Here is a 57671-nt window from a genome sequence, read left to right on the forward strand (position 1 = left end):
CGTACCTGCATCTGGCCCCGGATCCGGAGCAGGCACGCGGTCTGCTCGAGTCGGGCGCGGCGGCGATTGCCTATGAGACGGTGACGGATGCGTCCGGCGGGTTGCCGCTGCTCGCACCGATGAGCGAGGTTGCGGGTCGGCTCTCGATCGAGGCGGCGGCCATAGCGCTAAGGCGTCCCACGGGCGGGCGCGGCGTGCTGATGGGCGGCGTTCCCGGTGTACGGCCGGCCAAGGTGGTCGTGCTCGGCGGCGGCGTTGTCGGTACGCACTCGGCGCGGATGGCGGCGGGCCTTGGCGCGGATGTGACAATCATCGACAAATCCCTGCCGCGGCTGCGTCAGCTCGACGAATTGTTCCAGGGCCGCGTGGTGACGCTCGCTTCGACGATGCACGCCATCGAGGACGCGGTGTTGGATGCGGACGTGGTCGTCGGTGCGGTGCTCGTCGCCGGGGCCAGCGCGCCGAAGCTCGTGTCGCGGACCATGCTCAAGTCCATGAAAAAGGGCGCGGTGCTGGTGGACGTGTCGATCGACCAGGGCGGCTGCTTCGAGACCTCGCGGCCGACGACGCACGCGCATCCGACGTTCGAGGTGGACGGCATCATTCATTACTGCGTCGCCAACATGCCGGGCGCCGTTCCGGTAACGAGTGCGCAGGCGCTCAACAACGCGACGCTGCCGTTCGTGCTCAAGCTGGCCGACAAGGGGCTCGCAGCGTTCGACCGCGATCCGCATCTGGCAGCCGGGCTCAACGTTCGCGATGGGCGCATTACGCATTCGGCGGTTGCCGCTTCGCTCGGTTTCGACCGGGTTGGTGCTGCGCCGAAGGCTCGGCCGTCCGAGGCGGCGTAACCTCAGTTCCTCCGGAGCGCGCGCCTTCCTCCCCCTCACACCCGCGCGCTCTCCTCGTGCTTCGCAATGGAGCACGTGAGCCGGCCCGTCCCCCGCGGGCCGGCTTTTTCATTGTGCGGCTGCCGTTTAGCCAGCGTCATGCGGCCCCCACAATTGCTTTCCAGTATCGCGCCCACTCATGACGGGGGGTATGAACGATGCAGGATCTGGCGCCATTCGCTGACGGCGATCTTTCGAGCGCCGAGCAGGAGCTTGTCGCGGCGGTTCTCAGAGGGCGCCGTGCGGAGATGCGCGGGCAAAGCGTGCGTGCCTCCGTGCTGCGGGCTATCGCGACCGAGAGCCGGTCCGAGTGGGTGGTGCCGTTCGCGGGCGTCTCGGTGCACGATGCCACGATCGAGGGTTGCCTCGACCTCGAAGGCTGCAGCGTCGACAAGCCGCTCGTTTTCCTGCGCTGCCGCTTCACGCCGACGCCCGGTGAGCGGTCTGCGCTCAGCCTCCGGGACGCGCGTCTGAAGCGCATCGCGCTCTACGAGTGCACCGTCAACGGCGCCATCAAGGCCGATCGCGCGTTCATCGAGAGTGCGTTTTTTCTCACAACCTCGACGGTCCTTGGGCTCGTGCGGTTGCGCGGAACGTCCATCGGCGAGGCGCTGGCGATGGATTCCTCGACCATCTCGAACGGCACGGAGACGGCGATCCTGGCCGACGGGCTCAAGCTCGGCGGTCCGTGGATCCTGCGCGCCGCGCGTGTCTCCGGCGAGACGCGGTTTGCGGGAGCCCGCATCGGCGGCGGGCTGCTTTGGGAGGACTGCGAGCTCACGTCGCCGACTGTAGCCCTCAATGCGGACGGCGCCGTGGGCGAGGGCGTCTGGGTGATGCGGCGGGCCAAGATCAGCGGCTCGGTGCGCGTGCGCGGTTTCTCGGTGAAGGCGATCGACGCTCAGAACATCTCGATTGCAGCCTCCGGCGAAGCGTTCAACGGGCGGGGTGCGACGGTCGCGAGCGATCTTATCCTCGATGGAGCGCGCATCGCGGGTGGCGTGCTACTCGGCCGGGCGCGTGTCGGTGGCGAGCTATCCGCGCGTGGCGCCCACATCACAGGCGCCGGTACGGACTGGGCGATTGCGGGCGCGGGGTTGATCGTCGACCAGGGCGTCAACCTCGGCGGTGCCAATCTCACGGGTGGCCTTTCGCTGGCGGGGGCCCGCATCAGTCAGGGTATTTCCGCCAACGACGTCACGATTCAGGGACCGGGACGCGCCATCGAGGCGGACGTGCTGCACCTGGGCGGCAACTGGATCATGCGCAACGGCAAGCTCAAAGGCAGCATTCGCTTTGCAGGCGCGCAGATCGAGGGACAGGTCGGCTTCACCGCTTGCCAGATTGAGGGCGGCGGCGATCTCGCCATCCGTGCCGACGGCGCTCAGATCCAGGGTGGATGGTTCATGGGGCGGGCGCAAATCCGCGGCCTCGTGCGGCTGCCGGCGGCCCGCGTTGGCAACGAGATGCGGCTGCGCGATACCAAGATCGCGGTGACGAGCGGACCGGCGATCTTCGCCAACGGCGTGCGTATTGCGCGCGAGCTGGTGCTCGACGGTGGGTTCAGTGCCACCGGGGCCATCGCGCTCGATCATGCGCAGGTGGACGGCACGATCGATCTTTCCGGCAGCCGTATCGTCTCCGCCAAGCTGTCCCGAGGTGATGCGCCGCACAGCTCGAATTATGACCCGGTGCTCGATGCTCGCTATGATGAGATCGCGCTCAGCCTCGTCGATGCGCGTGCGGATCGGCTCGTCATGCCGCACGTGGCCGAGGACCGGACACGGGGCATCGTCGATCTCTCGCGGGCGCACGTCGGCAGCTACGAGGATGCGGCGGTCGCGTGGCCGCCGCCGGCGCGCGGCAAGGGCTCCGAAACGCGCGGGCGCACATCGGATGGCCGTGACATCGATCATCTCGTGCTCGACGGCTTCCTGTACGAGCATCTCGAGAATCCGGCCGGACAGCCCGGTGACGGACCGACCGCCAAGCGCGAGCAGAATGCGGCGCTGATGCGCACGCGCTGGCTCGAAGGGCAAAGCGCGACCGACCTCGACCGGCATTTCAAACCTCAAGCGTGGATGCAGGTCGCACGCCGGCTCTCCGCGCAGGGCTATCATGACGAGGCGCGCGAGATCGCCATTGCCCGGCGCCGGCGACAGCGGCGCAGCGCGTCGGCCGGGTGGCTGCAGCGGCTTCAGAGCTGGCTGCTCGACGTGTTCGCGCTCTATGGATTCAATCCGTGGCGCACGGTGATCTGGATGATCGTTCTCGTGCTGTCGTTCGGCGCTGTGTGGTCGCTCGCGGCGACCGGCTGCTCGCAACGCGACTGCAAGGACGAGCAGGTGTTCGTGATGGCGCTCAAGGGCAACTTCGGCCAGAACGATGCGAAATCGGAAGCCAACTACCCGCCGTTCTCGCCTCTCGCCTACTCGTTCGACGTGTTCGTGCCGTTCGTCGATTTCGGTTTCGAGGGGCACTGGCGGCCGCGGCTCGGATACAGGCCGTTGGCCGACGTTCACGTGCCGGATCTGAGTGGGAGCGGCGCCGGCAACACTCAGAGCGCGACGATCACGGTCGGGGTGCTGCTGTATCTCCTCTACGTGCTGGAGATGATCCTCGGCCTGGTGCTGACCTCGCTTGCCATCACGGGCTTCACCGGCATGCTCAACACGGAGGAGGATCCGCGATAGTTCAGCGGCCGGCGAGCTTTCCGGCCATGACCGAGATGGTGCGCTGGTACACCTGAGCGCGGTTCCAATCTCGCAGCACCTCGTAATTGGCCGAGCCAGGATGCCAGGGCTGGCCCGCCTGCCAGCCATGTCCTTTGAGGAAATTGGCGGTCGAGGCGAGAATGTCGGGCACGCTGTGGATTAAGTCCTTCTTGCCGTCGCCGTCGAAGTCGACCGCGTATTTGACGTAGGGCGTGGGCAGGAACTGCGTCTGGCCGATCTCCCCCGCCCAGCCGCCGCGCAGCTCCTCGGGCCGCATGTGAGCGTTGTCGATGATGCGGAGCGCGTCGAGAAGCTGGCCGGTGAAGAACGCCGAGCGGCGGCAGTCGTAGGCGAGGGTCGCGAGCGAGCGGAAGATCGAAAATTTGCCGCTGGTGTCGGCGCCGAAGTTGGTCTCGAGCCCCCAGATGGAGACGACGATCTCGCGCGGGACGCCGAATGAGCGCTCCATGCGGTCGAAGGTTGCCGCGTGCGTCCGCATGCGGGCGCGAGCACGGCCGATCAGCGCTGAGCCGACGCGACGGGCGTAGAACTGCTCGAAGGAAAGCTTGAAAGACTTCTGGTTGCGATCGAGGCGGATGATGCGGGGGTCGTAGGTCACGCCCGCGAGCCCTGTGTCGATGGCGCTCGGCGATAGGCCTTGTGCAGCGGCGCTTTTCTTGAAACTCGCGAGCCACGGGCCGAAGCCGCCGGCGCCGTTGCCGCATGAGGCGGCGTGGGCTGCGATGGAAGGCGACAGCATCGCCAGGGAGAGTGCAAGCGAGACTGCTAATCTGTGGCGCATTTTTTCGTTTCCGTTGGGCTGTGCCGGTGCGTGGAGCGGAAAGTCCGCGGTGACCTTTCTGGCGGGCTCTGCGCCGTGTTGCAACCCGTTCAGGCGAGATGGAGATCGCCGCCAACGCGGGCGGCGTGTTCTCGCCGTTCGGCGATATCACCTCGTTGATGGTGTGGCAGAAGGGCAAGCCGGAGTCCTGGAGTTCTTCAATCTCTTCCTGCCATCGCTCGTGAACTTCCTCGTGCCCGCTTCACTCATGCATTTCAGCGTGCCGAAGGGCGTGCCGGATTCGGCTACCGAGTTTAGAAGACCCAAGCATGGCGGCGTGGTGGTCATCTGGTCGTTCGCGCTCGGCTATGTGGCGAGCATCTTCACCCATCAGTGGGTGAACGCTTCGCTCATGTAGCCTTGGACGACATCGGCGCCGGAGCGGATGCCGGTGGGCCAGCGGGCGGTCACGGTCTTGATGCGCGTATAGAATCGCACGCCGTAGATGGCGTGGTCCTGCAACCCCGTGTTCGCGCGCGACAGCAACCGAAAGGCGTTTGCGGGCGCGCGGGGACGGAGTAATCTGTTGGCTGAGCGTTGGAGGAGCGCATGGCCGACGTGTTCATCAGTTATGCCAAGACCGCGCGTGCGGCGACGGAGGGCTTGGCCGCCTATCTTGTGGATCAGGGCTACAGCGTTTGGTGGGATGCTGCGCTGGTCTCGGGTAACAGCTACCGGTCGGTGATCTTGCAGGAGCTGGATACGGCCAAGGCGGTGATCGTGATCTGGACGCCCGCGTCGGTGGAGTCGGCGTGGGTGATCTCGGAGGCGGAACGCGCGGCCGCGGCCGGCAAGCTGATCACGCTACGCACGCGAGATGTGCCGGTGCAGCGTATCCCGATGCCATTCGGCGTGCGGCACACCGATCTCGTCGACAACCGAGCGGGCGTGCTTGCTGCGGTTGGGAGCCTGGGCGTACGGCCGTCCGGGGTAACAGGTGCGGTGGCGGGGGCGGGTGTGACCGCTGCTCGAAGCCGCAGTCGTGCGGCAGGCTCCATGCAAGCAACGCCGACGCGTTGGGGCGATCTCGGGCAGGCTGCGGCCTGGATCGCCGCGGTGGCGGCGGCGCTGGTTGGCGTGGTGATGCTCATCAATGGAACGGGCGCCGACGATCCCGATGTTGGCGCGCGCAGAATCTCGGGCTCGAAGGTCTTCACTGGGCCGGCGCCGGGTGCCGGCGGGAATGATTGGAGCGTCGAGGCCGAGGAACGAGCCGGGCGGCTGCCGTCGATGGATGCCCCGCCGACCGGCTCTGGCGGCGAGGGGCCGACGAATTGACGGACAACCTCTTCTCTTCAGACGAGGATTTCGCGCTCAGCTCCGTCCGGTGAAGTTGAACTCGGCGCCGGAGCGGATGCCGGTGGGCCAGCGGGCGGTGACGGTCTTGATACGCGTGTAGAAGCGCACGCCCTCGGGGCCGTAGATGGCGTGGTCGCCGAACAGCGAGCGTTTCCAGCCGCCGAAGGAATGGTAAGCGACGGGCACCGGGATCGGCACGTTGATGCCGACCATGCCGACCTCGATCCTGTCGGCGAAGGTGCGGGCGGTGTCGCCGTCGCGGGTGAAGATCGCGGTGCCGTTGCCGTACTCGTGACTGTTCACGAGGTCGGCGGCCTCGTCGTAGCTCTCGGCGCGCACGACCGAGAGCACGGGGCCGAAGATCTCCTGCTTGTAGATCGTCATGTCGCGCGTCACATGATCGAACAGCGTGCCGCCGAGGAAATAGCCGTTCTCGTAGCCTTGCAGCACGAGCCCGCGGCCGTCGACGACCAGCTTCGCGCCTTCCTTCTCGCCGATGCCGATCAGGTCCGTGATGCGCCGCTTGGCGTCGGCCGTGACGACCGGTCCCATCTCGGATTCGGGATCGGCGGCGGGCGCCACTTTCAGGGCGCGCACACGCGGGGCCAGCGCTTCGACGAGTTGATCCGCGGTGCGCTTGCCGACCGGCACGGCGACCGAGATCGCCATGCAGCGCTCGCCTGCCGAGCCGTAGCCGGCTCCCATGAGCGCGTCGACGGCCTTGTCCATATCGGCATCGGGCATGACGATCATGTGGTTCTTGGCGCCGCCCAGAGCCTGGACGCGCTTACCGGTCGCGGCGCCCTTCGTGTAGACATACTCGGCGATGGGCGTCGAGCCGACGAAGCTCACGGCTTTGACGTCCGGATGATCGAGCAGCGCATCGACGGCGGACTTGTCGCCGTGCACGACGTTGAGCACGCCATCCGGGAAGCCTGCCTCCTGGAACAGCTCCCAGATCAGCATCGGTGCCGAGGGATCGCGCTCGGATGGCTTCAAGACGAAGGTGTTGCCGCAGGCGACGGCGACCGGGAACATCCACATCGGCACCATGGCGGGGAAGTTGAACGGCGTGATGCCGGCCACGACACCGAGCGGCTGGCGATCGGACCAGCAGTCGATGTCGGGGCCGATGTTGCGGCTGAACTCGCCCTTCTGGAGGTGTGGGATGCCGCAGGCGAAATCGACGACCTCGAGGCCGCGCTGCAACTCGCCCAAGGCGTCGGGATGCGTCTTGCCGTGTTCAGACGAGATCGCGCGCGCGATGGCGTCGGCGTTCTTCTGCAGGAGCTCCTTGAAGCGAAACATCGGCGCGACGCGCTTCATCGGCGGCGTTGCGGCCCAGCCCGGCGCGGCCGCCTTGGCGGCGGCGATCACGGCATTGACCTCGTCGACGGTCGAAAGCGGCAGTCGCGCGGTCGCTTCGCCCGTTGCGGGGTTGTAGACGTTCTGCGAGCGGTCCGATCGCGATACGATCTTCTTGCCGCCGTAAGCGTTCTCGATGGTGCGCATGATGCCTCGTCAGTCGCCGTCCTTGAGGACGGCCGTGAAGGTGTCGAAGAGTTCGTCGATCTGGCTCTCGTCGATGATGAGCGGCGGCGAGAGAGCGATGATGTCGCCGGTCTGGCGCACAAGCAGGCCGTTCTCGAAAGCTTTGACGAAGCGGTTGTAAGCGCGCTCGCCCGGCGCGCCCGGCTTCGGGGCGAACTCGATGGCACCGATCAGTCCGATGTTGCGGATATCGATGACGTGCGGAAGCTCGCGCAGCGCGTGGACGCGCTCCTCCCAGTAGGGCGCGATCTTGGCGGCGCGCGTGAGAAGCAGCTCCTCGTGATAGGTGTCGAGGGTGGCGAGCGCGGCTGCGGCGGCCATGGGATGGCCGGAGTAGGTGTAGCCGTGGAAGATGTCGATGGCGCTCTCGGGGCCGGTCACGAAGGCCTCGTAGATATGCTTCTTGAGGAAAACTGCGCCCATGGGAATGGTGCCGTTGGTGACGCCTTTGGCCGTGGTGATGATATCCGGCGAGACGTCGAAGTAGTCGGCGCCGAATGGCGTGCCGAGGCGGCCGTAGCCGGTGATGACCTCGTCGAAGATGAGCAGGATGTCGTGCTTGGCGGCGATGGCCGCGAGACGCTTCAGGTAACCCTTGGGCGGAACCAGCACGCCCGTGGAGCAGGCGACCGGCTCGACAATGACGGCAGCGATGGTGGAAGCGTCATGGAGCGCGACCAGGCGCTCGAGGTCGTCGGCCAGCTCGGCGCCATGATCGGGCTCGCCCTTCGAGAAGGCGTTGCGGGCAAGATCGTGCGTGTGGCGGAGGTGATCGACGCCCGAGACAAGGGCGCTGAACTGCTTGCGGTTGTTGCCGATACCGCCGACGGCGGTGCCGCCGAAGTTGACGCCGTGATAGCCGCGCTCGCGGCCGATGAGGCGGATCTTCGAACCGTTGCCTTTGGCACGGTGATAGGCGATGGCGATCTTGAGCGCGGTGTCGACCGACTCCGATCCCGAGTTGGTGAAGAAGACGTGGTCGAAGCCCTTGGGAGCGATGTTGACGAGGCGGGATGCGGCCTCGAACGCCTTCGGGTGGCCCATCTGGAAGGTGCCGGCGAAATCCAGCTCAGCCGCCTGCTTCTGGATCGCCTCGACGATCTTCGGGCGGCAGTGTCCGGCGTTGACGCACCAGAGGCCGGACGTTCCGTCGAGAATCTTGCGTCCGTCCTCGGTGAAGTAGTGCATGTCCTTGGCGGCGGCGAGGAGGCGCGGGGCCTTCTTGAATTGCCGGTTGGCCGAGAACGGCATGAAGAAGGCTTCGAGGTCGTTGGTCTTGAGCTGAACGGTCATTTCGGGCGTTCCGTCGAATGAGAATGTGGCGGGCGATTACTGGAGCTTGCCGACAGCGTCGGTGAGGCTCGCTTCGAAGAGGTCCATGCCTTCCTTGACGATGGCGTCGCTGGCGGTCAAGGGCGGCAAGAAACGGATGACGTTGCCGTACGTGCCGCACGCGAGCAGGATCAGGCCGCGCTCGTTGCCGGACCTCAGCACCTGGGCGGTCAGCTCCGGAGACGGCTCGCCGCTCTTCGTGTCCTTGACGAACTCGACCGCGCACATGGCGCCCAGGCCGCGCACATCGCCGATACAGTTGAGGTTCGAACGGGTGGCCAGCTCGCGGCAGCGGCCCTGGATGATGTCGCCGATGGCGTTGGCGCGCGCGCACAGGTTCTCGTCCTTGATGATGTCGAGGACGGTATGTGCGGCGGCGCAGGCGACAGGATTGCCGGCATAGGTGCCGCCGAGACCGCCCGGTGCCGACGCATCCATGATGTCGGCCCGGCCGACGATGGCGGAGAGGGGGAGGCCTCCGGCAAGGCCCTTGGCAAGCGTGACGACATCGGCTTTGACGCCCATGTGCTCAAGCGCGAATAGCTTGCCTGTGCGGGCGAAGCCGGTCTGGATCTCGTCGGCGATCAGGATGATGCCGTGCTCATCGCATAACGCGCGCAGCGACTGCATGAAGTCGGTGGGCGCGATGTTGAAGCCGCCTTCACCCTGTACCGGCTCGATGATGATGCCGGCGATGGTCGAGGGATCGGCCTGATACTTGAAGAGCGCTTTCAGGGCCTTGATGCTCTCGGCGCTCGAGGTGCCGTGATAGAGGTTCGGGAAGGCGACATTGTAGATGTCGGCCGGAAAGGGGCCGAAGCCCTTCTTGTAGGGCACGGCCTTGCCGGTCAGCGCCATGCCCATGTGGGTGCGTCCGTGGAAGCCGCCCGAGAACGAGATGACGCCGGGCCGCCCCGTGAAGCTGCGCGCGACCTTGACGGCGTTCTCGACCGCCTCGGCGCCGGTGGACGCGAGCATGGTCTTGGCCGGGCCCGAGACAGGCGCTATGGCGTTGAGGCGCTCGGCGAGCGAGACGTAGTTCTCGTGCGGCGTGACCTGGAAGCAGACGTGGCTGAAGCTCTCCATCTGCTTCGACACGGCTTCGAGAATGCGCGGGTGTTGATGCCCAGTGTTGACGACGGCGATGCCGGCGCCGAAGTCGATATAGCGCTTGCCTTCCTCGTCCCAGATCTCGGCGTTCTTGGCGCGCTTGGCGTAGATCTGCGTCGCGTGGCCGATGCCGCGCGGAACGGCGGCCGTGCGGCGGGCTTGAAGCTCGGCGTTGGTGGTCATGACTGGCTGGCTTTCGTTCTCTAAAAAAATGTGCGCTTATGCTATTCCGCCGAGGCAGATGAATTTGGTTTCCAGATATTCGTCGAGGCCCTCGGCGGCGCCTTCGCGACCGAGGCCGCTCTCCTTTACGCCGCCGAACGGCACCGTTTCGTTGGAGAAGATGCCCTCGTTGACGCCCACCATGCCGGCGTCGAGCTGCTCCGCCACGCGCCACGCGCGGCCGATGTTCTGGCTGAACAGATAGGCGGCGAGGCCGAAGGGCGTGCTGTTGGCGAGCTTGACGGCTTCTTCCTCGGTGTCGAAGCGGATCAGGGCGGCGACGGGCCCGAAGATTTCCTCGTGCACGATGGTCATGTCGGGCGTGACGTCCGTCAGCACCGAGGGTTTGTAGAAGAGGGGACCGGGCGACGCCGGCGCGCCGCCGACGATGGCCTTGGCGCCTTTGGAGACGGCATCGCGCACGAGGGCGTCGACCTTCTTGGCCGCGTCGGCGTTGATGAGCGGACCTATCACGGTGCCAGGCTCGCGCCCCGGTCCGACGACGAGCTTGCGGGCCTCGTTTGCCAGGGCTTCGGCGAAGCGATCGTAGATGCCGGACTGCACGAAAATGCGGTTGGCGCAGACGCAGGTCTGGCCGGCGTTGCGGTATTTGGAGGCCATGGCGCCGGTGACGGCCTGGCCGAGGTCGGCGTCGTCGAAAACGAGCAACGGAGCGTTGCCGCCCAGTTCGAGCGTCAGCTTTTTCACGGTGCCGGCGCACTGGCGATAGAGGATCTTGCCGACCTCCGTCGATCCGGTGAAGGACAACTTGCGCACGCGCGGGTCGTCACAGAGAGCCTTGCCGACGGCAGGCGCTTCATTTGTCGTCACGACGTTGAAGACGCCGGGCGGCACGCCGGCATCGAGGGCGAGCTTGGCCATGGCGAGGGCGCAAAGCGGCGTGTCCTCGGCGGGCTTCACGACAACAGTGCAGCCGGCGGCCAGCGCGGGGGCGACCTTGCGGGTGATCATGGCGATCGGGAAGTTCCACGGCGCAATGGCTGCGACGACGCCGATGGGCTGCTTGATGGTGATGTAGCGCTTGCCCGCCATGGTGGTCGGGATCGTGCGGCCGTAGGCGCGTTTTCCTTCCTCGGCGAACCACTCGATGAAGGAGGCGCCGTAGGCGACCTCGCCGCGCGACTCCGTCAGCGGCTTGCCCTGCTCGGCCGTCATGAGCTGGGCCAAGGGCTCGGCATCCGCCGTGACGAGGTCGAACCAGCGCTTCAGGATCTGCGCGCGCTCCTTGGCGGTCTTCTTCGACCAGGCGGGGAGCGCGGCCTCGGCGGCGTCGATGGCTTTGATCGTCTCGTCAGCGCCCAGGTTCGGAACGCGGGCGATCTCTTCGCCGGTTGCCGGATCGAGCACCGGGAAGGTGTCCTTGGAGCCGATCCATTCGCCGCCGATGAGCGCCGAGGTCGGATACTTCGGAGGGGAAGCGTTCATGGGCGTCACCGTCAGAGAAGCGTGATGGAGACCGACTTCAGGTCGGCATATTTATGTAGGGCGTGCAGCGAGCGGTCGCGGCCGAAGCCCGACTGCTTGAAGCCGCCGAACGGCATGGTGATGTCGCAGCTATCCCAGCCGTTGACCCAGACCAGACCGGCCTTGATCTCGCGCGCGGCGCGGTGGGCGAGCGACACGTCGCGTGTCCAGAGGCCAGCCGCGAGACCGAATGGCGTGTCGTTGGCGAGGCGGAGGGCTTCGTCGGTCTCGGTGAAGCGCGTTACGGCGAGCACGGGGCCGAAGACCTCCTCGCGTGCCAGCGTGGCCTGCGGGTCGATGTCGTCGAAAACCGTCGGCTCGACGTAGTAGCCGCCCGATTCCATGCGCGTGCGGTTTCCGCCGAGGCGCAGCACGCCGCCTTCCTTCTTGGCGGTATCGATGTAGCGGAGGGCGGTTTGCATCTGATCGGACGAGACCATGGCGCCGAACACCGTCGAAGGCTCGAGCGGGTCGCCGGCGGCGATGTCCTTGGCCACGTGCAGGAGCTTGTCGACGAAGGCATCGGCGATGCTTTCGTGTACGAGAAGGCGGGAGGCGGCGGTGCAGACCTCACCCTGATTGTAGAAAATGCCCCAGGCGGCATGCGTCGCCGCCGTCTCGAGGTCCGGGCAATCGCCGAATACGATGTGAGGGGACTTGCCGCCGAGCTCCAGGCTGACCCGCTTCAGATTGCTTTCGCCGGAATACCGCATCAGGAGGCGGCCGACGGCGCCGGATCCGGTGAAGGCGATCATGTCGACGTCGTTGTGGAGCGCCAGCGCCTTGCCCGCGACGCCGCCCATGCCGGGGACGACGTTCAAAACGCCGGGAGGCACGCCCGCCTCGAGCGCGAGCTCGCCGAGCTTGAGTGCGGTGAGCGGGCTCTGCTCGGCGGGCTTCAGCACCACGGAGTTGCCCATGGCAAGCGCGGGAGCCACCTTCCACATGGCCATGTGGAGCGGGAAGTTCCACGGCACGATGGCGCCGATGACGCCCAGCGGCTCGTGCACGACGAAGGAGAAGCGGTCCTGGGTTTCGGGGCCGACCTCGCCATAGATCTTGTCGAGCGCCTCCGCGTAGTAGCGCAGCGTGCGGATGGCCTGCGGGATATCACCCGCGAGCGTATTGGCGATGGGCTTGCCGACGTCGAGGCTTTCGAGCACGGCGAGATTTTCCGTCTCGCGCTCCATGATGTCGGCGAGCTTGAACAGGATGCGCTTCTTGTCGCGATAGGAGAGCTTGCGCCAGCGACCGTCATTGAAGGCGGCGCGTGCCGACGCGACGGCGATATCGACATCGGCACCATCGCAGGCCGCGACCTGGTTCAGCACGCGGCCGTCGCGCGGAGAGACGTTGTAGAAGGTGGTCCCGCTCACGGCGGCGAGCAACTGACCGTCGATCACGGCTTTGCCGGGCAGCGCGAGGTGTCTCGCGACTTTCTCGAAGTGTGCTCGGGTGTTTTGCGTTGTCATTGGACTCCTCGTGTGCCGCGGGTTCCAACACCCTCGCTTCCTTGCCGATCGTGCTTCCGATCGGAAAACCGGTGTCCACTTTTCCGGAAGCACTCTGTCGACGTCATGGCGGAGGCCTCATGCAACCAAAGCGTACCAAAGGTGGTCGAGCGACGTGACGACGCGTTCGAAGTTCGTGCGCTCGGTGTCCTTGAGCCGCGTGTAGACGTTCTGGAAGTCGGCGCCGAATGCGTCGCGGACGACGCTCGCGCGCTCGAACTGTTTTAGCGCGTCGGCCCAGACATTCGGCAGCGGCGGCGCGTCGAGCTCTTCGCTGTTGCCTTTGACGTCGGGGCCGGGATCGGTCTTGTTGGCGATGCCGTGGGCAATGCCCGCGAGCATGGCCGCGATCACAAGATAGGGATTGGCATCGGCGCCGGCAACGCGATGCTCAACGCGGGTTCCCGGGCCCATTTGGTCCGGAATGCGCAGCGCCACCGTGCGGTTGTTGAAGCCCCAGTGCGGGGCCATCGATACATAGGATTCCGGAACATAGCGGCGGTAGGCATTGGCCGACTGCGCCCAGATCGCCATGAAGTCGCCCATGGTCTCGCGGAGGCCGCCGAGCGCGTGGCGGAACAGCGGCGAAATCGGATCGCCGGCAAAGATGTTGGCGCCTCCCTTGTCGAGCAGGCTCATGTGGATGTGCATTCCGGAGCCCGCCCACTCGTGATGCGGCTTGGCCATAAAGGTCGCATTGAGGCCGTGCGCCCGTGCCGCGGCCTTGACGGCGCGCTTCAGCAGAAGACCATCGAGAGCGGCCTGCACGACATCGGCACTGTGCTTGAGATTGATCTCGAACTGGGACGGGCCGCTCTCCTGCGTCAGCGCGTCGACGGGGAGACCCTGTGTCTCGGAGATGCGATAGATGTCGTCGTTGAATCCCTTCAGCGCATCCAGATCCTCGAACTGGAAGGTGAGCGGAATATCCATATCGCGCGAGACGCCCGGCGGCGTCTCCAGCGTGAATGCGCCGTCGGGGCCGGGCATGGTGACGTAGTATTCAAGCTCGACAGCGGCGACCGGCGTATGGCCCGCCACCTTGAACCGTTCGACCTGCTTGCGAAGGACATGGCGCGGATCAAGCGGATCGTCCTTCTCGGGCACGATCACGGCTTGCGCAAAGCGGGTGCCGTCCACCGGAATGGGCTTCAACGTTCCGGACAGGATGCGGAAGTTGTAGTCGGGATCGCCCGTCGTCCAGAGCCGTCCCGTTTCGGCGATGCAGTTGCCGCGCGGATCCATGATGAACACGGAAGCCGGCAGCATCATGCCGCCCTTGGCGACGCCCAGGAGGTCGTCGCGGCGCAGGCGCTTGCCGCGCGGATGGCCGTTCATGTCGAGCACGAACACGTCGATCCATTGCACGGTCGGATTGGCCGCCAGGAACGCCTTGGCCTCTTCAATGTTGAGGGACGCGTTGTTCATGCTGCGAGACCACTGGAGTTCAATTTTCTGACGGCGTCACCAAAGCGACGGAAGATCTCGATGGATGCCGTGTTGTTCTTGGCTTGCCATTCGGGGTGCCACTGCACGCCGAACAGGAAGGGATGCTCGGAGGGGCCGCGGACGGCCTCGATCAGGCCGTCCTTGGCGTGCGCCTCGGCGGTGAGCGGCTGGGCAAGGCGCTGGATGCCCTGCCAGTGCAGCGAGTTGACGATGATCTCGTCCTTGCCGATCCAACTCTTGAGCGTTCCGGAGAGCGTGACCGGATGGGATGGGCCGAAGCGATCGTCCATCGGCACGTCGGACGGCTCGCGGTGGTCGTTGCGGCCGGAAACCGTGTGCACGGCCTGATCGAGCGTGCCGCCGAGCGCCACGTTCAGCTCCTGGAAGCCGCGGCAGATGGCGAACAGGGGCAGCTTGCGCTGCAGGGCCTCGCGCACGAGCGGCAGCGTCAGGCTATCGCGCTCGTGGTCGAGGGCCTTTTCGTTGAGCGGCGGCTCGTCGAGGCCATAGAGGCTCGGATGCACGTTCGAGACGCTGCCGGACAGAAGGATGCCATCGGCGATCTCGAGCAGTGCGCCCATGTCCAGCATGCTGGGGCCAAGGGGCGCCAGCAGAGGCTGGCAATCCGCGACTTCCGCAACGGCTGCCGAATACTTGCGACCCACGGCGTCGAAAGTCATGCTTTCGATCACCTTGGTATCGCACGGGATGATGACGACGGGCCGGCTCATGCAGCGATCTCTCCAGCGACGTCGGCCAGTGTCAGATCGAGGGCCTTGCGGATCACGCGCTCGGCCTCGGCGAACTGCTCGTCGCCCCAGATCAGGGGCGGAGCGCAGACCATAGTGTCGAAGACGGCACGCATGATGAATCCTTCGCGGAAGAAATGGTCGCGGCAGATCAGGCCGACGCGTCCCGGATTGTCGAAGCGGCGGCGGGTGCGCTTGTCAGCGACGAGCTCGATGGCGCCCATCATGCCGACGGATCGCACCTCGCCGACGAGCGGGTGGTCCTTGAACTTGGCCAGCATCCTGGCCATGGCCGGTCCGCCGTGGTCGGCGACGCGTGCCACCAGCTTTTCGCGTTCCATGATCTCGATGTTCTTCAACGCGACGGCACAGGCGACGGGGTGACCCGAGAACGTGTAGCCGTGATTGAAATCGTCGTCGTGTCCCATCAGGGCGTCGACGATCTTGTCATCGATCAGAATGCCGGAGAGAGGCAAGTAGCCCGACGTCACGGCCTTGGCGAAGGTGATGATGTTGGGTTTGAGCCCATAGTAGTCCGAGGCGAACCAAGTGCCGAGGCGGCCGAAGCCGGTGATGACCTCGTCGGCCAGGAACAGAATGCCGTACTTGTCGATGATGCGCTGAACTTCCGGCCAGTAGGAGTCGGGCGCGATCTTCACGCCTCCCGCGCCCTGCACCGGCTCGCCGGCAAAGGCGGCGACGTTCTCGGGGCCGATGGCGAGGATCTCGTCCTCGAGCGCTTTGGCGGCGCGCAGTCCGAATGCCTCGGGGGTCTCGCCGTCGCGGCTCTCGCCGAACCAATACGGATCCATGACGTGGCGGAAGCCGTCATAGACCGGATAGCTGTGCTTGTGGACGTGCGACATGCCGCCCATGGAGCCCGCGGCGATGGTCGAGCCGTGGTAGGCGTTCTTGCGCGAGATGATGATGTGGCGCTGGGGCTGGCCCTTGAGCGCCCAATAATGGCGGATCAGCCGGATGGCGGTGTCGTTCGATTCCGACCCGGATGAGCCGTAGAACACCTGATTGATATGCGGGGGGGTGATCTCCGCGAGCTTCTTCGAGAGGGCGATCACGGGTGGATGCGTGGTCTTGAAGAAGGTGTTGTAGAACGGCAGCTCGAGCATCTGATCGCGCGCAGCGTCTGCCAGCTCGGCGCGGCCGTAGCCGACGTTGGTGGTCCAGAGGCCAGCCATGCCGTCCAGAATGCGGTGACCTTCGCTGTCCCAGATGTAGGGACCATCCCCTTTGACGATCACGCGCGCGCCGGACGCGCGCAGCGACTTGTGATCGGTGAACGGGTGCAGGTGATGCAGGGCGTCGAGATCCCGCCATTCGGTGGTGCTGTTCTTGAGCTTGGCGTTCGACATGGGACTCCTCCAGTGCGCGTCGTGGGGGGTCGGGGATGCGCTTCGGGCGTTGATGGCCCCGACGTTCAATGCAGTGCGGCGGCCGAGCGTGGGCTCAGGCGGCAATCGGGGGCGTGAAGCCAATGCGCGCGCAGAGCTCGAGGAGCTCCGTCTTGCGCGTCTTCGGTGGCTGTTCGACGGGTATCACGCTCGGTTCCTCGATTCAGACGCTGAGCAGCAGATGCTCGCGCTCCCAGGGACTGATGACGCGCATGAACTCCTCGAATTCGCTGCGCTTCAGCGAGAGATAGACATGCGAGAAGCGCTTGCCCAGGATTTCGTGCAGCTCGGTCGACTCCTCAAAGTCAGTCAGCGCCTCCAAGAGGCCGCGCGGGAGCTGATGGTCATTGCGGTAGGCGTTGCCAATCACGGCTTGGCGCGGCTCGAGGCCTAACTTGATGCCGAGGTAGCCGCAGGCGAGGCTGGCGGCGAGGGCGAGATAGGGGTTGGCGTCGGAGCCCGCGAGGCGGTTCTCGATGCGGCGGGCGGATGATGGCGAGAACGGAATGCGCAAGCCCGCGGATCGATTGTCGTGGCCCCATTCGACGTTGATCGGCGCGGCGCCGCCGGGCACCAGCCGGCGATAGGAGTTCACGTAAGGCGCGAGGAGGCAGGTGGCGGCCGGCAGGAAGCGCTGCTGGCCGGCGAGGAACTGATAGAAGACCTTGCTCGGGCCGCCGGTCTCATCGGTGAAAATGTTGCGGCCGGTCTTAGCGTCCACCACGCTTTGATGGATGTGCATGGCGCTGCCCGGCTCGTTGGCGAGGGGCTTGGCCATGAAGGTGGCGTAGCAGTTGTGCGTGAACGCCGCCTCGCGGATCGTGCGCTTGAACAGGAACACTTGGTCGGCCAGATCGACCGGATCGCCGTGCAGGAGATTGATCTCGAGCTGGGCGGCGCCGCCTTCCTGGATGATGGTGTCGATCTTCAGATATTGGCGCTCCGCGTACTCGTACACGTCATCGACGATCTTGTCGTACTCGTCGACGGCACCGAGGCTGTAGGCCTGGCGCCCGGCGCCGGCGCGGCCCGATCGGCCCGTCGGCGGTTCCAGCGGATAGTCGGGATCGGGGTTGGTCTTGGTGAGATAGAATTCGAGCTCCGGCGCGACGACCGGAAGCCATCCTTCCTTGTCGAAGAGGGCGAGCACGCGCTTCAAGACGGAGCGAGGAGCGATCTCGACCGGCTCGCCGTTCTGCCAGGTGGCGTCGTGAATGACCTGTGCCGTCGGGCTCGAGGCCCAAGGGGCCGGGCGGATGGTCGAAAGATCCGGCACCATCAGCAGGTCGCTCTCGGCATAGAGCTCCTGTGCGCCTTCCTCGAAGCCGACGTAGTCGCCGGTGATGGTTTGATGGAAGATCGAGATCGGGAGGTGCACCGGATCGAGCTTGACGAACTTCTCGGCCGGCATGGTCTTGCCGCGCGCGACGCCGGCGATGTCGGGGACGGCGCAGTCGACCTCTTCGATGCGATGATGCTGAAGCCAAGAGCGCAGGGTTTCAGGCTCCGTTCCGACGGTGAAGGATTCACCGGTGAGACTGGCCATCGCTCCATTGTCGGCTGACATGATCCACCTTGCTCGTGCGGGCTGGTTGCTGCGGGCGCTTCGTTTTTTCAGGAAGCCGTCGCGCGCGCTGCCGTTCGACGACGCAGGGCGTCGTCTCAAGCGGGTCGCGCCGCCGGGATGCCCGGGGCATTGTTCGCCAATATTGTGATCACAAAATGGGCGGAAACTCAAGCGCCGGATCTTAACCCTTGAGGGGGCTTGAGGTTCAAATCCTTAGTAGGCGCGCCTCAGTACGGATTCACCGATAAAGCTCATTCCTTGACTAACGTCGGCGGCGATGGCGGCGCGGAGCGCCTTGCGATCGTTGCGCTGCAGCGCGGCGATGGCGGCCTGATGCTGATCCTCGAGATCGGATGTGCCCCAGCGGTTGTACGCCATGCGCATGAACGGTCCAAACTGGAGCCAAATGCTCTCGACGAGTGCCATCAACGTCTCGGCGCCCGCGCGTTCGTAGATGGCGAAATGAAAGCGGTAGTTGCTCTCCATGTAGCCGTGAATATCGCTCGTGGCCATAGCGCGATCGACGGATCTGTCATGTGCAGCAATCTGGCGGAGCTCTGCCGGCCCGATGTGATCCATGGCGCGTGCGGCCAGCTCGGGTTCGAGTGTTTTTCGCGCAAAAACAATCTGTTCGAAGGTCGCTTGCGTCATCAGGGGGACGAGAACGCGACGATTGTCCTGCATCTTGAGCGCTCGCTCGGCAATGAGGCGGCGAACTGCCTCGCGAATGGGCATCGGGCTCACGCCCATGTCCTCGGCGAGCCCGCGCAACGTGACGGCGCTGCCGGGCAGGAAGCCGCCGAACAGAATGCGATTGCGCAATCCACGATACACGCTCTCGTGCGTGGTTACCGCGATGTCGCTCTTCACGGGAAGCGGCTTGCGGATGATCGCTTTCGGCCGTGACGGCGGGGTTTTCACGCTGTCCGCCCTATGACGTTCGCGCATTGATTTTGCTACGTCCTCACGCTCAGGCGCCTTCGGTTGCGCATTCGAAAATCGCGTCCTATCCGTCGTTTTCCGCCGGGGATCGCCGCCGTTGGTGGCGGGTTTCGCGGACGTGCCTCAACGAAAGACTTGTAGCGCGCGAATAATGTGATCACAATGGGGAGTGTTGGGCCCGGCGCAAAGGGGTGCTCGGCCTTGTTCCGTTTATCGCTCCCTTGGGAGGTAGCCGAATGACTTATTCCGGAAATAAGCGTGGGACCCTCGCGGGCTCCTTGACGCTGGCAACCATGCTCGCCTGTGGCGTGGCCATGGCCGATCAAAAGGAGGTCCGGGTCTATAACTGGTCCGACTACATCGACGAGGAAATCCTCACCGAGTTCACGAAAGAGACCGGCATCAAAGTGGTCTACGACGTGTTCGACAGCAACGAAATCCTCGAGACGAAGTTGCTCGCCGGCGGCAGCGGCTACGACGTCGTGGTGCCGACGGGACAGTTCCTCGCCCGCCAGATCCAGGCCGGCGTTTTCCAGAAGCTCGACAAGTCCAAGCTGCCGAACATTTCGAACATGTGGCCGGAAGTTTCCAACCGTGTCGCCGTGTATGATCCCGGCAACGAGTATGCCGTCGACTACATGTGGGGCACGACGGGCCTCGGTTACAACGAGGCGAAGATCAAGGAGCGGCTGCCGGACGTTCCGACCGACTCGTTCGATCTGCTCTTCAAGCCCGAGAACGCCGCGAAGCTGAAAGATTGCGGCATCATGGTTCTCGATTCCGCGACCGACGTGCTGCCCGTCATCCTGCAGTATCTCGGGCTCGATCCCAACAGCAAGGCACAGGCCGATCTCGAGAAGGCGGCGGCCGTGCTCGAGGCGATCCGCCCGAACATCCAGAAGTTCCATTCGTCGGAGTACATCAACGCGCTTGCGAACGGCGATATCTGCATCGCTTTCGGCTGGTCGGGTGACATCCTGCAGGCTGCAAGCCGCGCGGAAGAGGCGAAGAACGGCCATACGATCCACTACTCGCTGCCGAAAGAGGGCACGCAGATGTGGTTCGACATGCTGGCTGTTCCGAAGGACGCGCCGCACGTCGAGGAAGCTCACGCATTCATCAACTTCCTGATGAAGCCAGAGGTGATCGCGAAGGCCTCCAACTACATCAGCTACGCGAACGGAAATCTCGCCTCGCAAAAATTCATCGACGAGTCGATCTTGAAGGACGGGGCGATCTATCCGGATGAGGCAACACTCAAGAAGCTCTTCGTGCTGCTGCCCTACGACGCCAAGACACAACGCTCAGTGACGCGCTTGTGGACGAAGATCGTCACAGGCCAGTAGAAAAAGTCAGCCGCGCCCGAGGCTCCTCGGGCGCGGTTCTTCTTTCAACAGCGGACTCGCGGCGCGCGCGAGGCAAGGCAAACGAAGGATCGACATCATGAGTGGAGCCACAGTGCAAAGCGCAACGCCGGCGCAGCCGAAGAGTCCGCTTCGGACGGCCGCTCCCCAGTCGGGCTTTGCGCCGTGGAAGGATCCTTCGAAGGCGCCCATCGTGCGCTTCGAGAACGTGGTGAAGCGCTTCGGCGACTTCGTCGCGGTCAAGGACTGTACGCTCGACATCTACGAACGAGAGTTCTTCGCTCTCCTGGGTCCGTCGGGATGCGGAAAAACGACGCTTCTACGCATGCTCGCGGGGTTCGAGAAGCCGACCAGCGGGCGCATACTCGTCGCGGGTCAGGACATCACGGAGCTGGCGCCCTACGAGCGTCCGGTGAACATGATGTTCCAGTCGTACGCGCTGTTTCCGCACATGACCGTCGAGCAGAACATCGGCTTCGGCCTCCGGCAGGACGGCATGCCGAAGGACCAGATCGCCACGCGCGTGGACGAGGTCATGGCGTTGCTCGAACTCGGCAGGTTCGGCAAGCGCAAGCCACATCAGCTTTCGGGCGGCCAGCAGCAGCGCGTCGCACTTGCGCGCGCAATCGCAAAAAAGCCGCGTATCGTGCTGCTCGATGAGCCGCTCGGCGCGCTCGACAAACGGCTCAGGCAAACGGCTCAGTTCGAGCTGATGGGCATTCAGGAGCGCACCGGCACGACCTTCATCATCGTCACGCACGATCAGGAAGAAGCGATGACGGTGTCGTCGCGCATCGCAGTCATGGATCACGGCGAGTTCGTGCAGATCGCGACGCCGGGCGATATCTACGAGGCGCCGAATTCGCGTTACGTCGCAAACTTCATCGGCGACGTGAATCTTTTCGAAGGCAAGGTCGTCAGTATTTCCGGCGGGTTTGCGGAGATCGATTGGGGTCCCGGGCTCGCACGCTTCAAATCGGTGGCGCCGGAGGGATGCACGGGCGATCAGCAGGTCTGGCTCGCGCTCAGACCGGAGAAGATCCACATCGATCTCGATAAGCCGACCGATACCAGCAACACGATTCCGGGCAAGGTCGTCGACGTCGGATATCTCGGCTCGATCTCTCACTATCACGTGGAGCTCGCGAACGGGCAGCGGGTGAAGGCGTTGCGGACGAACTCGTCGCGCACAGTCGACAGGCCCATCAGCTGGGAAGACAAGGTCTGGCTGCAGTGGCCGGCGGAAACCGGCATCGTGCTCACCCGCTAGACCCTCACATCCGGAGGAATCCCATGCGCCGCTGGTTTGTGATCCTGGTGCCTTACCTTTGGCTCCTGGTCTTCTTTTTGATCCCGTTCTTCATCGTGTTCAAAATCTCGCTGTCGGATATCGCGACGGCGATCCCGCCGTACACGCCGACATTCAGCATCACCGATATCGGGGGGTTCTTCTCGCAGCTCGACTTCGAGAACTACACGTTCATTTTTCAGGATTCGCTCTATATCGGCGCCTATTTCTCCGCGCTCAAGATCGCGTTTTTCTCGACCATCCTGACCCTGCTCATCGCCTATCCGATCGCGTACGGCATGGCGCGGGCGCCCAGGGAGTGGCAGCCCACGCTCGTCATGCTGGTCATTCTTCCGTTCTGGACCTCGTTCCTGATCCGCGTCTACGCGTGGATCGGCATTCTGAAGAAGGAAGGTCTTCTCAACTTGTTCCTGATGAACCTCGGGCTCATCAGCGAGCCGCTCACCATCATGAACACGAACACGGCGGTCTATATCGGCATCGTCTATTCGTATTTGCCGTTCATGATCCTGCCGCTCTACGCTAGCCTAGAAAAGATCAACCCGGCGTTGCTCGAAGCCGCCGCCGATCTCGGCTCTCCACCGTGGAAATCATTCTGGCAAGTGACCTTCCCGCTTTCGATTCCGGGCGTGCTCGCGGGTTGCTTCCTGGTCTTCATCCCGGCGACAGGCGAGTTCGTCATTCCGGATCTGCTCGGCGGCTCCGAGACTTTGATGATCGGCAAGACGCTCTGGAACGAGTTCTTCAACAATCGTGACTGGCCGGTGTCGTCGGCGGTGGCGGTGGTGCTGCTGCTCGTGCTCGTGGTGCCAATCGTCTTGTTCCAGCGCAACCAAGAAAAGCAGCGGGAGGCAGGGCGATGAGACGCTTCAGCTGGTTCAACGCCACGTCTATCGCGCTCGGGTTCGCATTTCTCTACATCCCGATCCTGCTGCTCGTGATCTACAGCTTCAACGACTCGAAGCTGGTGACGGTGTGGGGCGGCTGGTCAACCCGATGGTATGGGGAACTGCTGCAGAACGAGGGTATTCTGAACGCGGCTTGGGTGACGCTGCGGGTCGCCATTGTCTCGTCGACGCTGGCGACCATTCTCGGCACCATGGCTGCCATCGTGCTCGTTCGCATGGGGCGCTTTCCGGGGCGTACTCTCTTCTCGGGGCTGATTTTCGCCCCGCTCGTCATGCCCGAGGTCATCACCGGCCTGTCGATGCTGCTGCTGTTCGTGGCCATGAATCTCGATCGCGGGTTCTGGACCGTGGTCATCGCGCACGCCACGTTCTCGATGTGCTTTGCGGCCGTCGTCGTTCAGGCGCGGCTCTACGACTTCGATAAATCGGTCGAGGAAGCGGCGATGGACCTCGGTGCGACGCCGCTCGATACGTTCCGGCAGGTAACGCTGCCGATCATCGCGCCCTCGGTCATATCCGCCTGGCTGTTGTCGTTCACGCTGTCGCTCGACGATCTCGTGATCGCGAGCTTCGCGACCGGCCCCGGCGCCACGACACTGCCGATGAAGATCTACAGTCAGGTGCGTCTCGGCGTGACGCCCGAGATCAACGCCGTCTCGACGATCATGATCGGGTTGGTGACCATCGGCGTGCTAGTGGCCTCGTACTCGACGAAACGCGCGAGCGAGCGGCAGGAGCGCGAGATGAAAGCCGTCGATGCCGGCGCAAAGTAAGCAACAGAAGGCGGATCGCAGAGAGTTCAATCGCATCTCGTAACTCGGGCGATCCGCCACTAAATAATCCGTCATGTCCGCTACACACATCAACTCCTACTACGCCGCTACGGCCAACGACGACACGCGCTATCCGCGCCTCCGCGGCACGGTCACGGCGGATGTGTGCGTGGTCGGCGGCGGGTTCTCCGGGATTGCGACCGCGCTTTCGCTGGCGGAACGCGGCTACAAGGTGGTCGTGATCGAAGCGGAGCGGATCGGCTGGGGCGCCTCGGGCCGCAACGGCGGGCAGATGATCGCCGGTATCAGCGGCGAGCATCGCATCGAGAGTCAGCTTGGTGACGCCGGTCGCAAGCTGCTGACTGAGATCCGCTATCTCGGCCACGACATCATCGAAGGGCGGGTCGCACGGCATCAGATCCGGTGCGACCTGAAGCACGGATGGATGGAGGTGGCTGCGCGACCGCGGCACATGGAGGGGTTGCGCTCTTACGTCGAAGAGCGCGTTGCGGCCGGTGACGGCGACGGCCTCGAACTCGTGGAAGCGGCCGATATGGGCCGCGTGATCGGTTCGGACCTTTACCACGGGGCCATGGTGGACCGGAAAAGCGGCCATCTGCATCCGCTCAACCTGTGTCTCGGCGAAGCCCGCGCGGCGGTGACGGCGGGCGTTCAAATCTTCGAAGAGTCTCCGGTGATGGAGGTTGCCGGCGGGGCGAAGCCGTTCGCCGCCACTGCGGAAGGGCGTGTCGACGCGGCTTCTATCGTGCTTGCCGGAACCATGGATCCCAAGTTCCAGACAGGGCCGCTCGGCGGGCTTCTGTTCCCGACGGGGAGCTACATCGTTGCCACGGAGCCTTTGCCGGAGCGCCTCGCGAAGGCGGTCAGTCCTCAGGATCTCGCCGTTGCGGACAGCAACGTGGTGCTCGACTACTTCCGCCTCTCAGCCGATCGCCGGCTCTTGTTCGGCGGGAGATGCAATTATTCGAACCGCGATCCGCGGGATGTGCGGGAGGCGCTGCGGCCGCGGCTCACGGAAGTCTTTCCGCAGCTCGAGGGCGTGAAGCTCGATTACGCGTGGGGCGGCCGGATCGACATCGTGCTGACGCGCGTGCCGGCGATCGGCCGTCGCGAGCCAAACGTCTACTATATGCAGGGCTATTGCGGGCACGGAGTCAACACGACGCATATCGCGGGCCAGATCGTGGCGGATGCCATCGCGGGCACGATGGAGAAGCTGGATCTCTTTGAGAAGATCCGGCACGTGCGCCTGCCGGTCGGGCAGTTTCTCGGCAACCAGCTCCTGGCGCTGGGGATGCTCTATTATCGTCTGCGCGATCTGCTTTAGCGCTCGGCGAGCTATCGAGACGCCTCAGAAAATGAAAAGGCGCGCTTCGTATGCGAACGAAGCGCGCCTGGTCGATATCGGTGCCCGTGTCAGGCCGCGGCGGCTCTATCGAGGAGCTTGGCGATGGCTTGATGGGCTTTGGCGATTGCCTCGTCGCACGCGATGTAGGCGGGCGTTGCGGCTCCCCAATTCTGGTTGCGGACCTCGTCGACCATCTTGGTAGCCTGTGCCTGGGCTGTGGCAAGGGCGGACGACAGGTCTGCGGCCAGCGCGGAGCCGCTGCCGGTCGTTTTGCAGATTTCGTCGGCCTCGGTCATGACGCCCGCCTGGGGAAGCTGGGGGGCGGTGGCCGAGACGGGGATGGCGCCGAGCAGGATTTGCGCGAGCTTACGCTTCCAGGACAGCAACTCGGTGCCGACGCGGATGAGCGCCGAGCAACGGACGGGAAGCTCGGCGGTGTCGAAGGCCTTGCGGAGGATCCCCTCGCAGTCCTCGAGACGCTTGCCGATCTTCTGCACCTCGTCCTTGCTCTTGGTGGCCTTCTCGGAAATGCGCACGACGTTGTGTGTGATCTCGGTCGTGGCGGCGCGTTGCTGCTCGAGAACGTTCGAAAGGCTGCGGATGCGCTCTGCAACCTCGGCAACCTCGTCGCCCATGCTCTCGATGATGGTGCCGACCTGAGTTACGACCGAGCTACCCGACGCGACGGATTTGAGGCTGTCGGCCACGGCGCCGCGGATCTCGCGCATCTCGCGCGTCAGGGCTTCGACGCGTGAGCGGATCTCTTGCGTCGCCTTGCCTGTTTCAACGGAAAGCGTCTTCACCTCGGCTGCGACGACGGCGAAGCCGCGGCCGGCTTCACCGGCGCGTGCGGCCTCGATGGTGGCGTTGAGGGCCAAGAGGTTGGTCTGGCGGGCGATGGAGTCGATCGAGGTCGCCATTTCGCCGATCTGGTCGACAGCCGATTGCAGAACGGCGACCTGTTCGCCGATCTTGCTCGACTGGCCCTGGATGCTCGTCATGGCCTCGACGGCGGCGCGGCTATCGTTGATACAGCTGCGCATCGTGTCGCGCGCGTTCTCGGTTTGGGTCGCGCTCTGAGCGGAGACCGTCGAAAGCTCGGAAATGGAAGCTGCCATTTCCTCGACGGCGCTGGAGATCGAAACGGTCGACTGCGCCACTTCGCTGAAATCGTGCGAGAGCCAGCCGATGTTCACGGACGCCTCGCAGGCTTCCTTGCCGAGATCGCTGGCGAGGATGAGCTGGTTGGTGTTCGCCACCTGGACCATCGCGACAAGCCGGGCAAGGGCTTCGGATATAGGGCCGTCGATCGCGACGTTCATATGCAGCTTGGCGCGAATCAATTCTTCGATGGCCCCAACGAGCTCCTGCGGGGTGCTGCCGGTCGGGATCGTGGCTTGGGTCGCGACGGAGTTGTTGGAAACGCTCGAGCGGCGCATGGCAAACACTTCAGTTCTCCTTGGTCGTCAGAAGACGCTGCGCAAGCGGCACACTGGTCTCTTCACGCCGTCGTCTGCGACTTCAGGCGTGCCGCCAGATGATCCCGACTTACGTCGTTAGTTAGAATTAGAAGGCAGCCGTTAATGGCCGCTTAACCGGAAGATAGGTCTGCTGAATTTTATTCGTCCGTCTTGTGACGGTTTGCGGGGCGAGGATCGAAGGATGGGGTGGGCAGGCTAGCGCCGGTAGCCCGGGAGGCGCCGCAGCAGGTCCTCGATGGGGTTGTCGACCCAAGCCTCGGTGACGAAGCTGCGGTGGGTGACGTTTTCGCCGCCCGAGAGGAGCGCCACGTCGCCTTGATGCAGGGGGCGGTCCAGCTCGGTTGCATAGCCGATGTCGCGGGCGGTCAGGATCTCGGCCAGCTCGGAGTTCTTTTCGCGGGTCGAGCCGAGGTAAGCGCTGACGAAAAAGGCCGATCGGTCATTCTCGATCCAGGACGCGAATTTCCCGAGCTCGCCATAGAGCGCATCCAGCAGCACAACGCCGCGAAGGCGTTTGTTGAGGCCGCCGTTGATCGCACACGATGCGGCCGCGAGGTATCCGCCGCTATAGGCGACGAAGATGACCGGCGCAGAGGCGAAGGTTCGCACGCTTTTTGGTCCGCCATGCAACTCGGCGAGTGCCGCGGCCGCTTCGCCCATGAAGCGACCGAAGGCGCCGGGTTCCCAGAATCTTCCGGCGCTCGAGTCGGCTGCATCGACGGCGAATTGTGGGGCGACCAGCACGGCGTTGGCGCCGGATCGCGAGATCTGGTCGGCGACGCGCTGGCGGCGCAGGACGTCGCGCTCGAGCGTCGCGCCATGACCGTGGAAAAAGACGATCATGACCGAGGGGCGGCGAACATCGAAGCCCTTCGGAATGTGTAGGAGCACGCGGTTATCGCTGTAGGTTTCGTCTTCCCAATAGAGTCGGCCGTAGGGTGTGGTGTGGCCGCGGCGGCCGTTCTCGCTAACGTCAAAGAACGGCCGTCCTGATCCCGGCACGGCGCCGCGGTAGGGAAACGGCGCGGTCTGGAAGGGCACCAGCGCGGTTCGCGCCTGTTTCAACGGGGCCGAGCGGGACTGCACCGGCTGAGGTTTCGGAACTGCGGCGCGTTCCGGGGCGGGGGGTGTCTTGCTCCAGGACGGTGTCGCGAACGCAAGCGCCGCCGCCAAGCCTGCGGCGATCGCAAGGGCTTTTTCGGTGCTGCCGGTTCTGGACGCGCCCTTCATTGCCGCTCGCTGCTGGTGGCCATGCACGTTGTGCGCCCCGGGCTCGTTGGCGAGGCGTCGCTCACCCTAGTCCCGAGATGGTTTCCTGATGCTTTATGAACGTCCCATCCCTCCGGATGCTTAGAACTCAATCGTGTCGAGATGTTGGACGGGCAGGTGTGGGCCGATTGCACGTAAGCGGTGCAATTCTGCAACTCGGTAAGGGTCATTTCGAGGTTCGGCTTGTTGAATGGGGCGCTCCCTCCTAGGGTAAACCCATCAATTGTCATTCGGTTTTCCATGCCCTTGTCCGCTGTTCCCTCCACGCCGGTTAGCGAACCGGCTGCACGGACCGTCTCGACCACGACCGCAACCGCGATCGCGGTTGCGGATATGATCGGCATCGGCGTGTTCACGAGCCTCGGATTCCAGCTCGCGTCCATTCCCTCCGGGTTCGCCATCCTCATGCTTTGGATCGTTGGCGGCTTGGCTGCGCTGGGCGGCGCGCTCTCCTATGCGGAGCTCGCGGTGGCGTTTCCCCGTTCGGGAGGGGAGTACAATTTCCTGTCGCGCATCTATCACCCGGCGGTCGGTTTCATGGCCGGATGGGTTTCGGCGACGGTCGGTTTTGCGGCGCCTGTTGCGCTGGCAGCGATGGCGTTCGGTGAATACTTCGCCGGTGTGGTGCCGGGCTCGCCGCCTCTGCTGCTCGGTCTCGCGGTCGCCTGGGGCGTGACGCTCGTTCATCTGTCGGGGGCCAAGCCTGGGGCCGCGTTCCAGAATATATCTACGGCCATCAAGGTGGCGCTGATCACGGCTTTCATCATTGCAGGTTTCAGCGTGGCGGATCCGCAGCCGATCTCGTTCCTGCCGCAACCCGGCGATCTCGGTCACATCCTGTCGGCGCCGTTTGCCGTGAGCCTCGTGTTCGTCATGTACTCGTATTCCGGTTGGAACGCGGCCACCTATATCGCGGGCGATGTGCGGGATCCGGCGCGGAGCCTGCCGCTGGCCATGCTCGTGGCGACGCTCGTGGTGATGGTGCTCTATGTGGCGCTCAACGCCGTGTTTCTCTATACGACGCCGATCTCGGCCATGGCGGGTCAGCTCAACGTGGCGCAGATCGCGGGCGAGCACATTTTCGGCGTGACGGGAGGGCGCGTGGTCGCCGCCTTGATCTGCATCGGCCTCATCTCCGCGATCAGCGCCATGATGTGGATCGGCCCGCGCGTGACGGTGGCGATGGGCGAAGATTTTCCGCTGCTCGAGGTGTTGGCGCGGCGCTCGGCGACCGGCGTTCCGGTGCCTGCGCTTACGGTGCAGATTCTGGTCGTGACGGTGCTGCTTCTGACGCAGAGTTTCGAGGCGGTGCTCGACTTCATCCAGTTCAGCCTGACGCTGTGCTCGTTTCTTGCCGTGCTCGGCGTGATCGTGTTGCGCGTCACGCGCCCGGATCTGCCACGTCCCTACAAGGTGTGGGCCTACCCGCTGACGCCGCTGGTGTTTCTCGCGATCACGGGCTTCATGATGTACTACCTCGTTTCGGAAAGGCCGCTGCAGTCACTCGCCAGCCTCGGTCTGATGGCGTCGGGTCTCGTGCTCTTCTTTTTGTCGCGGCGCGATGCTCTTCGCGGCGAGGATCTTCAAAGGGCGGTCAAGGGATGATCAAGGCCATGAGATTGAGTGCAGCGCTCGTCGCCGTGTTGCTGCTCGCGCCCGCGAGCGCCTGGGCGCAGGCAACGACGAACGTGGCAACCGCCGATGACAATGCGCGCGTGATCGCCGGGATGACACCTTCGACCGGATCGCCGCTCGAGCCGTTGACGCGGGATGCGTCCTGGCAAGCCCACGCGAAGTATTTCGACAAGGCATGGGCCGGGCTCGAGCAGCGTCAGCTCAGCAAGATCAAGGCATGGTCGGCTAAGAACGTCACGTCGCGCAAGCCGGTGCTTTTCTACATGTTCAGCGGTCCCGACTTCCTCTACGCGGATGCTTTTTTCCAAGGGGCGTCCACGTATGTGCTGTCCGGGCTGGAGCCTGTGGGCAAAGTGCCGGACCTCGTGGCGTTGCCCGCCCGGTCGCTCGGCGGCGAGCTCAGGGGCCTCCAGCAGTCGCTCAATTCCGTTCTGTCGTTCAGCTTCTTCATTACCAAGAAGATGAAGACGGAGCTTCGCGATGGGCGGCTCACGGGGACGCTGCCGATCCTCTATACGTTCCTCGCGCGGAGCGGGAAAACCATCAAGGACGCTCAACTGGTGACGCTGAACACGGATGGGACCGTGACGCCGACCACGGGTGAGATCCCGAAGGGGGCGAGCCCGGGGGCGAAGATCACGTTCTCGTCCGGGAGCGGGGCGGATCAGACGCTCTACTATTTCAATACCGACCTTTCGGACTCGGGGCTCAAGACGAGCGGCTTCCTCGCGTTCTGCAAGGGGCTCGGCCAAGGCGACAGTTTCGTGAAGAGCGCGTCGTACCTGATGCACTCGGACAATTTTGCGACCGTGCGCGACTTCATCGTCCAGAACACGGCGACGTTGGTGCAGGACGACTCCGGCGTGCCGCTGCGCTTTCTCGAGGAGAAAAGCTGGCGCATCTCGGCGTTCGGGCGCTACCTGAACCCGATTTCGATTTTCTCGCGCAGCACCTATCAGCCGAAGATGCGGGAGCTCTTTACCAAGACGGCGCAGCCCCTGGATTTCGGCATCGGGTACCGGTGGCGGCCCAACGAATCCAATCTGCTGCTTGCGGTTAGGGAGGCCGGGGCCCGGGCAGATGCGAAGCCCTGACGGGCGATCTGCTCGTGATCTTTCCGCACCGCGGAAGACGCAATTGCCCTGGCTGCTGCTCTCGCGGCACTTTGCCTAGCTTCAGACTACATTGTACCCTATCCGAACATTGCTTCGGGGGAGCCGGTCAGGTGTTCGAAGCAGCCGGAGCCTGACGTCGCGTACGTCCGGTCCGAAGCGAATGGCGTAGGGTTCGGGGAGGTTTGCGTGGCCACCGTCGTCACTGTTCACGGCACGTTCGTGCATTCGGCAGGAACGGCGGATGCGCTCAATGTCGGAACGCAAAGCGAGGCTCAGTGGTGGCAGCAGGGCAGTGAGCTCGATGCCGATCTGCAAGCCTTCGTCTCGGGTGCAGACGGCAGCCCGGTGGAGGTGGTGCCTTTCACCTGGAGCTCGCTCAACAGCGAGATCGACCGGCGTCATGCAGGCTCCGAGCTGCTCAAAGTCCTGAGGGGACTCGACGCCAGGGGCGAGCCCTACTGTGTCATCGGCCATAGCCACGGCGGGTCGGTGGTCGCCTCGGCTCTGATCGAGAGCGTTGCCAGACGGAACCCTCTCACGCATCTCAAGCGCTGGATTACGGTCGGCACGCCCTTCGTCGGGATGCGCAAGGAGCGCTTTCTGTTCACGCGACTGACTCTGCCGCGCAAGGTGATGTTCGTCGCCTCGCTGATGCTGTTCATGATGTTCATGTTCTACGTCGCCGGCGAGCTTTTCGGACAGGGGTTCCGGTTCCGCAGCGAGCGCTACTACACGGCGCTGCTGTTCAACGGCGTGATGATGACGTTGCCGATCCTGTTCTTCTACATCGTGTTCCGCGTTCTCGATGGGCGCGAGTTGATGGGCTACAGCCGCGGGGCGGTGCAGCGCGCGCGCGACTACTACGCCGACAAATGGCTGCCGCTCTGTCACAAGGACGACGAAGCGGTTCAGGGTCTGCGCTACCTGCCCAAGGTGAAGCTGCATTTCTTCGACAAGGATTTCGCGACCTCGACGATCACCAAGGGCTCGGTCGTAGCGCTGCCCATTGTCTATCTGCTCGTGGTCACGTCGCCCACGATCATGCTCGGCATCTCGGATTTTCTGCAGAGCCGGATTTACGACGTGCAGGAATTTGCCGACGAGGATGCGGCGGCAACGCAAGCGCGCCAGGAGCTCAAGGCGCTGCAAGACCGCATGCAAGCGGCACGGGAGCAGGCGGAAAAAGGCGGGCTGGATCCGGCCGCTGCGGAAGAGGCGCGTCAGCGCATGCGCGGCATTCGCCTGCAGATGCGCGCCAAGCGGAGCATCCTGGAGAAGTCGTTTCCGCAGTTTGCTCAGGTGGAGCGGGCGCAGCGCTTCAAGCGGCGTTTTCTCACACGTGAAGGCAAGCCGTGCGAAGGCGGTCGCCTATGCGGCGGCGGGCACGATTATGCGCTCAACAGCAAGCTTCTCTTCCACGTGGTCACGGATGAGCTTTCGAGCGCGGTGGTCGATGACGGGCTTTTTGCGGGCGCGCTCGGCAACATTCTCAAGCTGCTGGTGCCGATCGTCCTCGTTCCGCTCGTGTTCGCCGTGTTTGCGCTCGGTATTCTGGCCGTGATCGAGTACCTCGCGACGTACGTCAGCTTGCTCCTCAGTCGCGGGCTCAATGCGTTGACGCTATCGGAGGTGAAGCGATCGACCTTCGGCAACGACACCGAAGGCGAGGTCGTGCTGGGCGCGGACTATGGTCCGTCCTGGCTCGAGCCGGTCACCTGCCTGCTGCCTGCGGAGATCAGCGACCAGATCACGGATCGCAGCAATTCGATGGCCACGCAATCGCTCTACAAGTTCCGCAACGCGATCAGCACGCTCGCGTTCTCGGACGAGGACAACAAGGGCGGTGTCATCACCAACTACCTGTCGTGGAAGGAGCTGGTGCACACCTGCTATTTCGACGTTGCGGCATTCCGAAAGCTCGTGGCGCTGGCCATCAGCCAGGCGGAAGGCTTCATGCCGACCCAAGCGCTCCTGCACGACGGTGATTTCCAGCGCACCGGTCAGTGGGTGGCCGATCTCGGGCGCAAGCTCGATGTGGATCCCGAAACCGGTGTCGTGGTCACGCACAATCCGATTCAGCGACCGGTGCCGTTCCCGGTGTGAGGGATCGCGGCACGCGCTTGTGCTGTCTTGCGTGGTCTAGGTCTTGATCTCGAGGAACTCGATCTCGGGATTGCGGCTGGCGTTGTAGTTGAGCGTAAAGACCGAGGCGGGCAAATAGACGTACTCGCCGTCGAGATCGGTGGCGACCGACGAACGGTTAGCCTCGATGAAGCGCTTCAGCGCGACAGGATCCTTGGCGCGGATCCAGCGCACCGCGTCGCAGGGGGCCGGGTCGAAGTCGGTCTTCAGCCCGTATTCGTGCACGAGCCTGTCGGCGAGCACATCGAGCTGCAACGCGCCGATGACTCCGACCACGGGCTGGGTTCCGTCGATGGGCGAGAACACCTGCACGACGCCCTCCTCGGCCATCTCGCGGATAGCGTCCTTCAGCTTCTTGGCCTTGATGGCGTCCTCAAGCCGGATGCGGCGCAGGATTTCGGGGGCGAAGCTCGGGATGCCGAGGAAGGTCACGTCCTCGCCCTCGGTCAGCGCGTCGCCGATCCTGAGCGTGCCGCGGTTTGGAATGCCGACCACGTCGCCTGCGAAGGCTTCCTCGGCAATCGAGCGGTCCTGGGCAAAGAAGAATTGCGGCGCTGTGAGTGCCATGGTCTTGCCGGAACGCACATGCTTCACCTTCATGCCGCGCGAGAGTTTGCCCGAGCAGACACGCATAAAGGCGATGCGATCGCGGTGGTTCGGATCCATGTTGGCCTGGATCTTGAAAATGATTCCTGTCATGGCGGGTTCGGTCGCCACGATTTCGCGATTGGCGGCATGCTGCGTGCGCGGAGGTGGGGCGAAGGTCTTGAGCGCGTCGAGAACGTCGCGGACGCCGAAATTCTTCAAGGCCGATCCGAAGTACACGGGCGTCAGCGCGCCGTGCTGGAAGGATTCGAGATCGAACTTGCCGCAGGCTTCGGCGACGAGATCTATTTCCTCGCGCCAGCGCTGATAGGCATCGGGCTCCATGATCTGGCCGAACAGCGGATCGTCGGGGCCGCTGATCGGAATACCGTCGAAGTTCTCGTCGAGGCGGCGCACGCGCGGCTGATAGAGATCGTAGGTACCGCGGAAGTCGCGGCCCTGACCGATCGGCCACACCATCGGCGCCGTGTCGAGCGCCAGCGTTTTCTCGATCTCGTCCAGGAGGTCGAGCGGCTCCTTGGCCTCGCGGTCGAGCTTGTTGATGAAGGTCACGATTGGGATGTCGCGCATGCGGCAGATCTCGAACAGCTTGCGCGTTCGTGTCTCGATGCCGCGCGCGGCGTCGATCACCATGATGGCGCTGTCGACTGCGGTCAGCGTGCGATAGGTGTCGTCCGAGAAGTCCTCGTGGCCCGGCGTGTCGAGCAGGTTGAAGACGGCGCCGCCGTACTCGAAGGTCATGACGGACGTGGCGACGGAGATGCCGCGCGCCTTCTCGATGGCCATCCAGTCGGAGCGCGTGGCGCGCCCGTCCTTCTTCGCCTTGACCTGGCCGGCGAGCTGAATGGCGCCGCCGAACAGGAGCAGCTTCTCGGTCAGTGTCGTCTTGCCGGCATCGGGGTGCGAGATGATCGCAAACGTGCGCCGCCTGCCGATCTCGTCGGCGAGCTTCTGGTCTGCGGCCGCTGATTTTCTCGCGGGGGGCGCCGGCGCCTCGTCCGGGCTGGCTACCGTTCCCGATAAACTGTCGTCGCTCATCAAGTCCTACTCAGAAAAGTCGATTTGCCGGGGTCTATAGCATCGTTTGCGGGGATGTGCAGGGGCCGCTACACCGCAGGTGTCATCCTAGGCCTAGTGCCGAGGATCCGGGGGGCTGCAAGAGCGCGATTATTTGAGATGCGGCGCAGCCTCCTGCAGCAGCGTTCCCTCCGTGGTTAAATGGATCCTCGGGAGAAGCCCGAGGATGACAGTTGGGCCGACGTGCCCTTTGTCCCTTAAATGGCGTCAGGCCAGCTCGGCCAAGAGACATTTCAGGATGCCGTAGTCGAAACGGCCGTCGAGGGCCGCGTGGGCGGGCCCGAGCTTGCCGCTGTCCACGGTGCCGAGGCGCTCGAAGGCGGCCAGGATCTCGTCGACGTCGGACGGCTCCAGATCGAGCACGTCGCCCGATGCGACTACACCGGCTTCGATGGCCTCCGCGAAATGGGTGTAGATCGTGGAGACGTCAAGGTTGCGCTCGGTTGCGATGTCCTCGGCGGAGCGCCCTGCGAGGTGCAAAGCCAGTGTCTGATTGACGGTGGGCGATAGCCTGTTGTCGAGCGCCTGGTTGGGGCGAAACAACGCTATCGTTTCGAGAAAGGCTTTGCCGTAGCGCTTGATCTTGCTTGCGCCGAGGCCGGTGATGCCGTGGAGCCCGTCGTCGTCGGCCGGGCGCAGCGTCGCCAGCTCGACGAGCGTCTTGTCGTGGCAGATGACATAGGGCGGAAGCTTGGCGTCAGTGGCAAGACGGAGACGCAGGGCACGGAGCGCGTCATACAGCGGACGGTCCTGTGCCACGACCTTGCTCGCTGCGGCGGCTGCGGCCTTCGATTTTGTCTTCTTCTCGCGCGGCGGGGCGAGACGCAGCATGAAACGCTCTTCGCCCCGGAGGAGGGGGCGTGCTTTCTCGGTGAGCTGCACGGTGCCGTGGCCTTCTTCGTCGGACGCGAGATAGCCCATCGCCGTGAGCTGGCGGAAGAGGCTGCGCCAGATCGTGGTCTCCGTCTCCTTGCCGATGCCCCAGACCGAGAGGCGGTCGTGACCGTTGCGGCAGGCGCGCTCGTTGTCCTTGGCATGCAGCACGTCGATCAGGTAGCCGACGCCGAAGCGCTGCTCGGTGCGGTAGACCGTCGAAAGGGCCATCTGCGCGAGAACCGTGCCGTCGACCGTCTTCGGCGGCTCCAGGCAGTTATCGCAATTGCCGCAAGGCTCGCTGCGGGATTCTCCGAAGTAGGCCAGCAGCAGCTGGCGGCGGCAACTTACGGCCTCGCAGAGTCCGACCAATGCGTCGAGCTTCTGGCGTTGCGTGCGCTTGAACAGCTCCGAGCCTTCGCTTTGTGCGATCCACTGCGTCTGCTGCACGATGTCCTGCATGCCGTAGGCAAGCCAAGCGTTGGCCGGCTCGCCGTCGCGGCCGGCGCGACCGGTCTCCTGGTAGTATGCCTCCATGGAGCGGGGCAGGTTCAAGTGGGCGACGAAGCGGACGTCGGGCTTGTCGATGCCCATGCCGAAGGCGACGGTGGCCACCATGATGACGGCGTCGTCCTTGAGGAACCGCTCCTGTGCGGCGCGACGCACCTCGGGATCGAGCCCGGCATGATAGGCCAGGGCCGTGCGACCCTTGCGGACCAGCCACTCGGCCGTCTCCTCGACCGACTTGCGGGACAGGCAGTAGACGATGCCGGCGTCGTTCGCGTGCTCGTTGGAGATGAAGTTCCAGAGCCGTTCGCGCGCGCTCATGGAGCCCATTTCGGCAATGGTGTAGCGGATGTTCGGCCGGTCGAAACTGGCCACGAAGCGGCGTGCTTTCTCAAGGCACAGCTCGGTTGCGATCTCCTCGCGCGTGCGGTCGTCGGCGGTGGCGGTGAGGGCGATGCGCGGGATCTTGGGAAAGCGTTCGGCGAGGACCTTGAGCTGGCGATACTCGGGGCGGAAATCATGACCCCATTGGGAGACGCAGTGCGCCTCGTCGATGGCGAAGAGCGCGATCTCCGTGCGGTCGAGGAGGCGCAGCGTGCGATCCTGCACGAGGCGCTCGGGGGCGACGTAGAGGAGATCGAGGCCGCCGGTCGCAAGCTGGCGCTCGATGGCGTCCTGCTGGCTGCGATCCTGGGAGGAGTTGAGGAAGGCGGCGCGGACTCCCGCTTCCTTCAGCGCGTCCACCTGATCCTGCATCAGCGCGATCAACGGCGAGACGACGATTCCGGTCCCGCTGCGAACCAGGGCCGGGATCTGATAGCAGAGAGACTTGCCGCCGCCGGTCGGCATCAGGGCCAGTACGTCGCCATCCCGGATGAGAGTGTCGATGATGTCGGCTTGATGGGGGCGGAAGCTCGCATAGCCGAACACCTCCTCGAGAACGCGCTGGGCCTCAGCGAGGCTCGGCGCGGGAGCAAGGGGCAGAAGGGACGCGGATTTCCGCAAGGCGGCCGGCGGCATGACGTCGTCCTATGCCGCGTCTGGCGTTCGGCCGGACGGCAGGCTTCGATGGTGATGACTGAAGCTAGCGCGATTCTGTCCAGGCACTGCCGGCGTGAGGGGCGCCTATCCCGCAGTTTGTCCGGGCGTCCCGGCCGTTCGACCTCGCGGGGCCATATCGTGAGGCGGCGGAAAGGGGTAAACTGGCATGCGCCAGGGGTCCCATTTCACCCCGCCCTCCGTGGCGCCACTCGTCCGGAGGGGGGCGGCCCCAATATGCTGAATAAGGCCGCAGGACCCCTGGCGTTTCCCTTCGAGCGCCGTTGCCGTTCCACAACAGCCATCACCATGTGATTGCTTTACAGTGTGAATTCCATTTTTCGCGATGGGATTGCCGCCGTGGGGCCCGGTCACTGCAAATCGAGTACGGCTTGGGGTGTGCTGGCGTTTGCTCTGGCCGCGCCGGGGCTTTCCGATGTCGCTCAAGCGCAATTCGCGCCGCCGGTCACTCCCGTCGGCCCTACCGTGCTCGCGGATCCCTATACACCCGCCGTCAGCGTCTCGACGGTCGGGCAGCTCGGCAGCGCGGCCGGTGACACCTTCATCGGCCAGCAGCTGAATTTCGGCGCGGGTTTCGGAGCGTTTGTCGGGCCGACCGGGAGGCTCCGCCATACGGACCACGATGGCTTGCGCAATGCCGCCACGGGAGCACGGGGCAGCGCGTTCGAGGTCGATGAGGGCTCGGTGTTCGGCAGCGCCAGCGCGGATTTGCCGGGCACCTATTGGGGCGGTCGCGTGCGGGTCAGCGGACTTGCGGGCTACGGGCGTCTCGAGCAGGATTCGGTATTGCCGGGTGGATTCAGCGCCGAGGCCGATCTTGGAATTTTCGGCGCGAGCGTCCTCTGGAGCTCGGGTTCTTTCTATACGTTGTCCCAGATCATTGGTCTCGACGGGGACGCCGATGCCCGCGACGCCAACGGGGAGTACGGGTTCGACGTTGCCGGCTATGTGACGAACAGCGTGGTCGGCAATACGTTCGATGCTCCGGCTTCCTGGAAGCTCGATTTGCGCGCCGAGCTCGGTCATTACGACATCGCCAGCGACCGGTTTCTCATTCCGGGCGCGGCGGAGACGAGCAAGGCCGGAGCCGAGGCGTGGAACGCGTCGCTCACCGGAACGCTCTTCACGATCATGAATCTGCAGGGCGGGGTGCTGCGCCCGTATCTGCTCGGCTCTTACAAGCATGTTTTCGATGAGGATATCCGGACGAGCGGCGCGCTCGCGGGGTCCTATGAGCAGGCTCGGGATTTCGGCCGCGCCGAGGCGGGCTTCGACTATGTGCAAGGCGCCATGACCTACGGTGCGGCGGGGTACGGCGAGTTCTCGGCGGACGAGGAGACGTACGGCCTCAAGATCGGCGCCTCCGTCAAGCTGGACTAGCGGAGCGCTCGGGGTCCTGTGAAGGTTGCGGTTGCGCCACATCCCTTGGGAAACCTGGGCGGTAATCTCAAATGGCGCACTAAGGTCGCTTCCGAATCGGCAGAATCATCGTTACGGATTTCTAAATTGATAAGTGTGCGTACGACCTGATCGATCACCTTTTATTGAGGGATAAGATTATGTGGTACGCGCATGTCCTCAGGACAACGGCGGGTTTTTTCGCATTCGCCATTCTTGCGATCGCTGTCGTTCCGGGAGCCGCTCAGGCCCAGCCGCATCCTTGCTATCTAACTTACATCGACACCGATCCGTTCTCTCCGACTTACCTTCAGGAGCTGGTTTCGAACTCGTATAGCGAGTGTCATGAATCAGCATCAGGCGTGTCGGCGGTTGGCGCGAACATCGCAGCCATCGGCGAGTCATTCGTCCAGCAACAGCTCAACATCGGGGCAGGTATCGCCGGCTTCACTACGCCGACGGGGCGCCTTCGCCATACGGATCATGACGGCCTGATCGAGAAGTCCACCGGAACGCGCACGGATGCGTTCGAGGTCGACGAAGGTTCGATCTTCGCCAACGCGAGCTACGATCTTCCGGGAACCTACTTCGGCGGCAAGGTGCGCGTCAGCGGCCTCGCAGGCTACACCCGGCTCGAGCAAGATCTCGACACTGCCGGTAACTCCACCGACATCGACTCGTTTGTCTATGGCGGCAGCTACCTGTGGAGCCAGGGCTCGTTCTACAGCATGTCTCTGATCATCGGCATTACGGGCGAGGCCGACGCGACGACACTCGGTGGCGCTGCCGGTGGCGGCGACTATAACTACGACGTGTCCGGCTACTTCACGAACAGCGTCATCGGCTACACTTTCGATTGGCCTGGAAACGGGTGGAGATTCGATCTGCGCGGCGGGCTCGGCCACTACGACGTGGATACCAACCGCTTCAAGTTCGCCGCTACCGATCTCACAATCAAGGGTATCGCCGAGGCGTGGAACGCTTCGATCACGGGCACGCTCTTTACCATCGTGGAGGTCGACGGCGGGGGTGTCATGCGGCCCTACGTTCTCGCCTCCTACAAAAACGTCTTTGACGAAGACATCAAGGTCAAGGGCGACGTGACGGCAGAGTTCGAGCAGGCCAACGACTATGGCAAGGTCGAGCTGGGCTTCGACTACGTGCAGGGCATCCTGACCTACGGCGCCGCCGGCTACACCGAGTTCTCGGCGGACGAGAACACTTTCGGAGCGCGGCTGGGCGTTTCGGTCAAGCTGCAGTAGGTCGCGGACAGGATCCGTTAACCAAAGGCGGGCATGCGCGGCATGCCCGCCTATTTTTTTGGCGTCGACGCGCGTGGCGTGTCCCGCGCGGAACAGCGCCGTCAACTCCCTGTGGTGTCAATGGATTAAACATGAGACCGTGTTGAGCGCGCACGACGCGGGCTGTTGCGGTCTGATGGTGGTCATTGCTGGTCAGTATGCGTCCGTTAGGATATGCTGCAGACCGCTATTTGGAGGTTCCGATGGCGTTCATTTCTTTCAAGTCGCGAGCCCTTGCGGGCGGCATCCTGGCCATTGCGTCGCTCGCGTTCTGCTCGTCCGGTCGTTTCGACGCGGCTTACGCGGACCAGGCCGGCGCACCCTCCGTCCAGGATATCATCGAGGCGCTGAAGCCCAGGAAGACGCGCGGTCTGTCGGTGAAGCCGACGCAGGCCGAGATCGAGCGCTCGAAGACGATCGAGGATCTCAAGACCAAAGCCGCAAGCCGTGGGCTCTCGGTCCCTGAGCGGCAGCAGCTTGCCGACGCCGTCAGCGACAAGCCGCAACTCGATTTCGTCATCTACTTCGATTTCGGCTCGGCCAACATTTCGAACCGCTCGAAGGCGTCGCTCGACGCGCTCGGCACTGCGTTGCAGGACGACTCCCTCAAGGGCGCGTCGATCATGATTGCCGGACATACCGACGCCAAGGGCCGTTCGGAATTCAACCAGACGCTTTCGGAGCGCCGGGCGGATGCGGTCCGCAAGTACCTCAGCGACAAGTTCGATGTCGGCTCCGATACCCTTACGGTGGTCGGCTACGGCGCCGAACGTCTCAAGGATGCGCATTCCCCCTACGCAGGGGTCAATCGCCGTGTTCAGATCGTCAACCTGACGGACAAGACGGCGTCGACGAGCAAGCCGCTGAGCGATCCCGGCCATGAGTAGGCGGGCAGCTTTCTAGAGAGAGGATAGAGCCATGCGCGCGAGGACCGTATGCCATTCGCTGCTTACGCTGGCGTTACTGCCGCTGATGGCGGCGGCCTTGCCGACCGAAGCGTCGGCGCGGCGCCTTGCGCTCGTTATCGGCAACTCGACCTACCAGAACGTTGCCGAACTCACGAACCCGCAGAACGATGCGAGCGACATTGCCGAGAAGCTGCGCAACCTGTCCTTCGACGTGATGCTGGGAACCAATCTGACGCGCGAGCAGATGCACGAGGCCTTCGAGAAGTTTGCTGAGGAGCTGAAGCCCGGCGACGAGGGTTTGTTCTTCTATGCCGGGCACGGCATCTCGCTCTCGGGTGAGAACTTCCTGATCCCGATCGATATGCCGGCGGAGATCAAGGTCGAGGACGAGGCGCAGAGCAAGGCGGCGCTCGACAGCGCGCTGGTCAACATGGCGGACGTGATCACGCCGCTGCAAAAGGCGAAGCTCGGCATGATCTTCCTCGACGCGTGCCGGAATACGCCGTCTCGCGAGGAGCTCGGCTTGCAGATCGTGGCGCAGGACGGCGACGCGCGGAAGGTGCGGTCGCTATCGTTCAGCCGTGGCATCTCCAAGGTCAACGTGGCGTCGACGAGCGGTGCCTCCGGCATCTTTCGTGCTTACGCGACGCAGCCCAACAACGTGTCCGACGACGGCGGTGGGCGCAACAGCCCGTTCACCAAGGCGCTCCTGAAGCACCTCGGCACGAAGGGCGTCGATGTGCATCAGATGATGCTCAAGGTGCGCCTCGACGTGCAGACGGAAACCAACGGACGTCAGGTCCCTTGGGAGGAGAGCGCGCTCACGGACATGTACTACTTCACGCCGACGGCGCCGGGCATGGCCGCGCCGTTGCTGCCGACCTATCGCGACGGTGCTCCGCCTGAGCGGCGCTCGAAGTCGACGGCGCAGGCGCCGCGCAAGAACAAGGGTTCTGGTGCTCCGCGGCAGGCGCGTCGCAGCGGGCCTCCCCCGGGTATCGGTGTCGGGGTGGGCGCCGGGCTCTGAGCGTTCGAGATCCGGTGATGGAAATCAAAGGTGCGGGTCCCCGGTGATCCGCACCTTTTTTGTTGCAGCGGGTGTCGCGCTCAGTTCGCGACGCCGAGGCGCGTGAGACCTTCGCTGCTGCTCGTGGTCGAGCCGTCGAGCTGGAGGGCCTTGCGGTAGTCGCTGATGGCGGCACTGCGGGCGCCCCGCTTCTCGTTGATGTGGCCACGCGTGTCCCAAATATAGGCCTTGGTGCCGTCAAGACTGACGGCGCGGTTGGCGTCGTCGAGCGCCTTGTCGATGTCTCCGGCGGTGTAACGGGTCCAGGCGCGGTTGTTCAAGGCGTCTGCGTCGGACGGCTTGATGCGGAGCGCTTCGGTGTAATCGTCGATGGCTTTCTGATACTCGCGCTTGTCGTAGTAGGCGACGCCGCGGTGGTTGTAGGCGTCGGCCGTGGGATTGAGCTCGATGGCGCGCGTGTAGTTGTCGATGGCGGTGTCGGGGTCGCCCTTGTCGCGGAGTGCGCGGGCATACTTGTAGCGGATGATTGCCTGGTCCTCGTTGCTCAGGCCGCCGGTGTCGAGCAGCCCCTTGCAGGCGACCGCGGCGGTGTCAGCGTTGGCCGTCTCGTCGCAGTCTTTCCATTGACGGGTGAGAACGTAGCGCGAGGCGAGCGGGCTCGGCGTCTTGCGCACGATGTCGGGATCGGGTTCCGCGGATTTCTCTGCCGTCTCGATTTTTTTTCCGGGCTCGGGAGAAGTGGCAGGCTCGCTCTCCGATTCGCCGGCGATTGCAGGCGGTGCCTCGGGCGCGGGCGAGACCGTCGACGAGGTCGGTGCCGGCGCGTCCGTCGCCGTTCGGCTTTCTCCGGGCAGGTACTCGCGCACGTAGAGACCGGCGACGACGAGAGCGAGTGCGCCGAGTGCGAGCGTCAGCCCGTGTGCCTTGAGGTCGGGCCGCGGCAGCGTGTTCGGGATCAGCTTAGGTATGGAAATGCTGGGCAGGGGCGATGCCTTCTCCTCGCTCTTGACGACCACGGTTTCGGGCACGCTGTCCTCGAGCGACAGCGTGTAGGCCTGAATGCGCTCCGGGATATTCTTCAGCGCCTGGGGACCGGCATCGGCAAATCGCAGCGCCATCTTGCTGGCGACGGCCTCGTGGACCGAGCGCGACACGCAGATACCGCCGGGCGGGGCCACCGATTCGAGCCGCGAGGCGATGTTGACGCCGTCGCCGAGGAGATCGCCGTTCTCGCGCTCGACCACATCGCCGATGGTGATGCCGATGCGGAAGTTCATGTGCCGGCTGGTCGGATAGGCGAGATTGCGGGCGCGCAAGCTCTCCTGCACATCGACGGCGCAGCGAACGGCTTCGACGGCGCTCTGGAACTCGGCCAGGATGGCATCGCCGGCGGTGTTGAAGATGCGTCCGCCGCCGCGCGCGACGAACTCGGAGAAGACGACCTGATAGCCCTCGAAACGCCGCAGCGTTTCTTCCTCATCCTCCGCGATAAGCCGGCTATAGCCGGCGATGTCGGCGGCAAGAATGACGGCAATCTTTCGTTTCACTGGAGAGGCCCTCTGCCATTCATCAGCACGGCAATTGTCCCATGATCCGGTCCTGCGGCGCAAGCTGTGCCGGTGCTGGGTCCGGCAACGGATTGGACTGGATCCCTACGGGCATCAGGACCGCGGACGGCTCATCCGCGCGAGCGCGCACGTGGCGCAACGATCTCGCCGTCTTCCTTGGTGAAGGCGCCGATGTCCGGGTTGGGGAGGATGTCGAGGACGATCTCGGACGGACGGCAGAGGCGCGTGCCGAGGGGAGACACGACGATCGGGCGATTGATGAGGACCGGATGGGCAAGCATGGCGTCGATCAGCGCGTCGTCGGTCCATTCGGGCTTGTCGAGGCCGAGTGCGTCGTAGGGCGTGCCTTTGCGGCGCAGGAGGTCGCGCGGCTTCATTCCCATGTCGCGCAGCAGGCGGACGAGGGTGGCTCGCGTCGGTGGCGTCTTCAGATACTCGATGACCTCGGGCACCTCGCCGCTGGCGCGGATCATGGCGAGGGTGTTGCGTGAGGTTCCGCAGGCGGGGTTGTGATAGATGGTGATGGGCATGACGGGCGTCTCCGGACTCCGGCGGTCTCTATAGCACGCCATCGCCGCTCGATTGCGAGGACGTCTCCCGCCGGAAAAACAAGTGGCCGCCGGCATCGGAATGCCAGCGGCTACGCTTTTGTCCGCCTCGCGCGCGGCTAAGCCTGGGCGAGCTTGGCGGCGATCTGGGCCACATGGCGGCCCTGGAAGCGCGCGCCTGCAAGCTCGTTCTCGCTCGGCTGGCGTGAGCCATCGCTGCCGGAGATGGTGGTGGCGCCGTAGGGCGAGCCGCCGCTGATCTCCACGAGCGTCGTCTGACCCTGGAAGGAATAGGGGAGACCGACGACGACCATTCCCTGGTGGAGGAGAACCGTGTGCGTCGAGAGAATGGTGCTCTCCTGGCCGCCGTGTTGTGTGGCGGTCGAGGTGAATACGGAGCCGACCTTGCCGATCAGCTTGCCCTGGAACCAGAGGCCGCCCGTCTGGTCGAGGAAGTTCTTCATCTGAGCCGCCATATTGCCGAAGCGGGTCGGTGTGCCGATGACGATCGCATCGTAGCTCGCCAGCTCGTCGACGGTGGCGACGGGCGCGGGCTGGTTGAGTTTGAAGCCGCTCTTCTGCGCAACCTCCTCGGGCACGAGCTCGGGCACACGCTTGACCTCGGCATGGGCGCCGGCCTCGCGGACGCCATCGGCGACGGCGTGGGCCATGCGCTCGATATGGCCGTAGCTGGAATAATAGAGGACGAGAACTTTGGTCATGGGAGGTTCGCTTTCGGGTTTTTGATTGCTGATGAGGGGAGCGTTGAGGACAGAGCGATTGCTCGCTCTGTCCTGCCGACGTCTAGGCGCCGAGGTCGAACAGGAGGATCTCGGCGTTGTCGTTGGCGGCGATACGGACGTCGTGCTCGTCGGTCAGCGCCGCACCATCGCCCTGGGCAACCGCAATGCCGTTGACCGTCACCGCGCCGCGCGTCACCTGTACCCATGCCTTGCGGCGGGGGCGCAGCGTGTGGCTCACCTCGTTGCCTTTCTCCAGATTGGCGACGAAGAGGTCGAGATCCTGGTGGATCGTCAGCGCGCCCTCGCGTCCATCGCGAGCGCCGACGAGCTGCAGGCGGCCCTTGCGCGTTTCCACGGGGAAGGACTTTTGCTCGTAGCTCGGCTTGAGCCCGCGCTCTTCAGGCAGCACCCAGATCTGGAGGAAGTGCACGTGCTCGTCGCCCGACGCGTTGAACTCGCTATGGGTGATGCCGGTGCCGGCGGTCATGCGCTGCACGTCGCCGGGGCGGATGACGGAGCCCGTCCCGAGGCTGTCCTTGTGGGCGAGCGCGCCGTCGAGCACATAGGAGATGATCTCCATGTTGTCGTGGGGGTGCGTGCCGAAGCCGGCGCCGCCCTCGACGATGTCCTCGTTGATGACGCGAAGCTTGCCGAAGCCCATGTTCCGCGGGTCGTAGTAATGGCCGAAGGAAAACGTGTGCTTGCTGTCGAGCCAGCCGAAGTTGCTGGCGCCGCGCTCGTTGCCTTTGCGAACGGTGATCATGGCTTTCTCCTCACTTTCCGGCTGCGCTCGATGCGCGGCCGCTGTTGAGGGAGAAGATGTCATTGCTCGTATCTAGAACCAATATTGTGAATTTGAAATATATTGGTTCCTGATTGTATCCAATGAAAAGGCCCGCCGGGTGGCGGGCCTTGGTTGTCCTTTTCGCGGAGGCTCAAGCGGCTAGAGCGGGATAGTCGGTATAGCCTTCGGCGCCGCCGCCATAAAACGTGGCGGGTTGAGGCTCGTTGAGAGGTTCGTTGCGCTCGAGACGTGCGACCAGATCGGGATTGGCGATGAAGGGGCGCCCGAAGGCGATCAGGTCCGCCGCACCTGTTTCCACGGCGCGAATGGCCGAGGCGCGGTCGTAGCCGTTGTTTGCGAGATAGGCGCCTCGGAACAGCTTGCGCAAGGCGGCGATGTCGGCTCCCGCAGGGAGCTCGCGCGAGCCGCCCGTCTCGCCTTCGACCAGATGCAAGTAGGCCAGGCCGAAGCTGTCGGCTTTGGCGATGGCGGCGGCGAAGGTTGTCATGGGATCGGAATCGGACATGTCGCCGAAGCCGGAGAACGGGCTGAAGCGGACGCCGATGCGGTTCGCGGACCAGACTGATGTCAGCGCTGCAAGCACCTCGGTGAGAAAGCGCGTGCGGTTCTCGATGGGGCCGCCGTATTCGTCGGTGCGCTTGTTCGAGCCGTCACGCAGGAACTGGTCGATCAGATAACCGTTGGCGCCATGCAACTCGATGCCGTCGAAGCCGGCGGCCTTGGCGTTCTCGGCTGCCTTGCGGTAGTCCTCGACGATGCGCTTGACCTCGGATGTCTCGAGTGCGCGGGGCGGCGAGGCGTCTGCGAACCCTGATGGCGTGAACACCTTGGTGGCGGCGGTGATCGCCGAGGGTGCGACCGGGGGCTGTCCGTTCGGCTGCAGGGAGGTGTGCGAAACGCGGCCGACGTGCCAGAGCTGCAATACGATACGGCCGCCCTTGGCATGTACGGCGTCCGTGATCAATTTCCAACCGGCGACCTGCTCGGGACTGTAGATGCCGGGTGTTTGAATGTAGCCCTTGCCTTCGGGCGAGATCTGAGTGGCTTCCGTGATGATCAGTCCCGCGGTGGCGCGCTGGGCGTAGTACTCGACATTGAGCGCGTGAGGCACATCGCCTTCGGGCTTGGCGCGGTTGCGCGTGAGCGGGGCCATGACAATGCGGTTGGGAAGTGTCAGTGCGCCGACGGTGAGCGGGGTGAACAGTTTTTCGGTCATGTATGCCGGTCTCCCTGGTGGTGCGGAGGTCGAGGATATCGACGATCCATCGATCGGGAAAACCCTCCGGATGCCAGGTGGGCCGCATCCGGAGGGTGTGCCGAGCTGGCATACGGGCGTCTGTCGCCGCTAGATCATCTTTTTCTCCGCCAATAGACCAAGGTAGTGCTGCAGAACGGTGGCGCCGGCGATGGACGTGATGTCCGCATGGTCGTAGGCGGGGGCGACCTCGACCACGTCTCCACCGACGATGTCGAGGCTGCCAAGATTGCGGAGGATCATCAGGGCCTCGCGCGAGGTGAGACCGCCCGCAACCGGCGTGCCCGTGCCCGGTGCACAGGCCGGGTCCAGGCAGTCGATATCGAACGTGAGGTAGGTCTTGGCGTCGCCGACGCGCTCCTTGATGCGCTCGATCACGCCCTTGATGCCGAGCGTCGCGACATCCTCGCCATAGACGATATCGAGGCCGCAGGTGTCGGGTGCGTGCGTGCGGATGCCGATCTGGATCGAGCGCTCGGGCAGGATGATGCCTTCACGCACGGCACGGGCGACGAACGAGCCGTGGTCGATCCGCTGCTCCTCGTCGAACCAGGTGTCCTGATGGGCGTCGAACTGCACCAGGGCCATCGGGCCATGCTTGCGGGCATGAGCCTTGAGCAGCGGCCACGTGACGTAGTGATCGCCGCCGATCGAGAGCAGCTTGGCGCCCTGATCGATGACCTCGCGGGCCTGCCCCTCGATCTGACGCGGGACGTCCGCGTGGCGTCCGTAGTCGAGCGAGCAGTCGCCGTAATCGACGACGGCGAGGCGCGCGAACGGATCGGCGCGGAAGGGATATTGCGGATCTCCCTCGAGCATGGCGGATGCGCGGCGCACGCCTTGCGGTCCGAAACGTGCGCCCGGACGGTTGGAAACGGCGGCATCGAAGGGGATACCCCAGACGGCGACGTCGACGCCGGCAAGATTGCGCGTCAGCCGGCGGCGCATGAAGGACAGCACGCCGCCGTACATGGGCTCGTGTGAGCCGTGCATGAGGTCGTGGCCGAAGACTGCACTGTCTGTTTCGCGGGGCTTCAGGGGATGCTTCAGCATCTCGTTCATGGGTTCAATGTCCTTGGGTGTTCCACTTATGTCCGTTGTGGCGTCGAGTGGATTGTCAGGATCCGCCGGAGGTGAATTTGGTCCAGGCGCGGGTGACGAGGCGGAGGGATGCGGGATCGCGTGGCGCTGCAGCGAACAGTTTCGCGGTCATCTCCTTCGGTGGGTAGATGTTCGGGTTCGTGCGGATGCGCTCGTTGACGAGGCCGGTCGCCGCCATGTTGCCGTTGGGATAGGAATAGCTGTTGGTGACCTCGGCCATTACGCGCGGTGTGAGCAGGAAGTTGACGAAGGCGTGCGCGGCCTCGGGATGGGGTGCATCGGCGGGGATGGTCATCACGTCGAAGAAGATTTCGGTTCCTTCACGTGGGATCGCGTAGCGGACCTGGACACCGGCGTTGGCCTCCTCGGCGCGGGCGGCGGCTATGAAGGCGTCGCCGCTCCAGCCAAGCGCGAGACAAAGGTCTCCGGCTGCCATCTCGTTGATGATGGCACCGGTCTTGAAGTGGCGAATGTTCGGGCGGGCGGCGAGCAACAGCGCCTCGGCTTGTTTGATTTCGCGAGCGTCGGTCGTGAACGGATCGAAACCGAGATAGCGGAGCGCGATCGACATGATGCCCTCGGGGCTATCGGCGATGGCGATGCCGCAGTCCTTGAAACGGCTCGCGATCTCCGGCTTGAAGATCATGTCGAGACTGTTGGTCGGCGCGTCAGGCATGCGCGCGGCGATGCGCTCCGGATTGTACATGATGCCGGTAGTTCCGTAGACGTAGGGCACGGCATAGGCATTGCCGGGGTCCTGCGTTGCAACGAAGTGCAGGATGTCCGGGTTGAGGTCCTTGGTGTTCGGCACCTTGGCTGGGTCGAATTTGCGCAGCGCACCCGCGGTGATGAGGCGCCCCGTGGCTGAGGCGGTCGGCATGACGACGTCGTAACCGGTCTTGCCGGACATGACCTTCGTGGTCAGCATCTCAGTGGATTCAAAGGTATCGTAGATCACCTTGATACCGGTCTCGCGCTCGAAGTCGGCGATGACGGTCGGGGGGACGTACTCGTACCAGAAGAAGATGTTGACGCTTTTTTCGGTTGCCGGCGGGGTGGCATCGGCACCCGTGGCGCCGGAGCAAAGCAATGCAAGTCCAAGCAGCGAACCCTGAAAACCTCGGATCATGGCGGGTCTCCCGAAAAATGCCGTCCAAGCGGCTCGGGTCAAAGGATCGACCTTGCGGAAACGCCCGACAAACGGCTATTTTGCGCTTATGAGTTGATTAAAACTCATGTCAAGGGTGATGCATGGCGCTGCCGTCGCTGAATGCCATTCGTGCTTTCGAGGCCGCCGCGCGGCTGCTTTCCTTCAAGGACGCGGCGGACGAGCTACGCCTGACGCCGTCGGCGGTCAGCCGTCACATCCGCTCGCTCGAGCAGGCGCTCGGTGTGGCCCTGTTCGAGCGTGGCTTCCGGCAGGTGCAGCTCACGGACAAGGCGCAGGTCTATGCGCGGCGTTTGACGGGTGCGTTCAACGTCATTGCGGACGCCACGGACGAGATCAGCGTGCAGGGCGCGGTTCGCAAGCGGCGCCAGAAGCGTGTGTCGCTTTCCATCAATGCGGCTTTCATGAACCTATGGCTCGCGGATCGTCTGCCGCGATTCCGCGCAGCGTTTCCCGACTGTGAGCTCGAGGTCTCCATTCACGACGATCGCGGGCAGGGCGGCAATCCGCGCGCGGATCTGCGCATCCTATTCTTGTCCGACGAAGATGACGACGACGCGTCGCATCTGCCGCTCGTCTCGCTGATCATCCTGCCGGTGTGTGCGCCGTCGCTGACGAAAGGCGCGCAGGCGCTTCGCAGGCCCGCCGATCTCGCGCGCCACCGCCTTCTGCACGAGAACACCACAAGCTGGTGGCAGGAGTGGATCGAGGGAGAGGGCGTCAATGGTGTCGATCCGAGGGCGGGGGCGATTTTCCACGACCCGTCGCTCGCGATCCGGGAAGCGGTCAACGGCGGCGGCGTGGCGCTCGCGGACAACATCATGGTCGAGGATCTTCTCGCGCAAGGGCTGCTCGTGGCCCCGTTTTCTATCCGACGCAAGATTCCAAGCCGCTATGTACTTGCCGTGCGGCCCGGCGCGGCGGCGCTCGCAGGCGTCAAGCAGTTCCGGCAATGGCTGGTGTCCGAAATCGTCCGGCACAAGCGGGCGATGCAGTTGGACTAGACATGGTTTCGACGGAGTCAGGCGCGGGGCAGGTGCCAGCGCCAGACCGGGCCTTCGTCCGGATCGACGACCGTGCCCTGCAACGCAAATCCGAGGCGGCGCAGAATATGCGTTGAGGCGTTGTTCTCGCGCAGCGTGTGTGCGCAGACGACGTCGATCTCGTCGCGGCTGAAGGCCAGGTTCACGAGCGCGGACGCCATCCGTCCGCCCCAACCTCGACCTTCGTAGTCGGGAAAGGTGAAGTAGGCGATCTCGACGCTTCCGTGCCGCGGGTTGGCCGTGAAGCCGCAGGTTCCCACGATCTCACCCGTGTCGGAACAGATCGCCAAATAGCCGAGCCACGGCGCTACGGCGTGCGTGTTCGGATACAAGTTTGCATACGCCTTGGAGATTTGAACGAGGAGGGGCGACAACGGGGCAAGATTGCGTGGTTCGAGCCCGAATGGCCGGCCCAGCTCGCGGAAATCGCCGGAAGCGAAGGTCGTCATATCGTCGGGTCTCAGAGGCAGCATGTTCATGCGTGGTCTCTAGCGCAAATCTTGGGCGCCAGGATGATCCTCGTGGAACTCCGTGCGCACAAATTCACTGACGGTGGAGGGAGCCCAATATTCAGGCGGTGTCCTCGCGTCCGCGGCGCGTTATGTCCGTTCATTTACAGCCATCTAGCAATTCCATGATGGCGCACGCATATGACGAAGGTGCGTGTGTCCGGGCTTGATCCTGCGGCGGCGCCATTCATCGGAAAATCGGAAGACTTCGAGGGATCTCGCGATGACGACATTCAACCTCAATGGACGTGAGGTGACGGTCAGCTCCGAGGACGACACACCTTTGCTGTGGGTGGTCCGGGACGAGCTTGGCCTCACGGGTACGAAATTCGGCTGTGGTGCTGCCCAGTGCGGGTCTTGCACCATGTATCTCGAGGGTGCGCCGATCCGCTCCTGCATCACCGCCGTTTCGGATGTGGCGGGGCAAAATGTGACAACGATCGAGGGGCTGACGGGAGCTGTCGGGGATGCCGTGCGCGGGGCATGGCAGAAACTCGATGTGGTTCAGTGCGGCTATTGCCAGTCCGGGCAGATGATGGCGGCGGCGGCGCTGCTCTCAGAGAAGCCGCAGCCGACGGATGGCGATATCAACGATGCCATGAGCGGCAACATCTGCCGATGCAACACCTATCAGCGGATCCGCGCGGCTATCCACGATGCCGCCGGGACGCTCAAGGGCTGAGGGGAGACATACCATGTACGGTCAGATCGATCTTTCTCACCTTCGCTCTCACATCCGGTCCCGGTTTGCTTCCGAAGCCCTTTCGGTCGATCGCCGGAGCTTCGTCCGGCTCGCGCTCGGTACGGGTGCCGGTCTCGTTATCGGCGGTTGGCTGCCGGCGACGCCCGCGCGTGCGGAAGCGGCCGCCCAGGCAAGCGCCACCGACGGCATTTTTGCGCCGTTCGTGCTCATCACGCCGGACAACGTGGTGACGGTGCTGATCAAGCATCAGGATATGGGACAGGGCAACGCGACCGGGCTGGCGACACTGGTCGCCGATGAGCTCGACGCCGCATGGGGTCAGGTGAAGGCCGAGTTTGCGCCGGCTGATGCCAAGCTCTACGCGAATACGGCGTTCGGCATTCAGGGCACTGGTGGCTCGACGGCGATCGCCAACTCGTACGAGCAATACCGGAAGGCCGGCGCTGCCGCGCGGGCCATGATCGTCGCGGCGGCGGCCAAGCGCTGGAGCGTGGCGGCGGACAGCGTCAAAATCGAAAATGGTGTCGTCTCTTCGGGAAACCACAAGGCGACGCTCGGAGAGCTGGCAAAAGAGGCCGCTGCCGTTGCGGTGCCGGCCGATCCTACGCTCAAGACACCGGAGCAATTCACCTATATCGGCAAGTCGTTCCCGCGCCTCGACAGCGTCGCGAAGACGACGGGGGCCAAGATCTACACGCAGGACGTCCAGCTTCCGGACATGCTGGTGGCAACGCTGGCACGACCGCCGAAGTTCGGCGGCACGGTGAAGTCGGTGGATGACAAGGCTGCTCGCGCCGTGAAAGGCGTCGTGGACGTGGTGACGACCTCGCGCGGCGTTGCCGTGCTCGCGACTTCCACGTACGCCGCCATCAAGGCGCGCGATCAGCTCGCCGTCACCTGGGACGACAGCAAGGCCGAGACGCGCAGTACGGAAGCGCTGATCTCCGACTATCACGCTCTCGCCGATAAGCCGGGTCTCGTCGCGCGCAAGGAAGGTGACGCGGAGGCAGCGCTCGCCAAAGCGGACAAGGTGATCGAGGCGACCTACATCTTTCCGTATCTAGCGCATGCTCCTATGGAGCCCATGAACTGCGTGCTGCAGTTCAAGGACGGCCGCGCGACCATGTGGACCGGCTCGCAGCTGCAGACGGTCGATCAGGGCGTGACGGCGGCGATCTTCGGCATCAAACCTGAGGACGTCACCATCAACACGCTGTGGGCGGGCGGCTCGTTCGGCCGGCGCGGCGTCTACGATTCGGACTACATCGCGGAAACGGCCGAGATCGTCAAAGTGACGGGGCGCAGCGAGCCGATCAAGCTCGTCTGGACGCGAGAGGACGACATCAAGGGCGGCTATTATCGTCCGGTCTATGTCCACAAGGTGCGCGTCGGTCTCGACAAGGACGGCGGGATCGCCGGTTGGCATCATCGCATCGTCGGACAATCGATCATCACGGGTACGGCCTTCGAGTCGGCGCTGGTGAAGGACGGCATCGACGGGACGTCCGTGGAGGGCGTGTCGGATACACCGTATGCCATTCCCAATATGCAGGTGGAATTGCATACCACCAAGGCCGGTCCGCGGCCGCTGTGGTGGCGGTCGGTCGGGCATACACATACCGCCTACGTCATGGAAACCCTCATCGACGAGATCGCTGCGGTGACCGGCAAGGATCCGGTCGCGTTTCGCCTGTCGTTGCTCGAGAAGCATCCGCGGCATGTGGGTGTGCTGAAGCTCGCGGCCGAAAAGGCGGGCTGGGGCACGCCACCGGCCGAGGGCGTGTTTCGGGGTGTCGCCGTGCACGAAAGCTTCCAGAGCTTCGTCGCCGAGGTGGCCGAGGTGCGGATCGTCGACGGCAAGCCGAAAGTCGAACGTGTCGTCGCAGCCGTCGATTGCGGAATTGCCGTCAATCCGGATAACATCAAGGCGCAGGTGGAGGGCGGCGTCGGCTTCGGGCTCGGTGCGGTGCTTCACAGCAAGATCACGTTGAAGGACGGCGTCGTCGAGCAGGGCAACTTCGACGGCTACGAGGTGCTGCGCATGAACGAGATGCCGCACGTCGAGGTGCATCTCGTGCCTTCGGCGCAGCCACCGACGGGGATCGGCGAGCCAGGCGTGCCGCCGATTGGTCCCGCGGTCGCCAATGCCGTTGCGCTGGGGACCGGGCAGCGCGTGCGCGTGCTGCCGTTCGCGGATGGACTGAAGCTTGGATAACGCGATGCCAGACGCGGGTTTTCAGACGACGGGCGGGGGCGGCAACGCTCCCGCTTCGGAAAATTCAGCGGCGCGCGATGTGATCGGCATCGCGCGCCGTTGGCTCGACGACTACGGCGCGGTCGCGCTTGCAACCGTCATCAAGACCTGGGGCTCGTCTCCGGTTCCGGTGGGCGGGCAACTGGTCATCGGGCCAGGCGAAATCTTCGAGGGTTCGGTGTCTGGAGGATGCGTCGAGGCGGCGGTGATTACGGCTGCGGCAGACGTGGTAGCGACGGGCCTGCCTAAAGTTCTCGAATACGGTGTCGGAGACGAAACGGCCTGGCGCGTCGGACTGCCCTGCGGCGGCCGGATCGAGATCTTTGTCGAACGGCTGTCGGGGACCGACGATGCAGCGTACCTCGACGCTGTTCTCGCCTCGCGCGGATCGCGGTCGCTTCTGGTGGTGGATACGGCTCTTGCGAGCGGGCGCCGTTCCCTGCATGGCGACACGCATGACTTCCCCGAAGATGCGGCGGAGCAGCTTGCAGGCGGCGAATGCGTGTTGCTCGATGGTCCTCAGGGGCGTCGTTTTCTGCACGCTCTGGTCCCGCCCGTGCATGTGGTTCTGGTGGGTGCGGGTCATGTGGCTCAGGTGCTGGCCGATCTCGCGCAGCGGGTCGGTTATCAGGCGACGGTGATCGATCCCCGCACGGCCTTCTCGTCGGAAGCCCGTTTTGGTGGAGTTCCGCTGCAGCAGGATTGGCCGGAGACGGCGCTGCCGGCGCTGGGGCTCGATGGGCGCACGGCGGTGATCACGCTCGCGCACGATGCGAGGCTCGATGACGAGACGCTGCCGCTGGCGGTGCGGTCGCCTTGCTTCTATATCGGTGCGCTCGGCTCGCGGCGCACGCACGAGAGACGCGTCGAGCGGCTTGAGAAGGCAGGTCTTTCGAACGCCGAGATCGCGCGCATCGATGCGCCGGTCGGACTGAACATCGGTGCCAAAGGGCCGGCGGAGATCGCCGTGTCCATTCTCGGTGCCGTCATCAAGGCGAGGCGTGGGGCCTGAGGATGCCAGCCTCCCCGCATCTTGCCCTTGGCGCGGTGCTGCTCGCGGGCGGTGCGTCGCGGCGGTTCGGGTCCGACAACAAGCTGCTCGCTAATATCGCCGGTGTGCCTATCGTCGTGAAAGTCGCCCAGGAGATTCTGTCCGGTGGCGTTTCGGAGCTTGTCGTAGTGACGGGTGCGGAGCACGCTCGCTATGTCGCCGCGCTCTCCGGCCTTCCACTTCGGTTCGTTGCCAATCCCCTGTGGGACGACGGGATCGGCACTTCCATCGCGGCCGGTGTCGGCGCATTGTCGCGTGAATTGCACGGTGCGTTCGTCGTTCCGGGTGACCTACCCCATCTCAAGGCCGACGTTTTCCGGGTGCTCGCGCGTGCGTTTGACGGAACGCTGGGCGAGAAGGTGGTCGTTCCGGTCACCGCTCAGGGCGAGCAACGCAATCCCGTCCTCTGGCCGCGACGCCTGTTTCCAAGGCTCGCGGCGTTGTCCGGGCCGAAGGGAGGCAAGTCCCTACTGGACACGCTACGTGATGAGAGCGTTGATGTGACGTTCGATGACGAGTCCGTGTTTTCGGACATCGATACGCCGGACGACTATGCACGTTTCATCACGGGAGCCTGATGGTGACAGTCATCGACCGGGTGCATCGGGCCGGCCGGGCTGCGGGGAATGCTCCGCTTCTCCAAGTCTCGGGCCTCGTCAAATCCTACGCAACACCACAGGGACCGCTGCCGGTGCTCAAGGGCGTGGACCTCACGCTCTCGGCTGGCGAAAGTCTTGCGCTGCTGGGCGAGTCCGGCAGCGGCAAGAGCACGCTCCTGCATCTGATCGGCGGCCTCGACGAGGTGGATGGCGGCGAGATCGTGCTCGACGGTGTGCGGGTGACCGAGCTTGCGGACGGCGCGCGCGCGGCTCTGAGGCGCGAGCGCGTCGGCGTCGTGTTCCAGCAGTTCAACCTGGTGCCGAGTTTGACGGTCGCCGGAAATCTGGCGTTTCAGGCGCGGATTGCCGGCCGGTACGATGTGGCGTGGCAGGATGAGCTGGTATGTCGGCTGGGACTCTCCGGCCTCGAGGGGCGATATCCGGAGCAGCTTTCGGGCGGGCAGCAGCAGCGGGTGGCGATCGGCCGGGCGCTGGCCGTCAGGCCGCGTCTTTTGATCGCCGATGAGCCGACCGGCAACCTGGACGAGGCCACGGGTGACGAGGTGCTCGGTCTCGCGCTCGACCTCATCGCCCGCACCGGCTGCGGGTTCCTGATGGTAACGCACAGCACGCGGCTTGCTTCCCGGCTCGATCGGCAGGTGACGCTCGCAGCCGGCGTGCTGGTGACGCCGTGACGAGCGCTTTCTGGATCTTCGTGACGCTGCTCGGCCATTGGCGGCGGCATCCCCTGAACCTGGCGACGCTGGTGGCCGGGCTTGCCATCGCCACGGCGCTGTGGAGCGGCGTGCAGGCGCTCAACACGCAGGCCCGCACGAGCTACGACCGCGCTGCGGCCGTTCTCGGCGATGCGGCAACGGCCAGTATCGTTGCGGCGAAGGGTGCGTTTGTCTCCGAACAGGATTACGTGGCGTTGCGGCGCGCGGGCTGGAAAGTGTCGCCCGTGCTCGAAGGTACGGTGCGGATCGGGGCCGCCAGTTATCGGCTGATCGGGGTCGAGCCGTTGACTGTTCCCAGTGGCTCGTCGGTTGGCGGTCTCGCGACCAGCCGCGATCTCGAAGCGTTCCTCAAATCCCCCGGGCGGACGCTGGCGTCGCCCGAGACGTTGGCGGAGGTGGGGCTTTCGGCAGGAGCGACGCCGCGGACGGATCGCGGCCAGGCCTTGCCGGCGCTGGTTGGTGCCGAGGCCGTTGCTCCGGGCCTGCTCGTGGTCGACATCGGCGTGGCGCAGCGAATCCTCGGACGGCCGGGGCAACTGACGCGTCTCGTTCTCGGCCGAGATGCCACCCATGACGTCGGGGCGCTCTTAGCTGTTGCGGGCGATCGCCTGAAGTTCGAGGATTCGAGCGCGGGCGGAGATCTGGCGCGCTTAACCGATAGCTTTCATCTCAATCTCACCGCGTTCGGGCTGCTGGCGTTCATCGTCGGCCTTTTCATCGTGCATGCGTCGATTGGGCTCGCGTACGAGCAGAGGCTCGGAACGGTGCGGACGATGCGGGCGATCGGCGTGCCATTGCGGCTTCTGATGTGGTTGATGGCCGGCGAGATGATGTTGTTTGCGCTTCTTGCCGGTTCGCTTGGCATGGTTTGCGGCTACGTCATCGCGGCGGCGTTGCTGCCGGATGTGGCGGCGAGCCTCGATGGGCTCTACGGCGCACATGTAAGCGGACATCTCGCGATCGAGGCGCGCTGGTGGCTCTCTGGGCTCGGGATGGCGGTTCTCGGCGCGCTCGCGGCGTCTGCCGTCAGCCTCGCCAAGGTCGCCCACCTGCCGGTGCTTTCGGTGGCAAAGCCGTTAGCGTGGCGAGAGGCTCAGCAAGCGCAGCTTCGGAGGCAGGGCGTGCTCGCGGGGCTCAGTCTCGTCGTTGCGCTTCTCGCATTTCTTACCGGAAGTGGGCTCATTGCGGGGTTTACGGTGATCGCGGGCGTACTGCTCGGTGCGGCGCTGCTGCTGCCGCTTGCGCTGTCGGCGCTCTTGCGGCTCGGAGAGGGGACCGCGAAAGGTGCGCTCGCGGAATGGTTCTGGGCCGACGCGCGCCAACAGCTCTCCGGCCTCGCCCTGGCGCTGATGGCGCTCCTGCTCGCGCTTTCGGCCAACGTCGGTGTCGGAACCATGGTCGAAGGATTCCGCAAGACGTTCACGGGCTGGCTGGATGAACGGCTGAACTCCGAAGTCTATTTCGACGCGACCGGTGCGGCAGAGGGTGAGCGGATCGTAGCGTGGCTGTCGGGGCGGCCCGAGGTGGTGGCTGTGCTGCCGGTGTGGCGTGCGGAGACTCGCATTGCGGGTTGGCCGGTCGATGTGATCGGTACGCGCGACCATGAAACCTATCGTGGGCATTTCTCGCTGCTCTCTCAGGCGAGCGATGCCTGGGACAAGGTGCGTGACGGCGCGGGCGTGCTGGTCAGCGAGCAATTAGCGCGGCGGATCGGGATCGGCGTCGGCGATACGTTCGCGATCCCGTCGCACGATGACCTGTGGGAGACGCGGGTGGTCGGCATCTACCCGGACTACGGAAATCCGAAGGGGCAGGTGCGTGTCAACGTCGATCATCTCGTGCGGCACTGGCCGGATGCGCGGCGTGCGGCCTTCAGTCTGCGCGTGTTGCCGGGCCGTGCCGAGCCGCTCATCGATGCCATGGAGGCGGAATTCGGGTCTTCGCTTGCGCGTGTCGTCGATCAGGCGTCCGTCAAGGCCTCGTCGATGCGCATTTTCGAGAAGACGTTCTCCGTGACGGGGGCGCTCAACTCCTTGACGCTGGTGGTGTCCGGGATAGCGCTGTTCTCAAGCCTGTTGACGCTCAGCGGTCTCAGGCTCGCACAGCTTGCCCCGGTGTGGGCGCTCGGCGTGCCGCGCCTGCTGCTGGGGAAACTCGAGATCGGCAAGCTCTTGGTGCTTGCGGCGATCACGGCGGTCCTGGCCGTCCCCTTGGGGCTCGTGCTTGCATGGTGCCTGGTTGCCATCGTCAACGTGCAGGCCTTCGGATGGCGGCTGCCTTTCCATGTGTTTCCAGCGCAGTGGCTCGTGGTTTTCGGGCTGGCGCTGGCGACGGCATTTGCCGCGGCCGTGGTTCCGGTCATACGTCTCGCGCGGACTGCGCCGCAGGATCTGCT

Annotated in this window: 47 protein-coding genes (2 of these 47 cut by a window edge); 23 read left to right on the plus strand and 24 right to left on the minus strand. The window is 64.4% G+C overall.

Annotated features, from left to right (window positions below; genetic code table 11):
- Both ald and QZV93_RS00975 read left to right on the plus strand, forming a co-directional pair.
- Nucleotides 1–851, plus strand: partial view of an alanine dehydrogenase gene (ald, locus tag QZV93_RS00970; RefSeq protein WP_295555196.1) — the 3' portion only. 277 nt of this gene lie to the left of the window's left edge; the window shows 851 of its 1128 coding nt (coding positions 278–1128); the start codon falls outside the window, past its left edge; the stop codon is at nucleotides 849–851.
- Between the two features lie 197 nt (nucleotides 852–1048).
- On the plus strand, nucleotides 1049–3583 hold the full coding sequence (locus QZV93_RS00975) for a hypothetical protein (protein WP_295555198.1): 2535 nt from the start codon (nucleotides 1049–1051) through the stop codon (nucleotides 3581–3583).
- A gap of 1 nt (nucleotide 3584) precedes the next feature.
- Here QZV93_RS00975 and QZV93_RS00980 read toward each other — a convergent pair whose 3' ends face one another.
- Nucleotides 3585–4406 (minus strand): lytic murein transglycosylase, encoded by an 822-nt coding sequence (locus QZV93_RS00980; RefSeq protein ID WP_295555199.1) that lies wholly within the window; start codon nucleotides 4404–4406, stop codon nucleotides 3585–3587.
- Between the two features lie 163 nt (nucleotides 4407–4569).
- Here QZV93_RS00980 and QZV93_RS00985 point away from each other — a divergent pair, with 163 nt between their 5' ends.
- Nucleotides 4570–4803, plus strand: a complete 234-nt coding sequence (locus QZV93_RS00985) for a hypothetical protein (protein WP_295555201.1) — start codon at nucleotides 4570–4572, stop codon at nucleotides 4801–4803.
- On the opposite strand, the gene QZV93_RS00990 is transcribed toward QZV93_RS00985, so the two are convergent.
- Complete coding sequence (locus QZV93_RS00990; RefSeq protein WP_295555202.1) at nucleotides 4776–4907, minus strand: hypothetical protein; 132 nt, start codon at nucleotides 4905–4907, stop codon at nucleotides 4776–4778. The two genes, QZV93_RS00985 and QZV93_RS00990, sit on opposite strands and share 28 nt — an antisense overlap.
- A gap of 87 nt (nucleotides 4908–4994) precedes the next feature.
- Between QZV93_RS00990 and QZV93_RS00995 the strand changes: the two genes are divergently transcribed.
- Nucleotides 4995–5723 carry a toll/interleukin-1 receptor domain-containing protein gene (locus QZV93_RS00995; protein ID WP_295555204.1) on the plus strand — a complete coding sequence of 243 codons (729 nt, stop codon included), beginning with the start codon at nucleotides 4995–4997 and terminating at the stop codon, nucleotides 5721–5723.
- Between the two features lie 36 nt (nucleotides 5724–5759).
- Here QZV93_RS00995 and QZV93_RS01000 read toward each other — a convergent pair whose 3' ends face one another.
- The 10 genes from QZV93_RS01000 to QZV93_RS01045 form a co-directional block, all read right to left on the minus strand.
- The gene (locus QZV93_RS01000) at nucleotides 5760–7256 is read right to left on the minus strand and encodes a CoA-acylating methylmalonate-semialdehyde dehydrogenase (RefSeq protein WP_295555206.1); all 1497 of its coding nucleotides are present in this window, start codon (nucleotides 7254–7256) and stop codon (nucleotides 5760–5762) included.
- A 9-nt stretch (nucleotides 7257–7265) separates the two neighbouring features.
- Entirely contained in the window at nucleotides 7266–8588 is a 1323-nt protein-coding gene (locus QZV93_RS01005) for an aspartate aminotransferase family protein (RefSeq protein WP_295555207.1), read from the minus strand.
- Between the two features lie 36 nt (nucleotides 8589–8624).
- On the minus strand, nucleotides 8625–9920 hold the full coding sequence (gabT, locus tag QZV93_RS01010) for a 4-aminobutyrate--2-oxoglutarate transaminase (RefSeq protein WP_295555210.1): 1296 nt from the start codon (nucleotides 9918–9920) through the stop codon (nucleotides 8625–8627).
- A 36-nt stretch (nucleotides 9921–9956) separates the two neighbouring features.
- A complete protein-coding gene (locus tag QZV93_RS01015) occupies nucleotides 9957–11405 on the minus strand; it encodes an NAD-dependent succinate-semialdehyde dehydrogenase (RefSeq protein WP_295555212.1) in 1449 nt (482 codons plus the stop codon).
- Nucleotides 11406–11416: 11 nt separating this feature from the next.
- Nucleotides 11417–12916, minus strand: coding sequence for an aldehyde dehydrogenase (locus QZV93_RS01020; protein WP_295555214.1), 1500 nt, complete (start codon nucleotides 12914–12916; stop codon nucleotides 11417–11419).
- A gap of 117 nt (nucleotides 12917–13033) precedes the next feature.
- Nucleotides 13034–14383: a glutamine synthetase family protein gene (locus tag QZV93_RS01025; protein ID WP_295555215.1), complete on the minus strand. Its 1350-nt coding sequence runs from the start codon at nucleotides 14381–14383 to the stop codon at nucleotides 13034–13036.
- Nucleotides 14380–15135, minus strand: a complete 756-nt coding sequence (locus QZV93_RS01030; protein ID WP_295555217.1) for a gamma-glutamyl-gamma-aminobutyrate hydrolase family protein — start codon at nucleotides 15133–15135, stop codon at nucleotides 14380–14382. The genes QZV93_RS01025 and QZV93_RS01030 overlap by 4 nt, the downstream gene beginning before the upstream one ends.
- Nucleotides 15132–16523, minus strand: coding sequence for an aspartate aminotransferase family protein (locus tag QZV93_RS01035; RefSeq protein WP_295555219.1), 1392 nt, complete (start codon nucleotides 16521–16523; stop codon nucleotides 15132–15134). The genes QZV93_RS01030 and QZV93_RS01035 overlap by 4 nt, the downstream gene beginning before the upstream one ends.
- A 202-nt stretch (nucleotides 16524–16725) precedes the next feature.
- Complete coding sequence (locus QZV93_RS01040; protein WP_295555220.1) at nucleotides 16726–18129, minus strand: glutamine synthetase family protein; 1404 nt, start codon at nucleotides 18127–18129, stop codon at nucleotides 16726–16728.
- A 213-nt stretch (nucleotides 18130–18342) separates the two neighbouring features.
- Entirely contained in the window at nucleotides 18343–19077 is a 735-nt protein-coding gene (locus tag QZV93_RS01045; RefSeq protein ID WP_295555222.1) for a GntR family transcriptional regulator, read from the minus strand.
- A 287-nt stretch (nucleotides 19078–19364) separates the two neighbouring features.
- Here QZV93_RS01045 and QZV93_RS01050 point away from each other — a divergent pair, with 287 nt between their 5' ends.
- The 5 genes from QZV93_RS01050 to QZV93_RS01070 all read left to right on the plus strand — a co-directional run bounded on the left by QZV93_RS01050 (nucleotide 19365) and on the right by QZV93_RS01070 (nucleotide 24773).
- Nucleotides 19365–20417, plus strand: a complete 1053-nt coding sequence (locus tag QZV93_RS01050; RefSeq protein ID WP_295555350.1) for a polyamine ABC transporter substrate-binding protein — start codon at nucleotides 19365–19367, stop codon at nucleotides 20415–20417.
- A gap of 97 nt (nucleotides 20418–20514) precedes the next feature.
- A complete protein-coding gene (locus QZV93_RS01055) occupies nucleotides 20515–21705 on the plus strand; it encodes an ABC transporter ATP-binding protein (protein WP_295555224.1) in 1191 nt (396 codons plus the stop codon).
- Nucleotides 21706–21728: 23 nt separating this feature from the next.
- A complete protein-coding gene (locus QZV93_RS01060; protein WP_295555226.1) occupies nucleotides 21729–22607 on the plus strand; it encodes an ABC transporter permease subunit in 879 nt (292 codons plus the stop codon).
- Nucleotides 22604–23425 (plus strand): ABC transporter permease, encoded by an 822-nt coding sequence (locus QZV93_RS01065; protein ID WP_295555228.1) that lies wholly within the window; start codon nucleotides 22604–22606, stop codon nucleotides 23423–23425. The genes QZV93_RS01060 and QZV93_RS01065 overlap by 4 nt, the downstream gene beginning before the upstream one ends.
- 73 nt (nucleotides 23426–23498) lie before the next feature.
- On the plus strand, nucleotides 23499–24773 hold the full coding sequence (locus QZV93_RS01070; protein ID WP_295555230.1) for an FAD-binding oxidoreductase: 1275 nt from the start codon (nucleotides 23499–23501) through the stop codon (nucleotides 24771–24773).
- Between the two features lie 89 nt (nucleotides 24774–24862).
- Here the strand turns inward: QZV93_RS01070 and QZV93_RS01075 are convergent, their stop codons facing one another.
- Nucleotides 24863–26233, minus strand: coding sequence for a methyl-accepting chemotaxis protein (locus tag QZV93_RS01075; protein WP_295555352.1), 1371 nt, complete (start codon nucleotides 26231–26233; stop codon nucleotides 24863–24865).
- Between the two features lie 237 nt (nucleotides 26234–26470).
- Complete coding sequence (locus QZV93_RS01080) at nucleotides 26471–27505, minus strand: alpha/beta hydrolase (protein ID WP_295555232.1); 1035 nt, start codon at nucleotides 27503–27505, stop codon at nucleotides 26471–26473.
- 279 nt (nucleotides 27506–27784) lie between these two features.
- Here QZV93_RS01080 and QZV93_RS01085 point away from each other — a divergent pair, with 279 nt between their 5' ends.
- From QZV93_RS01085 to QZV93_RS01095, 3 genes are all read left to right on the plus strand, one after another.
- Nucleotides 27785–29149, plus strand: coding sequence for an amino acid permease (locus tag QZV93_RS01085; protein WP_295555234.1), 1365 nt, complete (start codon nucleotides 27785–27787; stop codon nucleotides 29147–29149).
- Nucleotides 29150–29157: 8 nt separating this feature from the next.
- Nucleotides 29158–30273, plus strand: a complete 1116-nt coding sequence (locus QZV93_RS01090; RefSeq protein WP_295555235.1) for a hypothetical protein — start codon at nucleotides 29158–29160, stop codon at nucleotides 30271–30273.
- A 207-nt stretch (nucleotides 30274–30480) separates the two neighbouring features.
- Nucleotides 30481–32397, plus strand: coding sequence for a hypothetical protein (locus tag QZV93_RS01095; protein WP_295555237.1), 1917 nt, complete (start codon nucleotides 30481–30483; stop codon nucleotides 32395–32397).
- A 36-nt stretch (nucleotides 32398–32433) separates the two neighbouring features.
- Here QZV93_RS01095 and QZV93_RS01100 read toward each other — a convergent pair whose 3' ends face one another.
- Entirely contained in the window at nucleotides 32434–34080 is a 1647-nt protein-coding gene (locus tag QZV93_RS01100) for a peptide chain release factor 3 (protein ID WP_295555238.1), read from the minus strand.
- 246 nt (nucleotides 34081–34326) lie between these two features.
- Nucleotides 34327–36519, minus strand: a complete 2193-nt coding sequence (gene recQ / locus QZV93_RS01105; RefSeq protein WP_295555240.1) for a DNA helicase RecQ — start codon at nucleotides 36517–36519, stop codon at nucleotides 34327–34329.
- 417 nt (nucleotides 36520–36936) lie between these two features.
- Here recQ and QZV93_RS01110 point away from each other — a divergent pair, with 417 nt between their 5' ends.
- The 4 genes from QZV93_RS01110 to QZV93_RS01125 all read left to right on the plus strand — a co-directional run bounded on the left by QZV93_RS01110 (nucleotide 36937) and on the right by QZV93_RS01125 (nucleotide 41192).
- A complete protein-coding gene (locus QZV93_RS01110) occupies nucleotides 36937–37938 on the plus strand; it encodes a hypothetical protein (protein WP_295555242.1) in 1002 nt (333 codons plus the stop codon).
- Between the two features lie 179 nt (nucleotides 37939–38117).
- On the plus strand, nucleotides 38118–39218 hold the full coding sequence (locus tag QZV93_RS01115; protein ID WP_295555244.1) for an autotransporter domain-containing protein: 1101 nt from the start codon (nucleotides 38118–38120) through the stop codon (nucleotides 39216–39218).
- A gap of 242 nt (nucleotides 39219–39460) precedes the next feature.
- On the plus strand, nucleotides 39461–40144 hold the full coding sequence (locus tag QZV93_RS01120; protein WP_295555246.1) for an OmpA family protein: 684 nt from the start codon (nucleotides 39461–39463) through the stop codon (nucleotides 40142–40144).
- A gap of 31 nt (nucleotides 40145–40175) precedes the next feature.
- Complete coding sequence (locus tag QZV93_RS01125) at nucleotides 40176–41192, plus strand: caspase family protein (RefSeq protein ID WP_295555247.1); 1017 nt, start codon at nucleotides 40176–40178, stop codon at nucleotides 41190–41192.
- 80 nt (nucleotides 41193–41272) lie between these two features.
- Here QZV93_RS01125 and QZV93_RS01130 read toward each other — a convergent pair whose 3' ends face one another.
- The 7 genes from QZV93_RS01130 to QZV93_RS01160 all read right to left on the minus strand — a co-directional run bounded on the left by QZV93_RS01130 (nucleotide 41273) and on the right by QZV93_RS01160 (nucleotide 48341).
- Nucleotides 41273–42739, minus strand: coding sequence for a tetratricopeptide repeat protein (locus tag QZV93_RS01130; protein ID WP_295555249.1), 1467 nt, complete (start codon nucleotides 42737–42739; stop codon nucleotides 41273–41275).
- Between the two features lie 131 nt (nucleotides 42740–42870).
- A complete protein-coding gene (gene arsC / locus QZV93_RS01135) occupies nucleotides 42871–43290 on the minus strand; it encodes an arsenate reductase (glutaredoxin) (RefSeq protein WP_295555251.1) in 420 nt (139 codons plus the stop codon).
- 137 nt (nucleotides 43291–43427) lie between these two features.
- A complete protein-coding gene (gene wrbA / locus QZV93_RS01140) occupies nucleotides 43428–44030 on the minus strand; it encodes an NAD(P)H:quinone oxidoreductase (RefSeq protein WP_295555253.1) in 603 nt (200 codons plus the stop codon).
- Nucleotides 44031–44112: 82 nt separating this feature from the next.
- Nucleotides 44113–44814 carry a pirin family protein gene (locus QZV93_RS01145; protein WP_295555254.1) on the minus strand — a complete coding sequence of 234 codons (702 nt, stop codon included), beginning with the start codon at nucleotides 44812–44814 and terminating at the stop codon, nucleotides 44113–44115.
- A 172-nt stretch (nucleotides 44815–44986) separates the two neighbouring features.
- Complete coding sequence (locus QZV93_RS01150; protein WP_295555255.1) at nucleotides 44987–46072, minus strand: alkene reductase; 1086 nt, start codon at nucleotides 46070–46072, stop codon at nucleotides 44987–44989.
- A 129-nt stretch (nucleotides 46073–46201) separates the two neighbouring features.
- Complete coding sequence (gene speB, locus QZV93_RS01155; protein WP_295555257.1) at nucleotides 46202–47173, minus strand: agmatinase; 972 nt, start codon at nucleotides 47171–47173, stop codon at nucleotides 46202–46204.
- A 55-nt stretch (nucleotides 47174–47228) separates the two neighbouring features.
- Nucleotides 47229–48341, minus strand: coding sequence for a polyamine ABC transporter substrate-binding protein (locus QZV93_RS01160; RefSeq protein ID WP_295555258.1), 1113 nt, complete (start codon nucleotides 48339–48341; stop codon nucleotides 47229–47231).
- A gap of 122 nt (nucleotides 48342–48463) precedes the next feature.
- Between QZV93_RS01160 and QZV93_RS01165 the strand changes: the two genes are divergently transcribed.
- Nucleotides 48464–49384, plus strand: a complete 921-nt coding sequence (locus QZV93_RS01165) for a LysR substrate-binding domain-containing protein (RefSeq protein ID WP_295555259.1) — start codon at nucleotides 48464–48466, stop codon at nucleotides 49382–49384.
- Nucleotides 49385–49401: 17 nt separating this feature from the next.
- Here QZV93_RS01165 and QZV93_RS01170 read toward each other — a convergent pair whose 3' ends face one another.
- Complete coding sequence (locus tag QZV93_RS01170; protein WP_295555261.1) at nucleotides 49402–49902, minus strand: GNAT family N-acetyltransferase; 501 nt, start codon at nucleotides 49900–49902, stop codon at nucleotides 49402–49404.
- Nucleotides 49903–50155: 253 nt separating this feature from the next.
- Between QZV93_RS01170 and QZV93_RS01175 the strand changes: the two genes are divergently transcribed.
- The 6 genes in view from QZV93_RS01175 to QZV93_RS01200 are tightly spaced (at most 13 nt apart) and all read left to right on the plus strand, a layout consistent with a single transcriptional unit that may run on beyond the window.
- Nucleotides 50156–50614 carry a (2Fe-2S)-binding protein gene (locus QZV93_RS01175; protein WP_295555262.1) on the plus strand — a complete coding sequence of 153 codons (459 nt, stop codon included), beginning with the start codon at nucleotides 50156–50158 and terminating at the stop codon, nucleotides 50612–50614.
- A 13-nt stretch (nucleotides 50615–50627) separates the two neighbouring features.
- Nucleotides 50628–52850, plus strand: a complete 2223-nt coding sequence (locus tag QZV93_RS01180) for a xanthine dehydrogenase family protein molybdopterin-binding subunit (protein ID WP_295555264.1) — start codon at nucleotides 50628–50630, stop codon at nucleotides 52848–52850.
- A gap of 4 nt (nucleotides 52851–52854) precedes the next feature.
- Complete coding sequence (locus QZV93_RS01185; RefSeq protein WP_295555266.1) at nucleotides 52855–53901, plus strand: XdhC family protein; 1047 nt, start codon at nucleotides 52855–52857, stop codon at nucleotides 53899–53901.
- A gap of 2 nt (nucleotides 53902–53903) precedes the next feature.
- Nucleotides 53904–54518 carry a nucleotidyltransferase family protein gene (locus tag QZV93_RS01190; RefSeq protein ID WP_295555268.1) on the plus strand — a complete coding sequence of 205 codons (615 nt, stop codon included), beginning with the start codon at nucleotides 53904–53906 and terminating at the stop codon, nucleotides 54516–54518.
- On the plus strand, nucleotides 54518–55234 hold the full coding sequence (locus tag QZV93_RS01195; RefSeq protein ID WP_295555269.1) for an ABC transporter ATP-binding protein: 717 nt from the start codon (nucleotides 54518–54520) through the stop codon (nucleotides 55232–55234). The genes QZV93_RS01190 and QZV93_RS01195 overlap by 1 nt, the downstream gene beginning before the upstream one ends.
- Nucleotides 55231–57671, plus strand: partial view of an ABC transporter permease gene (locus QZV93_RS01200; RefSeq protein WP_295555271.1) — the 5' portion only. Its footprint extends 25 nt past the window's final position; 2441 of the gene's 2466 nt are visible here — the first part of the coding sequence; its start codon is at nucleotides 55231–55233; the stop codon falls past the right edge of the window. Before QZV93_RS01195 ends, QZV93_RS01200 begins: the two co-directional genes overlap by 4 nt.

The organism is uncultured Hyphomicrobium sp. (assembly GCF_902826555.1).
Lineage (GTDB): Bacteria > Pseudomonadota > Alphaproteobacteria > Rhizobiales > Hyphomicrobiaceae > Hyphomicrobium_C.

Coding starts and splice junctions, on each gene's coding strand:
- QZV93_RS00975 (WP_295555198.1), top strand. CDS start 1,049: ATGCAGGATCTGGCGCCATTCGCTGACGGCGATCTTTCGAGCGCCGAG.
- QZV93_RS00980 (WP_295555199.1), bottom strand. CDS start 4,406: ATGCGCCACAGATTAGCAGTCTCGCTTGCACTCTCCCTGGCGATGCTG.
- QZV93_RS00995 (WP_295555204.1), top strand. CDS start 4,995: ATGGCCGACGTGTTCATCAGTTATGCCAAGACCGCGCGTGCGGCGACG.
- QZV93_RS01000 (WP_295555206.1), bottom strand. CDS start 7,256: ATGCGCACCATCGAGAACGCTTACGGCGGCAAGAAGATCGTATCGCGA.
- QZV93_RS01005 (WP_295555207.1), bottom strand. CDS start 8,588: ATGACCGTTCAGCTCAAGACCAACGACCTCGAAGCCTTCTTCATGCCG.
- gabT (WP_295555210.1), bottom strand. CDS start 9,920: ATGACCACCAACGCCGAGCTTCAAGCCCGCCGCACGGCCGCCGTTCCG.
- QZV93_RS01015 (WP_295555212.1), bottom strand. CDS start 11,405: ATGAACGCTTCCCCTCCGAAGTATCCGACCTCGGCGCTCATCGGCGGC.
- QZV93_RS01020 (WP_295555214.1), bottom strand. CDS start 12,916: ATGACAACGCAAAACACCCGAGCACACTTCGAGAAAGTCGCGAGACAC.
- QZV93_RS01025 (WP_295555215.1), bottom strand. CDS start 14,383: ATGAACAACGCGTCCCTCAACATTGAAGAGGCCAAGGCGTTCCTGGCG.
- QZV93_RS01030 (WP_295555217.1), bottom strand. CDS start 15,135: ATGAGCCGGCCCGTCGTCATCATCCCGTGCGATACCAAGGTGATCGAA.
- QZV93_RS01035 (WP_295555219.1), bottom strand. CDS start 16,523: ATGTCGAACGCCAAGCTCAAGAACAGCACCACCGAATGGCGGGATCTC.
- QZV93_RS01040 (WP_295555220.1), bottom strand. CDS start 18,129: ATGTCAGCCGACAATGGAGCGATGGCCAGTCTCACCGGTGAATCCTTC.
- QZV93_RS01045 (WP_295555222.1), bottom strand. CDS start 19,077: ATGCGCGAACGTCATAGGGCGGACAGCGTGAAAACCCCGCCGTCACGG.
- QZV93_RS01050 (WP_295555350.1), top strand. CDS start 19,365: ATGCTCGCCTGTGGCGTGGCCATGGCCGATCAAAAGGAGGTCCGGGTC.
- QZV93_RS01055 (WP_295555224.1), top strand. CDS start 20,515: ATGAGTGGAGCCACAGTGCAAAGCGCAACGCCGGCGCAGCCGAAGAGT.
- QZV93_RS01060 (WP_295555226.1), top strand. CDS start 21,729: ATGCGCCGCTGGTTTGTGATCCTGGTGCCTTACCTTTGGCTCCTGGTC.
- QZV93_RS01065 (WP_295555228.1), top strand. CDS start 22,604: ATGAGACGCTTCAGCTGGTTCAACGCCACGTCTATCGCGCTCGGGTTC.
- QZV93_RS01070 (WP_295555230.1), top strand. CDS start 23,499: ATGTCCGCTACACACATCAACTCCTACTACGCCGCTACGGCCAACGAC.
- QZV93_RS01075 (WP_295555352.1), bottom strand. CDS start 26,233: ATGCGCCGCTCGAGCGTTTCCAACAACTCCGTCGCGACCCAAGCCACG.
- QZV93_RS01080 (WP_295555232.1), bottom strand. CDS start 27,505: ATGAAGGGCGCGTCCAGAACCGGCAGCACCGAAAAAGCCCTTGCGATC.
- QZV93_RS01085 (WP_295555234.1), top strand. CDS start 27,785: ATGCCCTTGTCCGCTGTTCCCTCCACGCCGGTTAGCGAACCGGCTGCA.
- QZV93_RS01090 (WP_295555235.1), top strand. CDS start 29,158: ATGAGATTGAGTGCAGCGCTCGTCGCCGTGTTGCTGCTCGCGCCCGCG.
- QZV93_RS01100 (WP_295555238.1), bottom strand. CDS start 34,080: ATGAGCGACGACAGTTTATCGGGAACGGTAGCCAGCCCGGACGAGGCG.
- recQ (WP_295555240.1), bottom strand. CDS start 36,519: ATGCCGCCGGCCGCCTTGCGGAAATCCGCGTCCCTTCTGCCCCTTGCT.
- QZV93_RS01115 (WP_295555244.1), top strand. CDS start 38,118: ATGTGGTACGCGCATGTCCTCAGGACAACGGCGGGTTTTTTCGCATTC.
- QZV93_RS01120 (WP_295555246.1), top strand. CDS start 39,461: ATGGCGTTCATTTCTTTCAAGTCGCGAGCCCTTGCGGGCGGCATCCTG.
- QZV93_RS01125 (WP_295555247.1), top strand. CDS start 40,176: ATGCGCGCGAGGACCGTATGCCATTCGCTGCTTACGCTGGCGTTACTG.
- arsC (WP_295555251.1), bottom strand. CDS start 43,290: ATGCCCATCACCATCTATCACAACCCCGCCTGCGGAACCTCACGCAAC.
- wrbA (WP_295555253.1), bottom strand. CDS start 44,030: ATGACCAAAGTTCTCGTCCTCTATTATTCCAGCTACGGCCATATCGAG.
- QZV93_RS01145 (WP_295555254.1), bottom strand. CDS start 44,814: ATGATCACCGTTCGCAAAGGCAACGAGCGCGGCGCCAGCAACTTCGGC.
- QZV93_RS01150 (WP_295555255.1), bottom strand. CDS start 46,072: ATGACCGAAAAACTGTTCACCCCGCTCACCGTCGGCGCACTGACACTT.
- speB (WP_295555257.1), bottom strand. CDS start 47,173: ATGAACGAGATGCTGAAGCATCCCCTGAAGCCCCGCGAAACAGACAGT.
- QZV93_RS01160 (WP_295555258.1), bottom strand. CDS start 48,341: ATGATCCGAGGTTTTCAGGGTTCGCTGCTTGGACTTGCATTGCTTTGC.
- QZV93_RS01165 (WP_295555259.1), top strand. CDS start 48,464: ATGGCGCTGCCGTCGCTGAATGCCATTCGTGCTTTCGAGGCCGCCGCG.
- QZV93_RS01170 (WP_295555261.1), bottom strand. CDS start 49,902: ATGAACATGCTGCCTCTGAGACCCGACGATATGACGACCTTCGCTTCC.
- QZV93_RS01175 (WP_295555262.1), top strand. CDS start 50,156: ATGACGACATTCAACCTCAATGGACGTGAGGTGACGGTCAGCTCCGAG.
- QZV93_RS01180 (WP_295555264.1), top strand. CDS start 50,628: ATGTACGGTCAGATCGATCTTTCTCACCTTCGCTCTCACATCCGGTCC.
- QZV93_RS01185 (WP_295555266.1), top strand. CDS start 52,855: ATGCCAGACGCGGGTTTTCAGACGACGGGCGGGGGCGGCAACGCTCCC.
- QZV93_RS01190 (WP_295555268.1), top strand. CDS start 53,904: ATGCCAGCCTCCCCGCATCTTGCCCTTGGCGCGGTGCTGCTCGCGGGC.
- QZV93_RS01195 (WP_295555269.1), top strand. CDS start 54,518: ATGGTGACAGTCATCGACCGGGTGCATCGGGCCGGCCGGGCTGCGGGG.